62 protein-coding genes and 1 tRNA gene (2 of these 63 running past the window's edge) are annotated in these 53,438 nt (G+C 63.7%); 30 read left to right on the top strand and 33 right to left on the bottom strand.

All coding sequences use genetic code 11. The annotated features are described in order from the left end of the window. The 4 genes from NKI10_RS12740 to NKI10_RS12725 all read left to right on the top strand — a co-directional run. Positions 1–1,107 carry the 3' portion of a nitrite/sulfite reductase gene (locus NKI10_RS12740; protein WP_023704212.1) on the top strand. The gene continues 564 nt to the left of window position 1, outside the view, so 1,107 of the gene's 1,671 nt are visible here — the last part of the coding sequence; its start codon lies beyond the left edge, outside the window; its stop codon occupies positions 1,105–1,107. Continuing rightward, on the top strand, positions 1,082–1,846 hold the full coding sequence (locus NKI10_RS12735) for a phosphoadenylyl-sulfate reductase (RefSeq protein ID WP_023683052.1): 765 nt from the start codon (positions 1,082–1,084) through the stop codon (positions 1,844–1,846). The genes NKI10_RS12740 and NKI10_RS12735 overlap by 26 nt, the downstream gene beginning before the upstream one ends. A 117-nt stretch (positions 1,847–1,963) precedes the next feature. Beyond that, positions 1,964–2,497 carry a DUF934 domain-containing protein gene (locus NKI10_RS12730; protein ID WP_352860230.1) on the top strand — a complete coding sequence of 178 codons (534 nt, stop codon included), beginning with the start codon at positions 1,964–1,966 and terminating at the stop codon, positions 2,495–2,497. A gap of 42 nt (positions 2,498–2,539) precedes the next feature. Then, positions 2,540–2,662 (top strand): hypothetical protein, encoded by a 123-nt coding sequence (locus NKI10_RS12725; RefSeq protein ID WP_023728539.1) that lies wholly within the window; start codon positions 2,540–2,542, stop codon positions 2,660–2,662. Positions 2,663–2,808: 146 nt separating this feature from the next. Here the strand turns inward: NKI10_RS12725 and NKI10_RS12720 are convergent, their stop codons facing one another. Together NKI10_RS12720 and NKI10_RS12715 are read right to left on the bottom strand one after the other, a co-directional pair. After that, complete coding sequence (locus NKI10_RS12720) at positions 2,809–3,831, bottom strand: fatty acid desaturase (RefSeq protein ID WP_352460464.1); 1,023 nt, start codon at positions 3,829–3,831, stop codon at positions 2,809–2,811. A gap of 84 nt (positions 3,832–3,915) precedes the next feature. Beyond that, positions 3,916–4,116 carry a hypothetical protein gene (locus tag NKI10_RS12715; RefSeq protein ID WP_023669766.1) on the bottom strand — a complete coding sequence of 67 codons (201 nt, stop codon included), beginning with the start codon at positions 4,114–4,116 and terminating at the stop codon, positions 3,916–3,918. Between the two features lie 259 nt (positions 4,117–4,375). Between NKI10_RS12715 and grpE the strand changes: the two genes are divergently transcribed. Both grpE and NKI10_RS12705 read left to right on the top strand, forming a co-directional pair. After that, the gene (gene grpE / locus NKI10_RS12710; RefSeq protein ID WP_023691975.1) at positions 4,376–5,005 is read left to right on the top strand and encodes a nucleotide exchange factor GrpE; all 630 of its coding nucleotides are present in this window, start codon (positions 4,376–4,378) and stop codon (positions 5,003–5,005) included. 152 nt (positions 5,006–5,157) lie between these two features. Next, on the top strand, positions 5,158–5,790 hold the full coding sequence (locus NKI10_RS12705) for a trimeric intracellular cation channel family protein (RefSeq protein WP_023683056.1): 633 nt from the start codon (positions 5,158–5,160) through the stop codon (positions 5,788–5,790). A 107-nt stretch (positions 5,791–5,897) separates the two neighbouring features. Here the strand turns inward: NKI10_RS12705 and olsB are convergent, their stop codons facing one another. The 6 genes from olsB to NKI10_RS12675 all read right to left on the bottom strand — a co-directional run bounded on the left by olsB (position 5,898) and on the right by NKI10_RS12675 (position 13,053). Next, positions 5,898–6,773, bottom strand: coding sequence for a l-ornithine N(alpha)-acyltransferase (olsB, locus tag NKI10_RS12700; protein ID WP_023683057.1), 876 nt, complete (start codon positions 6,771–6,773; stop codon positions 5,898–5,900). 295 nt (positions 6,774–7,068) lie between these two features. After that, positions 7,069–9,357 (bottom strand): response regulator, encoded by a 2,289-nt coding sequence (locus NKI10_RS12695; RefSeq protein WP_352860229.1) that lies wholly within the window; start codon positions 9,355–9,357, stop codon positions 7,069–7,071. Positions 9,358–9,498: 141 nt separating this feature from the next. After that, positions 9,499–10,488 (bottom strand): acrylyl-CoA reductase (NADPH), encoded by a 990-nt coding sequence (acuI, locus tag NKI10_RS12690; RefSeq protein WP_352860227.1) that lies wholly within the window; start codon positions 10,486–10,488, stop codon positions 9,499–9,501. A gap of 105 nt (positions 10,489–10,593) precedes the next feature. Further along, positions 10,594–11,082, bottom strand: a complete 489-nt coding sequence (gene lspA, locus NKI10_RS12685) for a signal peptidase II (RefSeq protein ID WP_352860225.1) — start codon at positions 11,080–11,082, stop codon at positions 10,594–10,596. Beyond that, positions 11,079–11,936 carry a TrmH family RNA methyltransferase gene (locus NKI10_RS12680; protein ID WP_352860223.1) on the bottom strand — a complete coding sequence of 286 codons (858 nt, stop codon included), beginning with the start codon at positions 11,934–11,936 and terminating at the stop codon, positions 11,079–11,081. The genes lspA and NKI10_RS12680 overlap by 4 nt, the downstream gene beginning before the upstream one ends. Before the next feature lie 34 nt (positions 11,937–11,970). Then, entirely contained in the window at positions 11,971–13,053 is a 1,083-nt protein-coding gene (locus tag NKI10_RS12675; RefSeq protein WP_352860221.1) for an RsmD family RNA methyltransferase, read from the bottom strand. A gap of 126 nt (positions 13,054–13,179) precedes the next feature. Here NKI10_RS12675 and NKI10_RS12670 point away from each other — a divergent pair, with 126 nt between their 5' ends. From NKI10_RS12670 to NKI10_RS12655, 4 genes are all read left to right on the top strand, one after another. After that, a complete protein-coding gene (locus tag NKI10_RS12670) occupies positions 13,180–13,878 on the top strand; it encodes a helix-turn-helix transcriptional regulator (protein WP_023700107.1) in 699 nt (232 codons plus the stop codon). A gap of 91 nt (positions 13,879–13,969) precedes the next feature. After that, positions 13,970–14,380 (top strand): VOC family protein, encoded by a 411-nt coding sequence (locus tag NKI10_RS12665; RefSeq protein WP_023698200.1) that lies wholly within the window; start codon positions 13,970–13,972, stop codon positions 14,378–14,380. After that, on the top strand, positions 14,377–14,796 hold the full coding sequence (locus NKI10_RS12660) for an EVE domain-containing protein (RefSeq protein WP_352860218.1): 420 nt from the start codon (positions 14,377–14,379) through the stop codon (positions 14,794–14,796). Before NKI10_RS12665 ends, NKI10_RS12660 begins: the two co-directional genes overlap by 4 nt. Positions 14,797–14,927: 131 nt before the next feature. Then, a complete protein-coding gene (locus tag NKI10_RS12655) occupies positions 14,928–15,350 on the top strand; it encodes a VOC family protein (protein ID WP_352860216.1) in 423 nt (140 codons plus the stop codon). On the opposite strand, the gene lhpI is transcribed toward NKI10_RS12655, so the two are convergent. The 4 genes from lhpI to sppA form a co-directional block, all read right to left on the bottom strand. Continuing rightward, a complete protein-coding gene (gene lhpI / locus NKI10_RS12650) occupies positions 15,340–16,305 on the bottom strand; it encodes a bifunctional Delta(1)-pyrroline-2-carboxylate/Delta(1)-piperideine-2-carboxylate reductase (protein ID WP_352860214.1) in 966 nt (321 codons plus the stop codon). The two genes, NKI10_RS12655 and lhpI, sit on opposite strands and share 11 nt — an antisense overlap. Positions 16,306–16,336: 31 nt before the next feature. After that, on the bottom strand, positions 16,337–16,681 hold the full coding sequence (locus NKI10_RS12645; protein ID WP_352860212.1) for a DUF1049 domain-containing protein: 345 nt from the start codon (positions 16,679–16,681) through the stop codon (positions 16,337–16,339). Between the two features lie 53 nt (positions 16,682–16,734). Continuing rightward, positions 16,735–17,019: an integration host factor subunit beta gene (locus NKI10_RS12640; RefSeq protein WP_006200394.1), complete on the bottom strand. Its 285-nt coding sequence runs from the start codon at positions 17,017–17,019 to the stop codon at positions 16,735–16,737. A gap of 79 nt (positions 17,020–17,098) precedes the next feature. Then, positions 17,099–18,055 carry a signal peptide peptidase SppA gene (sppA, locus tag NKI10_RS12635; RefSeq protein ID WP_023747044.1) on the bottom strand — a complete coding sequence of 319 codons (957 nt, stop codon included), beginning with the start codon at positions 18,053–18,055 and terminating at the stop codon, positions 17,099–17,101. A 295-nt stretch (positions 18,056–18,350) separates the two neighbouring features. Here sppA and lptC point away from each other — a divergent pair, with 295 nt between their 5' ends. From lptC to ptsN, 6 genes are all read left to right on the top strand, one after another. Next, positions 18,351–19,064, top strand: a complete 714-nt coding sequence (lptC, locus tag NKI10_RS12630; RefSeq protein ID WP_352860209.1) for an LPS export ABC transporter periplasmic protein LptC — start codon at positions 18,351–18,353, stop codon at positions 19,062–19,064. Next, positions 19,051–19,635 carry an LptA/OstA family protein gene (locus NKI10_RS12625; RefSeq protein WP_023683069.1) on the top strand — a complete coding sequence of 195 codons (585 nt, stop codon included), beginning with the start codon at positions 19,051–19,053 and terminating at the stop codon, positions 19,633–19,635. Before lptC ends, NKI10_RS12625 begins: the two co-directional genes overlap by 14 nt. Continuing rightward, entirely contained in the window at positions 19,632–20,450 is an 819-nt protein-coding gene (gene lptB, locus NKI10_RS12620; RefSeq protein WP_023669746.1) for an LPS export ABC transporter ATP-binding protein, read from the top strand. The genes NKI10_RS12625 and lptB overlap by 4 nt, the downstream gene beginning before the upstream one ends. A gap of 214 nt (positions 20,451–20,664) precedes the next feature. Beyond that, entirely contained in the window at positions 20,665–22,191 is a 1,527-nt protein-coding gene (gene rpoN, locus NKI10_RS12615; RefSeq protein ID WP_352860206.1) for an RNA polymerase factor sigma-54, read from the top strand. 398 nt (positions 22,192–22,589) lie between these two features. Then, the gene (gene hpf, locus NKI10_RS12610) at positions 22,590–23,174 is read left to right on the top strand and encodes a ribosome hibernation-promoting factor, HPF/YfiA family (RefSeq protein WP_023751408.1); all 585 of its coding nucleotides are present in this window, start codon (positions 22,590–22,592) and stop codon (positions 23,172–23,174) included. Between the two features lie 108 nt (positions 23,175–23,282). Next, entirely contained in the window at positions 23,283–23,747 is a 465-nt protein-coding gene (gene ptsN, locus NKI10_RS12605; RefSeq protein WP_352860204.1) for a PTS IIA-like nitrogen regulatory protein PtsN, read from the top strand. A 71-nt stretch (positions 23,748–23,818) separates the two neighbouring features. Here the strand turns inward: ptsN and NKI10_RS12600 are convergent, their stop codons facing one another. Together NKI10_RS12600 and NKI10_RS12595 are read right to left on the bottom strand one after the other, a co-directional pair. Beyond that, entirely contained in the window at positions 23,819–24,076 is a 258-nt protein-coding gene (locus tag NKI10_RS12600) for a BQ00720 family protein (RefSeq protein WP_023683072.1), read from the bottom strand. A gap of 64 nt (positions 24,077–24,140) precedes the next feature. Next, a complete protein-coding gene (locus tag NKI10_RS12595; RefSeq protein WP_023669741.1) occupies positions 24,141–24,566 on the bottom strand; it encodes an Hsp20 family protein in 426 nt (141 codons plus the stop codon). Between the two features lie 144 nt (positions 24,567–24,710). Here NKI10_RS12595 and NKI10_RS12590 point away from each other — a divergent pair, with 144 nt between their 5' ends. Then, a complete protein-coding gene (locus NKI10_RS12590) occupies positions 24,711–25,652 on the top strand; it encodes a nucleoside hydrolase (protein ID WP_023698210.1) in 942 nt (313 codons plus the stop codon). A gap of 209 nt (positions 25,653–25,861) precedes the next feature. Here NKI10_RS12590 and NKI10_RS12585 read toward each other — a convergent pair whose 3' ends face one another. From NKI10_RS12585 to NKI10_RS12565, 5 genes are all read right to left on the bottom strand, one after another. Then, on the bottom strand, positions 25,862–26,176 hold the full coding sequence (locus tag NKI10_RS12585; RefSeq protein WP_352860202.1) for a hypothetical protein: 315 nt from the start codon (positions 26,174–26,176) through the stop codon (positions 25,862–25,864). Between the two features lie 105 nt (positions 26,177–26,281). Then, the gene (locus tag NKI10_RS12580; RefSeq protein WP_352460473.1) at positions 26,282–26,896 is read right to left on the bottom strand and encodes a LysE family translocator; all 615 of its coding nucleotides are present in this window, start codon (positions 26,894–26,896) and stop codon (positions 26,282–26,284) included. A gap of 97 nt (positions 26,897–26,993) precedes the next feature. Beyond that, positions 26,994–28,454, bottom strand: coding sequence for an amidase (locus NKI10_RS12575; RefSeq protein ID WP_352860200.1), 1,461 nt, complete (start codon positions 28,452–28,454; stop codon positions 26,994–26,996). Next, positions 28,451–29,359 carry a ribokinase gene (locus tag NKI10_RS12570; RefSeq protein ID WP_023737542.1) on the bottom strand — a complete coding sequence of 303 codons (909 nt, stop codon included), beginning with the start codon at positions 29,357–29,359 and terminating at the stop codon, positions 28,451–28,453. Before NKI10_RS12570 ends, NKI10_RS12575 begins: the two co-directional genes overlap by 4 nt. 141 nt (positions 29,360–29,500) lie before the next feature. Then, positions 29,501–30,406, bottom strand: a complete 906-nt coding sequence (locus NKI10_RS12565) for a methylated-DNA--[protein]-cysteine S-methyltransferase (RefSeq protein WP_023669734.1) — start codon at positions 30,404–30,406, stop codon at positions 29,501–29,503. Between the two features lie 114 nt (positions 30,407–30,520). Between NKI10_RS12565 and NKI10_RS12560 the strand changes: the two genes are divergently transcribed. Continuing rightward, positions 30,521–31,336: a class I SAM-dependent methyltransferase gene (locus NKI10_RS12560; RefSeq protein WP_352860197.1), complete on the top strand. Its 816-nt coding sequence runs from the start codon at positions 30,521–30,523 to the stop codon at positions 31,334–31,336. A gap of 10 nt (positions 31,337–31,346) precedes the next feature. On the opposite strand, the gene NKI10_RS12555 is transcribed toward NKI10_RS12560, so the two are convergent. Continuing rightward, positions 31,347–31,841, bottom strand: a complete 495-nt coding sequence (locus NKI10_RS12555) for a DUF2244 domain-containing protein (protein ID WP_023699119.1) — start codon at positions 31,839–31,841, stop codon at positions 31,347–31,349. 22 nt (positions 31,842–31,863) lie between these two features. Here NKI10_RS12555 and nth point away from each other — a divergent pair, with 22 nt between their 5' ends. Continuing rightward, on the top strand, positions 31,864–32,697 hold the full coding sequence (nth, locus tag NKI10_RS12550; protein WP_352860195.1) for an endonuclease III: 834 nt from the start codon (positions 31,864–31,866) through the stop codon (positions 32,695–32,697). Here the strand turns inward: nth and NKI10_RS12545 are convergent. The 6 genes from NKI10_RS12545 to NKI10_RS12520 all read right to left on the bottom strand — a co-directional run bounded on the left by NKI10_RS12545 (position 32,657) and on the right by NKI10_RS12520 (position 37,058). After that, entirely contained in the window at positions 32,657–34,165 is a 1,509-nt protein-coding gene (locus tag NKI10_RS12545; RefSeq protein ID WP_023683079.1) for a tripartite tricarboxylate transporter permease, read from the bottom strand. The genes nth and NKI10_RS12545 overlap by 41 nt on opposite strands. A 9-nt stretch (positions 34,166–34,174) precedes the next feature. Next, a complete protein-coding gene (locus NKI10_RS12540) occupies positions 34,175–34,648 on the bottom strand; it encodes a tripartite tricarboxylate transporter TctB family protein (protein WP_352860193.1) in 474 nt (157 codons plus the stop codon). Between the two features lie 98 nt (positions 34,649–34,746). Continuing rightward, positions 34,747–35,724, bottom strand: coding sequence for a tripartite tricarboxylate transporter substrate-binding protein (locus NKI10_RS12535; protein WP_352510286.1), 978 nt, complete (start codon positions 35,722–35,724; stop codon positions 34,747–34,749). 222 nt (positions 35,725–35,946) lie between these two features. After that, positions 35,947–36,669 carry a hypothetical protein gene (locus NKI10_RS12530; protein ID WP_352510288.1) on the bottom strand — a complete coding sequence of 241 codons (723 nt, stop codon included), beginning with the start codon at positions 36,667–36,669 and terminating at the stop codon, positions 35,947–35,949. Continuing rightward, a complete protein-coding gene (locus tag NKI10_RS12525; RefSeq protein WP_352510289.1) occupies positions 36,666–36,824 on the bottom strand; it encodes a hypothetical protein in 159 nt (52 codons plus the stop codon). The genes NKI10_RS12530 and NKI10_RS12525 overlap by 4 nt, the downstream gene beginning before the upstream one ends. Positions 36,825–36,982: 158 nt before the next feature. Further along, positions 36,983–37,058, bottom strand: a tRNA-OTHER gene (locus NKI10_RS12520). 271 nt (positions 37,059–37,329) lie between these two features. On the opposite strand from NKI10_RS12520, the gene NKI10_RS12515 reads away from it, so the two are divergent. Further along, positions 37,330–38,151, top strand: coding sequence for a hypothetical protein (locus tag NKI10_RS12515; RefSeq protein ID WP_352510290.1), 822 nt, complete (start codon positions 37,330–37,332; stop codon positions 38,149–38,151). A 15-nt stretch (positions 38,152–38,166) separates the two neighbouring features. Further along, positions 38,167–38,364, top strand: a complete 198-nt coding sequence (locus NKI10_RS12510; RefSeq protein WP_352510292.1) for a hypothetical protein — start codon at positions 38,167–38,169, stop codon at positions 38,362–38,364. Between the two features lie 410 nt (positions 38,365–38,774). On the opposite strand, the gene NKI10_RS12505 is transcribed toward NKI10_RS12510, so the two are convergent. Further along, entirely contained in the window at positions 38,775–39,230 is a 456-nt protein-coding gene (locus NKI10_RS12505) for a DUF2214 family protein (protein WP_352510295.1), read from the bottom strand. 141 nt (positions 39,231–39,371) lie between these two features. Between NKI10_RS12505 and NKI10_RS12500 the strand changes: the two genes are divergently transcribed. The 3 genes from NKI10_RS12500 to NKI10_RS12490 all read left to right on the top strand — a co-directional run bounded on the left by NKI10_RS12500 (position 39,372) and on the right by NKI10_RS12490 (position 41,505). Further along, positions 39,372–39,602, top strand: coding sequence for a YdeI/OmpD-associated family protein (locus NKI10_RS12500; RefSeq protein ID WP_023683083.1), 231 nt, complete (start codon positions 39,372–39,374; stop codon positions 39,600–39,602). Between the two features lie 142 nt (positions 39,603–39,744). Beyond that, entirely contained in the window at positions 39,745–40,284 is a 540-nt protein-coding gene (locus tag NKI10_RS12495) for a GNAT family N-acetyltransferase (protein ID WP_023686555.1), read from the top strand. Between the two features lie 120 nt (positions 40,285–40,404). Continuing rightward, complete coding sequence (locus NKI10_RS12490) at positions 40,405–41,505, top strand: OmpA family protein (RefSeq protein WP_352860189.1); 1,101 nt, start codon at positions 40,405–40,407, stop codon at positions 41,503–41,505. Here NKI10_RS12490 and NKI10_RS12485 read toward each other — a convergent pair. Continuing rightward, positions 41,492–42,265 carry an IclR family transcriptional regulator gene (locus tag NKI10_RS12485; protein ID WP_023686553.1) on the bottom strand — a complete coding sequence of 258 codons (774 nt, stop codon included), beginning with the start codon at positions 42,263–42,265 and terminating at the stop codon, positions 41,492–41,494. The two genes, NKI10_RS12490 and NKI10_RS12485, sit on opposite strands and share 14 nt — an antisense overlap. A 206-nt stretch (positions 42,266–42,471) precedes the next feature. On the opposite strand from NKI10_RS12485, the gene NKI10_RS12480 reads away from it, so the two are divergent. The 5 genes from NKI10_RS12480 to NKI10_RS12460 all read left to right on the top strand — a co-directional run bounded on the left by NKI10_RS12480 (position 42,472) and on the right by NKI10_RS12460 (position 47,696). Beyond that, entirely contained in the window at positions 42,472–43,449 is a 978-nt protein-coding gene (locus tag NKI10_RS12480; protein ID WP_023686552.1) for a Bug family tripartite tricarboxylate transporter substrate binding protein, read from the top strand. 125 nt (positions 43,450–43,574) lie between these two features. After that, entirely contained in the window at positions 43,575–44,111 is a 537-nt protein-coding gene (locus tag NKI10_RS12475; RefSeq protein WP_023683087.1) for a tripartite tricarboxylate transporter TctB family protein, read from the top strand. 4 nt (positions 44,112–44,115) lie between these two features. Beyond that, entirely contained in the window at positions 44,116–45,639 is a 1,524-nt protein-coding gene (locus NKI10_RS12470) for a tripartite tricarboxylate transporter permease (RefSeq protein ID WP_352860187.1), read from the top strand. Positions 45,640–45,654: 15 nt separating this feature from the next. Further along, positions 45,655–46,833: a CaiB/BaiF CoA transferase family protein gene (locus NKI10_RS12465; protein WP_031196007.1), complete on the top strand. Its 1,179-nt coding sequence runs from the start codon at positions 45,655–45,657 to the stop codon at positions 46,831–46,833. Next, positions 46,830–47,696: a citryl-CoA lyase gene (locus NKI10_RS12460; protein WP_031196006.1), complete on the top strand. Its 867-nt coding sequence runs from the start codon at positions 46,830–46,832 to the stop codon at positions 47,694–47,696. The genes NKI10_RS12465 and NKI10_RS12460 overlap by 4 nt, the downstream gene beginning before the upstream one ends. Positions 47,697–47,702: 6 nt before the next feature. Here NKI10_RS12460 and NKI10_RS12455 read toward each other — a convergent pair whose 3' ends face one another. After that, the gene (locus NKI10_RS12455) at positions 47,703–48,179 is read right to left on the bottom strand and encodes an NUDIX hydrolase (RefSeq protein WP_352650757.1); all 477 of its coding nucleotides are present in this window, start codon (positions 48,177–48,179) and stop codon (positions 47,703–47,705) included. Between the two features lie 120 nt (positions 48,180–48,299). After that, positions 48,300–48,602 carry a hypothetical protein gene (locus NKI10_RS12450; RefSeq protein ID WP_023704190.1) on the bottom strand — a complete coding sequence of 101 codons (303 nt, stop codon included), beginning with the start codon at positions 48,600–48,602 and terminating at the stop codon, positions 48,300–48,302. Between the two features lie 218 nt (positions 48,603–48,820). Between NKI10_RS12450 and NKI10_RS12445 the strand changes: the two genes are divergently transcribed. Continuing rightward, on the top strand, positions 48,821–49,411 hold the full coding sequence (locus tag NKI10_RS12445; RefSeq protein ID WP_031243995.1) for an invasion associated locus B family protein: 591 nt from the start codon (positions 48,821–48,823) through the stop codon (positions 49,409–49,411). A 15-nt stretch (positions 49,412–49,426) separates the two neighbouring features. Here NKI10_RS12445 and NKI10_RS12440 read toward each other — a convergent pair whose 3' ends face one another. The 3 genes from NKI10_RS12440 to kdpC form a co-directional block, all read right to left on the bottom strand. Further along, complete coding sequence (locus tag NKI10_RS12440; protein ID WP_352860184.1) at positions 49,427–50,119, bottom strand: response regulator transcription factor; 693 nt, start codon at positions 50,117–50,119, stop codon at positions 49,427–49,429. Then, on the bottom strand, positions 50,116–52,848 hold the full coding sequence (locus tag NKI10_RS12435) for a DUF4118 domain-containing protein (RefSeq protein ID WP_352860182.1): 2,733 nt from the start codon (positions 52,846–52,848) through the stop codon (positions 50,116–50,118). Before NKI10_RS12435 ends, NKI10_RS12440 begins: the two co-directional genes overlap by 4 nt. A gap of 67 nt (positions 52,849–52,915) precedes the next feature. Then, a protein-coding gene (gene kdpC, locus NKI10_RS12430) for a potassium-transporting ATPase subunit KdpC (RefSeq protein ID WP_023710827.1) crosses the window boundary here: on the bottom strand, positions 52,916–53,438 show its 3' portion. It continues 44 nt past the right edge of the window; only the last 523 of its 567 coding nucleotides appear in the window; its start codon lies off the right edge, out of view — the gene reads right to left on this strand; its stop codon occupies positions 52,916–52,918.

The following is a 53,438-nucleotide window of genomic DNA, read 5'->3' as shown; positions in this document are numbered from 1 at the left end:
CTGAAGAAGGACGCCACCGGCGAGCTCGGCTTTGCCGTCTATGTCGGTGGCGGCCAGGGCCGCACGCCGATGGTGGCGCGCAAGATCCGCGACTTCCTGCCGGAAGCCGACCTGCTGTCCTACTGCACCGCGATCCTGCGCGTGTACAACCTCTATGGCCGCCGCGACAACAAGTACAAGGCGCGCATCAAGATCCTCGTCCACGAGACCGGCGTCGAGGAAATCACCCGCCAGGTCGAGGCCGAATGGCAGGAGCTGAAGGACGCCGAGCTGAAGCTGCCGGAAGCCGACATCCGTGCCATCGACGCCTATTTCGCGCCGCCGGCACTGACCGCCCGGCCGGAAGGCGACGCGGCGATCAAGCTGGCGCGGCTCGATTCCAAAAGCTTCTCGGATTGGCTCGACCAGAATGTCGTGACGCATCGCCATCCCGACTATGCCGCGGTGACGATCTCGCTGAAAGGCATCGGCGAGGTGCCGGGCGATGCCACCGACAGCCAGATGGAAGCGGTCGCCGACATCGCCGAGAAATACGCGTTCGACGAACTGCGCGTCAGCCATGAGCAGAACCTGATCCTGCCGCATGTGGCGCGCGCCGATCTCAAGGCTGTCTATGATGCGCTGGTCGATATTGGTCTGGCGACGGCCAATTCCAACCTGATCAGCGATATTATCGCGTGCCCTGGCCTCGACTATTGCGCGCTGGCGACGGCGCGCTCGATCCCGATCGCGCAGGAGATTTCGCTTCGCTTCGCCTCGCTCGAGCGGCAGCGTGAGATCGGCGAATTGAAGCTCAAGATTTCCGGCTGCATCAATGCCTGCGGCCACCACCATGTCGGCCATATCGGTATCCTCGGCGTCGAGAAGAAGGGCTCCGAGCTCTACCAGGTGACGCTTGGCGGATCGGCCGACGAGAACACCTCGGTTGGCGAAATCATCGGCCGCGGCTTCTCTTCGGAAGAGATCACCGACGCCATCGAGCAGATCGTCGACACCTATCTCGGCCTTCGGCTCGGTCCCAGTGAACGTTTTATCGACGCCTACCGCCGTGTCGGTCCCGCGCCGTTCAAGGAGGCGCTCTATGCTGGCGAAACCAAGGCCGCTTGACCGCATCCTCGACGTCGACGACAGCATCGCCGCCAAAGCGGCGGGCTTCGACGCGCTGTATGGACATCTGAGCCCGCTCGACATCATCGAACGCGCGGCGAGCGAATTGTTTCATGACGAGATCGCCGCCGTGTCGTCCTTCGGCGCGGATTCCGCCGTCCTGCTGCATATGATCGCCAAGGTCGACCGCACGCTGCCGGTCATCTTCCTGGACACCGGCAAGCATTTCGAAGAGACGCTGGGCTATCGCGATGCGCTGGTCGCCGATTTCGGGCTGACCAACATCAGGGTGATCAAGCCCGAAGACGCGGCGCTCGAGCGGGTCGATCCGACCGGCAATCTGCACCAGAGCAATACCGATGCCTGCTGCGACGTGCGCAAGGTCGAGCCGCTGGCGCGCGGCGTCGCCCCCTTCCGCGCCTGGCTGACCGGCCGGAAGCGCTTCCAGGCGGCGACGCGAGCCGCGCTGCCGGTGTTCGAGGCGGTCGGCCCGCGCGTACGCGTCAATCCGCTGGCGCACTGGACGACATCCGACCAGGCTGACTACATGCGCGCGCATGCGCTGCGCGAAAATCCGCTGGTTGCGTACGGCTATCTGTCGATCGGCTGCTTCCCATGCACGCAGCCGGTGCAGCCGGGCGAGGATGCGCGAAGCGGACGCTGGGCCGGTCATGCCAAGACCGAGTGCGGCATCCATCTGTCGGGACTGGAAGTGTCGCTGACCGACGCATCCCTTTAAGCTATGGTGATATTCAGGTGAGGCTGGCCTGCAACGGCGGCTTCCGCCCGGAGGCCGCCGGTTTGGTGTGGACCGGCTTTCGCGGACTTTCGATTTTTAGGGCTTTAGGAATTTTCTATGACTGAACAGACCACAGCGGAGACCCGCCTCTGGACCCGGACGGGTTTTCGCGAAGACGAGTGGACACATGCCGAAAGTGCGGATGCACTGGCGAGCAATGGCCGCTTCATCCTGCCGTTGCAGGCATTTCTCGGCCTCGATGCCGAAGTGCGGCGCTCGGCCAAGGAGCGGCTTGGCGTCGCGCTGCAGCCCGGCGACCAGCTGGAAAAGATCGTGGATCTGCTCGACCAGCTGTCGCTGGTGGCGCTGGCCTTCCCGGCCTTCAGCGACGGCCGCTCGTTTTCCAAGGGCGAATTGCTGCGCAGCCGCTACCATTTCGAGGGCGCGGTCCGCGCCACTGGCCAGGTGCTCGTCGACCAGCTGCCGCATATGCTGCGCCTCGGCTTCGACGAGTTCGAAATCTCCAACCCGGTTCTGCTGAAGCGCCTCGAAGAAGGCCGCACAGGCGGGCTGGGCCTTTACTATCAGCCGACCGAAGCGTCGGAGCCGAAGGGGCCGAAATACTCCTGGCGGCGCGTTCGCAACAGCTGACGCAGCGGTAATTTCGCCTGTCTTTACAAAGACTGTGATCTCTTGGCTGTCCGGACGGAAGTATCCGCCAGGGAGGAAGCCGCGCTGATCGGCGGCAACACCAATGCAGCGACCATCATGATCGCCGAAAAGGCGGCTGACGTGATCAGGGCTGCAAGGTCCTGATGCGGAGCGCAAGGCAACCTGAGCAGATCTTCTGGGAGATGCAGCCGCCCCTTTGGTGCGGCGGTTTATTTCTTGTTTTATGCGATCCCGAGGGAAAGCGCTGCGCGGTTTTCCCGGGAAGACCGCTTCACTTTGCTGGAATGCTTTTAGGCCAAGGCCCGCGCTTCGCGAAACGAGATCAGCTTGCGGCGATTCTCGTCCCATAGCGCCAGCTTGACGCAGCGCAGGCTGTCGAGAAGCGTGACGCGGCCGATGCCGCGCAATTCCGGATAGTCGCGCAGCACTTCCTGCAACCGGTACCCCGGCACCTTGGCGGAGAGATGGTGCACGTGATGGACGCCGATATTGCCGGTGAACCAGTTCAGCACCGGCGGCAAATCGTAATAGGACGAGCCGTGCAGGGCGGCACGCTGGAATTCCCACTCTTCGTCCTTCGCCCATTCCGTCTCCTCGAACTGGTGCTGGACGTAGAACAGCCAGATGCCGGCCGATCCGGCCAGGATCACGATCGGCAAATGGACGATCAGGAAAGCGCCGGGGCCGACCAGCCAGATAAGCAGCGCTGCCGCAACCGCGATGCCGAGATTGGTGGTCATCGACGACACCCAGGGCGTCAGGCCGCCGCGCATCATGCCGACGGGCAGCCTCTGCTCGAAGATGAACAGCCAGATCGGCCCGAGGCCGAACATCACCAGGGGATGGCGGTAGAGACGATAGGCAAGGCGTCCCCGCCAAGACAGCCGGCGGTATTCAGCAACCGTCAACGTCCTGATATCGCCCATGCCGCGCTCGTCAAGATTGCCGGCGCTGGCGTGATGGGTGGCGTGCGCGCGCCGCCAGCAATCGTAAGGGGTCAGCGTCAGCACGCCGAGCGCGCGGCCGATCCAGTCGTCGGCAGTGCGGTTGGCGAAGAAGGAGCCGTGGCCGCAATCGTGCTGGATCATGAAGATCCGCACCAGAAAACCGGCGGCGGGAAGGATCAGGATCAAGCCCCACCAGTGGCCATAGGAATAGGCTGCCGAAGACAGCGCCCACAGCGTAACGAAAGGAATAAGGGTGATGGCGAGTTCAAGAGTGCTGCGTCGCCGGTCGGGCTTCTTGTAGCGCGCCAGGATCTTCAACCAGGCGCGCTTGCTGTTGGCGGCCGTCTCGGGGGAAATCATGTTCATCAGGAAGCATAGGCGGGGCGTCCCGCTGCTGCAAGGAAAAGCTCACGCGAAATTACTGCGCGTAATTGTCGCGCGATTGCATCGCTATTGACGGCGTTGGCCGCCGGCCATGCTGGCTTCTATGCCGTCCAGCCGATCGAGCAGGTCCCGGAAACGGGCGGGAATGTCGGCCTCGGTGCGGAAGGCCGGCAAGGTGCGCAAGAAGCGCGTCGTCGCCTCGGTGCCGAACTGGCGCCTGATGTCGGCGGCGAGCTCTTCGCTTCTGTTGCCAGTATTGCGGTCCATTGTCTCAAATCCTGTGTCGGTTTCAAAACTCCTCCAAGCTTTGAATGGTTCCCCATAGCGGGGTATTGGCAAGCAAAGGCTGCCGTTACGGTAAAGTTTGAATTAATTTTGAACGTCCTTGCGCCCCGCACCAAGTCCGACGGGCAGCCCGCAACATTGCCTGCTGTGGGGCGTCCTCCTGGGCTTGCCCCTTGATTTTTGGCCGCCAAACCTCGATATCGGGCGCAAATCCAAACCATTCGAATGACGGGAAATGGCGATGAGCGACCAGACAAAAGACGAACGCGCGCCCGAGGATATCGAAACGGCCGAGGCCGAGCGCACGCAAGGCGGCATCGACGGCGACTATGAAGCGCTGGTGCGGCTGCTGAAGGAAAACGAGGAGCTGAAGGACCGCGCGCTGCGCGTCGCAGCCGAGATGGAGAATCTGCGCCGCCGCACCGCCCGCGACGTGCATGATGCGCGCGCCTATGCGGTGGCCAATTTCGCCCGCGACATGCTGTCGGTGTCGGACAATCTGCGCCGCGCGCTCGATGCTATCCCCGCCGAGGCGAAAGCGGCCGGAGATGCCGGCTTCAAGGCGCTGATCGACGGCGTCGAGATCACCGAGCGCGCCATGCTGTCGACGCTGGAACGGCATGGGGTGAAGAAGCTCGAACCGGAAGGTGAGAAGTTCGACCCGAATTTCCACCAGGCGATGTTCGAAGTGCCCAATCCCGATGTGCCGGCCAACACCGTCGTCCAGGTCGTGCAGCCGGGCTATTCGATCGGCGAGCGCGTGCTGCGGCCGGCCATGGTCGGGGTCGCCAAGGGCGGCCCCAAGATCGCGGCCACCGAAGCGCCGGTCGAGCCGGGGCCGGTGAACGAGCAGGCCGAGAAGGATGCGTGAGTAGGGTAGGCAGTAGGGAATAGGGAATAGGGAATAGGGGATAGGGAATAGGGAATAGGGAATAGGGAATAGGGAATAGGCAGGCGTATCAATCGCGCGGCTTCGTGTTATTCATACTTTCCCTAATTCCCAATCCCTACTACCTCATGTCCCTGACACCCATCGACCTCCTCGACTATGCCGGCGTCGCCGTCTTTGCCGCGACCGGGGCCCTGGCGGCTTCGCGCAAGCAGCTCGACATTATCGGCTTCCTGTTTCTGGCCAGCGTCACCGGCATTGGCGGCGGCACGCTTCGCGACGTCATCCTCAACCTGCCCGTCTTTTGGGTCGCCAACTCCGGCTATGTGCTGGTTTGCGCGGCGGTTGCGGTGCTGGTCTTCTTCATCGCCCACCGCGTCGAATCCCGCTGGAAATGGCTGCTCTGGCTCGACGCCATCGGATTGGCGGCCTTTTCCGTAATGGGCGCGGCCAAGGGGCTGGCCATCACCGGCTCGCCGGTCGTCTCCGTTGTTATGGGCGTGTTGACCGCCACATTTGGCGGCATCCTGCGCGATCTGCTGGCCGGCGAGCCATCGGTGCTGCTCAGGCCCGAAATCTACGTCACCGCCGCACTCGCGGGCGCCGGCCTCTACACACTTGGCGATCTTGCCGGCCTGCCGCCGCTCGCCTCGGATATCGCCGGCTTCGTCGCGGCTTTCCTGGTGCGGGGCGGCGCGCTGAAATTCGGCTGGACCTTTCCGTCCTACAAGAGCCGCCCGGGACGGCGACCGGAGGATATTCCGTAGGGAGAGGGATTAGGGAATAGGGAATAGGGAATAGTCGGTAGTCAGCAATTCGCGGCAGCCTTCACTACTGCCTACTGCCTACTGCCTACTGCCTACTGCCTACTGCCTCATGCCGCAAAGCGCTGCGCTTCCCCGCCATAATAGTTGACGTAGCGGGCGCCGATTTCCTTGACCGGCATCACCACGAACACATCGACGGTGGAGAACTCACGGTCGATGACGCAGCCGTCGCCGATGCGGGCGCCGACGCGCAGATAGCCCTTGACCAACGGCGGCATGGCCGCAATCGCCGCCTTGGCGTTGACCGCCTCGATCGGCATCAGGTCCATCGAGCAATAGCGCCCGGAGACCGCCCGCACATCCCAGGCGGAGTTGGTCCGGCAGTGATGGGCAAGGTAGGTGAGCGCCTCGGCATGCGCAGCCGGCACCGTGCCAGGGAACGAGGCACAACCGGTCATCACGCCGATCTCATAGTGGTTGATGTAGGCCCAGATGCCTTGCCACAGCGCCTCGATGGTGCGCTTCGAGCGGTATTCCGGCAGCACGCATGAGCGGCCGAGCTCAAGGAAGCGCTGGCCGGGATGGCGGGCGATCAGCTTGGTCAGTTCGAACTCGCCTTCGGAATAGAAGCCGCCGGCGGTCGCCGCAATCTCTTGCCGCAGCAGGCGGTACGTGCCGACGATGCGGCGATGCTCGGGGCCGGAGATCGAGGTGTCAAGCACCAGCAGATGGTCGCACAGCGGGTCGAAGCGGTCGGCGTCGCGCCGGTCCTGCGCCTGGAACAGGTCCTTCCTGGCGCCAAGCTCGTCATAAAACACCCGGTAGCGCACTTCCTGCGCGGCGGCGATCTCGGCCTCATTGCGGGCAAGCCGCACTTCGAGATTGCCGATACGGCCCAGCGGTGCGCCTGTTGCGACGGCATCGGCGTTCCGCGCGGCGAGCAAAGCGCCGCCTGCGCTGGGCCGAGTGTCACATTCCGGCATAACTGTATGCACGAGTGATTCTCCTTCGAGCCATCCCTCTTGGCACGGGGATACGGTGTAGGTGCAACAGGATTGTGACAGTACCGTGATACGGCGCGACGGGCAATACTTCGTCGGCTGGCGAAAACCCTCATTCGGCTACCTACGTGACGCGAGGATTGCGCCAGCGTCGCCTTGAAGCGCGTCGCGCTGGGACGATTCACGCGACGCGCTTCAAGTCTTTGTTTTGTGCATGTCGTCTTCTCAAAACCGGGGCCACTTTTGAGCGACATGAATTCAGGTGAGCGACATGAATTCAGGCGGCCACCTGGCCCTCGACGGCATGGACCAGCGCGTCGGGATCGAGCGGCTTGGTGACGAAGCCGCTGGCGCCATGGGCGAGCACGGTGTGGCGGGTCTTTTCCTGGCTGTCGGCCGAAAGCACCATGATTGGTACCGGCGGCACAGCCATTTCCTCCTCGTGGCGGCGGATGGCGGCGATCGCGTCCAGCCCGTCCATCACCGGCATGTGCAAATCCATCAGCACCACATCGAAGCGATTTTTCAGCCCGGCCTCGGTGACCGCCTCGACCGCGGCCTTGCCATTGCCGACCACTTTCACGCGATGTCCCGCCTTCAAAAGCGTGGCGCGGGCAAGCATGGCGTTGATGTCGTTATCTTCGGCGATCAGCACCGACAAGCCCTGCTGGCGTGCGCCATGGGCACGAAGAGAGGACGCGCCGGTCTTTTCCGGCTTGGGCGGCGGCAAGGCAGGGGCATGACTGGTCAGCAGCACGCGCAGCAGGGTTTCGCCGCGCACCGGCCTCGCCAAGAAGGTGGCGTAGCCGCTGGTGCGGAATTCGCCAAGCATGCCGCGGTCGGTCGGCGCGATCAGCGTGATCGCCTCGCAATCGGCAAAGCCACTCTGGCGCAGGCGCTTGAGCAGTCTGCCGTCGCCGTCCTCCAGGGCCGCGTCGATCAACAGCACATCGCAATGTTCGGCGAAGGGCGTCGCCTGGGAAGCGGTTGCGGCGACGTCGACGGCGCCGCCATGGGCGCGGATGGTGCGGGCGATGGCGTCCGCCTCGACGGCGTTCTTCGACACGATCACGGCGCGCCGGCCGGCCAGGATGTTCTGCCGGTTCTGCGGTGCTTCGGTTGCTCCTGCGGCCGGGATCTCGAAGACGAATTCCGATCCCTCGCCAAGTCGGCTCGACACCGAAATGGCACCGCCCATGGCGGCGACCAGGCGCCTCGATATGGCCAGACCGAGGCCGGCGCCGCCATGGGTGCGGGTCGAGGTGCCGTCGGACTGTTCGAATTCCTCGAAGATGCGCTCCATGTCGTCTTCGCGCAGGCCGGGGCCGGTGTCGGTAACGGTGAAGCAGATGCGGTCGCTGGTATCGGTGCGGGCGCGCGCAATCGAGACCAGCACGCCGCCGGTGTCGGTGAACTTGATCGCATTGCCGATCAGGTTGAGCAGCACCTGCCTGACCCTGCCGGGATCGGCCATGATCATCTGCGGCACGTCGGGCTCGACATGACAGCCGAGGCCGATTTTCTTGGCGAAGGCTTTCGCTGCCATCAGTTCGACGATGTTGTCGGCGATTTCGCGCAGCGATGTCGGCTGCGGCTCCGGGTCGAAACGGCCGGCCTCTATCTTGGAATAGTCGAGCAAATCCTCGATGAGCGCCAAAAGGGCGCTGGCCGAGGTCGAGACAGCGCCGACATAGGTGCGCTGCTCGGGCGACAGATTGGTGTCAGCCAGAAGCTTGGCCATGCCCATGATGCCGTTCATCGGCGTGCGGATCTCATGGCTGACGGTGGCGAGGAAGCGCGACTTGGCCTGGCTGGCATATTCGGCGCGCTCGCGCGCGGTGATCAGCGAGGATTCGGCGCGTTTGCGCGCGGTGATGTCGCGGGCAATCGCCCGGTGCGAGACGGCGCCGCTATCCTTGTCGCGTACCGACAGTTCGATCCATGAGAACCAGCGCGGACCGTTCGGGGTGCGTATGGAGACGTCGGTGGAACTCAGGCATTCATGATCGGAAAAGGCGGCGTCGGGGACGATGCCGACATCAATGCCGTGTTCGGCGAGGGTCCTGCCGGCAAGGTCGCGTTGGTCGGTTCCGACGAGGCTGGCGAAAACCTTGTTGGCGTAGACGATGTGGCCATCGCGGTCGCGGTGGACGACGAGATCGCCGAGCGCATCGATCAGCCCGCGAAAACGCTCCTCGCTCTCCTGCATCTCCCACATACGGTCGGCCAGCGTCTCGATTTCGGCGCGGCTACGGGCCGCGGTTTCGTCGAGCAAGGCCGCCGCGCGGCGGACGGTGCGGCGGCTGCGCAGGTGCATGGCGACGCCGGCAAGGCCTGTCGCCAGCAGGCCGAGGGTGATGAAGATCGGCGCACCGGTGAGGTGGGAGAGGCCCGCCAGCGCGACACTGGCGACCACCGTCAGGAACGGCAGGCCCTCGGACGTGGCGCGCGGCAAATCCGGCGCCAGAGGCGGCGGCGCAACACGCTGCCGCTTCGCCGTCGCCGGACTCGGCCCGTCGACGCTTTCGGCACGGCTCTTCTCTTTCCTGGCGGACTCCGCGATCATGCGGAACTCCTTGCAGATAGAGATTATGGAAAAGCGCGGCGGATCGTTCGAATTTTAGCGGTCATGCATTTTTGGCGGTTTTCCGCATCGCCTGATCTTTTCCGAAACCTGATTCCCTTTCGGGATCATGCTTCGGGAGCCTCACATATCGACAACCACGCGGCCCCTGATCTTGCCCTCGACGATGTCATGGGCGGCGGTGATGATGCCGTCGAAGCCGATGGTCGTCGACAGGCCGGCGAGCTTCTTGAGATCAAGATCGCTGCCGATGCGGCGCCAGGCTTCCAGCCGCACAGCCTTTGGCGCCATCACTGAAGCGATGCCGAGCAGCGAGACGCCGCGCAGGATGAACGGGGCGACGCTCGACGGCAGATCCATGCCACCCGCCAGGCCGCAGGCGGCGACCGCGCCGCCATAGGCGGTCATCGACAGCACATTGGCCAGCGTGTGGCTGCCGACGGCATCGATGCCGCCGGCCCAGCGCTCCTTGGCCAGCGGCTTGGCCGGCTGGGAGAGTTCCTCGCGCGAAATCACTTCGGCGGCACCGAGGTCGATCAGATAGGAGCTTTCGGCGCTGCGGCCGGTCGAGGCGATGACGTGATAGCCAAGGCTGGACAGGATCGAGACCGCGACCGACCCAACGCCGCCGGCTGCACCCGTCACCACCACCGGGCCGCGATCCGGCAGGATGCCGTGCCGCTCCAGCGCCATGACGCTGAGCATGGCCGTATAGCCGGCGGTGCCGACCGCCATCGCATCGTGGGCGCTGATGCCGTCGGGCAACGGCACCAGCCAGTCGCCGTTGACGCGGGCGCGCCCGGCATAGGCGCCGAAATGCGTCTCGCCGACGCCCCAGCCATTGAGGATGACCTTGTCGCCCTTGCGCCAGTCGGCATGCGATGAGGAGAGGACGGTTCCGGCGAAATCGATGCCCGGCACCAGCGGCCAGCGGCGGATCACTGGCGCTTTCCCAGTGATGGCCAGCCCGTCCTTGTAGTTGACCGTCGTCGCCTCGACCGCGACGGTGACGTCGCCTTCCATCAGATCGGCTTCGCCGAAATCGACGACCTCCACCGACTGTTTCTTTTCGGCGTCGCGCGAAACGAGGATGGCTTTGAAGGTTTCAGGCATCTCTTCTCCTCGGCTTCGCAAAGGCTGGCGGTCGGCATTGGCTGGCTCTGGCCGAACTGTGCGGCGACCGTCCGGCGAGGTCAATTGGTCAAAAGAGCCGGGCCGTCAGGCTTCTGGGCCTTGCGGCTTGGCCTCGCGCCGCCAGCCTATGAACTCGTCGAAGACGACCAGCGCCGCGCCGACCGAAATGAAGGCATCGGCGAGGTTGAAGACGGCGAAGGACCATACCGGCGTGTGGAACAATATATAGTCGATGACGTGGCCGTAGACGGCGCGGTCGATCAGATTGCCGATCGCGCCGCCGATGATCAGGGCAAAGCCGATGCGGGCCAGCACATGGCCGGATGGCGTACGCGTTGCGAGGTAAAGCACAAAGGCAACGACCACGACCGCGATGACAACCAGGCCGGTGTCGCCGAAGGACGAGAACATCGAGAAGGCGATGCCGGTATTGTAGGTGCGAAACAGCGCCAGGAATGGCACCAGGTCGAGCTTTTCCTGGAAGCCGAGGCCGGTCTCGATCAGATGCTTTATCCACTGGTCGAGCGCGATTGCCACCACCACCAGCAGCGCATAGGGAGACCATGATTTCACGATGTGGCGTCCTCGGGGGCAAGTTTCAGCGCGCCGCGCCGGATCTCGAACAGCATGATTCCGGTGGCGACCGCCAAATTGAGTGAATCGGCGCGGCCGGCCTGCGGAATCCGCAGCAGCCGGTCGCAGCTTTCCGCCAGATTGTCGGGCAGGCCCTGCTGCTCATTGCCCATCATCAAGAGCACCGGTCCTCGGGAGAAATCGACCGAGCGGTAGTCGACCGCACCCTTCAGATGGGTGCCGACCACCAGGCCCGAGAAGCTGTTTCGCCAAGCCAGAAATGCTTCCGGCGTCGCCTTGGTCACCGGCACGGCGAAAATCGAGCCCATGGTGGCGCGCACGGTCTCGACAGAAAAAGGATCGGTAGTCTCGCCGACCAGGATGACGCCCTTGGCGCCGACGGCATCGACGGTGCGGATGACGGTGCCGAGATTGCCGGGATCGCGCACCCGGTCGAGCGCCACCCAGACGTCGCCGTCGTGAGCGCGGATGTCTCCTAGAGGCAGCAGTTTTTGCCGGAAGACGCCGACCACCATTTGCGGATTGTCGCGGCGGGTGATGGCGACCAGCACTTTTTCGGACACTTCGAGCACGGTGCCGCCGGCGGCAACCGTGCGCGCCGCCACCTTTTCGACCGCCGCATTGCCGCGTCCGGCCTTGGCGAAAACCAGCGTCCTGATCGACCAGCCGAGGTCGAGGGCGTCGATGACCAGCTTCAGCCCTTCGGCCATGAAGGCGTTCTGCTGGTCGCGGAATTTCTTCTGGGCGAGCGCCTTGATGTCCTTGATCAGCGGATTGGCAAGGCTGGTGACTTCCTTGACCTGCCCGGGCGCACCTGCGTGCCGCTCATTCATTCGGGACTCCCGGGCATTCAGGTCTCCCGGGCATTCAGGCCACCCAGCGCGAAAACAGCGATGTCGACAGCGCCCGGCCGGCGGATTGCTCGCGGATGATCAGTTCGCCTGATTCAACCGTGCCGCCCATGCCGGCAAAAGTGTCGCGCATCAAGGCATGGATGGCGAAGAAGGAGGCGCGGATGGAATAGGCGGTCAGCACCACGGTGAGCGGTTTCGGCGTCAGGATCGCGCGGCAAAGATCGGTCAGGCCGGGCAGGTCCTCGAACAACTGCCAGACCTCGCCCTTGGGGCCGCGGCCATAGGCGGGCGGGTCGAACAGGATGATGTCGTAGCGGCTGCCGCGGCGCTCTTCGCGCTCGGCGAATTTCACTGCATCGTCAACGATCCAGCGGATCGGCTTGCTGCCGAGACCGGCCATTTCCTGGTTTTCGCGCGCCCAGCCGACCGCCTTCCTGGAGGCATCGACATGGGTGACCTCGGCGCCGGCACGGGCGGCTACGAGAGACGCGAGCCCGGTATAGCCGAACAGGTTCAGCACCTTGACCGGGCGGTTGGCCGCCGCGATCAGGCTGGCCATATGGTCCCAGTGCGAAGCCTGCTCGGGGAAGACGCCGACATGGCGAAACGAGGTGAAGCGGCCGAGATAGTCGATGCCGTCATGCTTCATCGGCCAGGTCTCGCCCAGCGGTACCTTCGGGAACCGCCAGCGGCCGATGCCTTCTTCGTCGGTGTCGCCGGTGAAGATGGCGTCGGCGCGGTCCCAGTCCCTGGCGGGCAAGGCCTTTTGCCAGATCGCCTGTCCCTCGGGCCGCACGATGCGGTAGGGGCCGTATTGTTCGAGCTTCTCGCCGGCACCGCTGTCGAGCAGCGCATAATCCCGATTGGGCGCCACTTCGAGGATCACCGGCAGGCGCTCAGTGGGCAGGATGCCTTCGCGACGCGCCAGGATACGGGGGGCGGGCTTCGGATCAGACCGGTCGTCCGGTTTTGTTTCGTGGCGTGGCTGTCTGGCTTCGGGTCGGACTGGTACGGTGCCCGGCTGCGGCCGCGCGTGTTCGGTCCTGCCCTTTGCGGGCGGACGGTTGTCGCGGCGTTTGTCTCGAAAGGACTTCAAGCAGGAGCGTCTCCGGAGGCGGCAGGCCGCTTTTGACATAGGGTCACCGGCTGCGCAAACAAAATGGTCAGCGTGCGAATGTCTGAGGTGGTGGACCTCGCTGAGGAAACAGGCAAATCTCGAATCATGTCCCGTTCCGAACGCCTGCTCGACTTGATCCAGATCCTGCGCCGGCATCGCCGGCCGGTGAGCGGTCGCACGCTTGCCGGCGAGATGGACGTTTCGATCCGAACGCTCTACCGCGACATTGCCACGCTGCAGGGGCAAGGCGCGCCGATCGAGGGCGAGGCTGGGCTGGGCTATGTGCTGAAACCCGGCTTCATGCTGCCGCCACTGATGTTCACCGACGAGGAGATCGAGGCCATCGTTCTGGGATCGCGTTGGGTTGCCAGACAACCGGACAAGCGGCTGTCGGCCGCCGCCACCGACGCGCTGGCCAAGATTGCCGCTGTGCTGCCGGATGATCTGCGCGAGGACCTCGATGCGACCGCGCTTTTGGTCGGGCCGCACGGCGATGCTGTCGAAAGCATCGACCTTGGCCTGGTGCGCCAGGCGATCCGCAACGAGAGAAAACTCGGCTTTCTTTACCGCGACGCCGGCGGCGCCGCCTCCGAGCGCTTGATCTGGCCATTCGCGCTCGGCTTTTTCGACAAGGTGCGGGTGGTGGTGGCCTGGTGCGAGACGCGGCAGGATTTCAGACATTTTCGCGCCGACCGGATGTCGGGGCTCAACACCACGGATATCCGCTATCCGCGTCGTCGGCAGGCGCTGCTGAAGGAATGGCGCGCGACGCTGGACGCACCGAAGCGCCAGCCTGGCGCTTAATGCTCCTTTCCACGCGCCCACAAGACGCTGCTGCCAGAATCTGACAGTGGGGTCACCTATGCTCCTCCAATCGAAACCCTGGAGAGCAGACATGAACACCCCCAATTTCGTCATCCTTTATGTCGACAGCCCGGAGCGGAGCGGCGCCTTCTACGGTGCGCTGCTGGGACGCCAGCCGGTGGAGACGTCGCCGACCTTCGTGCTGTTCGTGCTCGACAATGGCTTCAAGCTCGGCCTGTGGTCGCGCCACACGGTGGAGCCGTCGGCCGCGGCCGCGGGCGGCGGTGCGGAGCTCGTCTTCGCGTTGGACCGGCCTGATGCGGTGGACGCCGCCTACACGGACTGGGCAGGACGCGGCTTGACCATTCTGCAGACGCCGACCGACATGGACTTCGGCCGCACCTTCGTTGCGCTCGATCCCGACAAGCACCGGCTGCGCGTCTACTGGCTGAACGACGGAGAACAGGCCAATGGGGAACAGGCCAATGGAGAACAGAAATGAGTGCGCACTGGATCGCGGTCGCTTCCGCCGAACATGTCCGGCGCGGCCGCGAGGCCGGCTTCATGCAGGTCAACCACGGCAAGGCGGCACCTTTGCGCCGCATCAAGCCCGGCGACGGCATCATCTACTACTCGCCGACCACAATTCTGCGCGAGAAGGACGGCCTGCAGGCCTTCACGGCAATCGGCACCGTGCGAGAAGGCGAGCCTTACCAGGGCGACATGGGCGGTGGCTTCACGCCGTTCCGCAGGGATGTCGAATGGGCCAAGGCCGAGGAGGCGCCGATCAAGCCGCTGCTCGAGCAGCTCGACTTCACCGCGGGCAAATCGAACTGGGGTTATCAACTGCGCTTTGGCCTGTTCGAAATTACGGCGCATGATTTCGCGCTGATCGTCGAGGCGATGGGCGCTCCATGAAGGCAGGCTGAAGCATCCAGCCGCCGGATCGGCAAGGCACCGTGACAAGGCTGCTGACACCAAGTTGTCAGCAGCCTTGTGCGACAAGCGATTGTCTTCAGATAGCGTCGCGCTTGCCCCAGGAGAATAAGATGGACTTCGTCTCGATCCGCATCATTGCCGATCAGATCAAGCCCTTGGTGGCATTCTACGACACGATCACCGGGCTTACCGCAACCTGGTTCACAGACGATTTCGCCGAACTGGCAACGCCGTCCTGCACACTGGCGATCGGCAGCACCCGCACGCTGGCCCTGTTCGGAACTGATGTGGCGCAGCCGGCCGCCAATCGCTCAGCGATCCTCGAGTTTCACGTCGCCGATGTTGATGCTGAGTACAGCAGGCTGGCGAAAATTATCGGCGATTTCGTACAGACGCCGACGACGATGCCATGGGGTAACCGGTCGCTGCTGCTGCGCGATCCCGATGGCAATCTGGTGAACTTCTTCACCCCGGTCAGCGCGGAAGCGATCAGGAAGTTCGATCGCAGAATCGGCGCAGACGCTACTGCTTGAGCGCGTTGTAGACGGCAATGCCGGCGGCAAGGTCTTCGAGCGCGGCGCCGACCGACTTGAACAGCGTGATTTCACTGGCGCTCTGCCGGCCTTTTTTCTCACCGCGCGCCAGTTCATGCAGATCGGCGACGATGGCTTCCGGCTTCAGCACGCCGGAGGCGAGCGGCTGGACGATGTCGCCGGCTTCCTTGGTGGCGCCGGCGCGGGTGTCGACATAGACGCGGGCACGCGAGATCGCGTCGTCGTCGCTTTCGCGCATGGTCGGCGTGAAGCCGCCGACCAGATCGACATGCGCGCCCGGCTTGAGCAGCGCACCCTTGACCAGCGGCGTCGTCGTGATCGTCGCCGATGAGACGATGTCGGCCTCGGCGAGTTCGGCGTCGAGATCGCTTGCGGCCTCGGCGTTGAAACCGTCCGCGCGCAAATCAGCCGCGACCTTTTCGGCATTGGCGGGCGTGCGGTTCCAGATGCGGATGGTCTTGATCGGCCGCACCGCGGAGTGCGCCTTGGCGAGGAACGGCGACAGGGCGCCGGCGCCGACCACCAGAAGCCGCGATGCGTCCTCGCGGGCGAGATAGGAGGCCGCCAGCGCCGAGGCGCAAGCGGTGCGCCACTGTGTCAGCCGTTGGCCGTCGATCAGCGCTTCGGGCTCGCCGGTGGCGCCGTTGAGCAGGAGGTAGAGCCCCATCACCGCCGGTTTGCCGATGGCGTTGTTGTCGGGCGATACGGTGACGATCTTGACGCCGATATGACCCCCGACCGATGTGCCGGCCGCATGGAAGTCGGTCCACGCCGGCATCAAAAGCAGCGTGGATGTGGCACCGTCGGGCCGCTCGACCCCGTGATGATGGCGGACGGGTTGCACAGCACCCTCGCGGAAGGCCGCGCGCAATGTCTCGACCAGCCCGGGAAAAGTCAGCGCCTGGTCGACAGCGTCGGCCGAAATGGTCAGCATGCAAAACTCCGCGAAGATAAAAGCGCCGGCTTCAGGCCGTTGGCTTCGGCAGCGCCGGCCCGGCGGCCGCGCCCTGCTGCACGGCGGGTATACGGCTGACCGCCTGGCGCAAATTCTCGGCCTCGACCCCGCGCTGGCGCGCCAGCTTGCGGTAGCGGCCCTGCTTGAACCAGGTCGCCAGGCTGCCGACGACCATGCCGATGGCGAGCGCCACGAACAGGAAGATGAACAGCGGCAAGGTCAGCGTCAGTTTCGGATTGCCGGGGTTGAACGGGTCGAGCGTGAAGGCGACCAGCTCGCGGTTGGCGACGGCCAGCGCAATCAGGATGACGGCGAGCGGCACGAAGACCACGATAAGTATGAAGCGGTTCAGCATAGAGATTCCCTGGAGAAGGCAGGCCTTGATAACGCCGGCGCGTTGGTCCGCGCCTACTTGCCGCCATTCAGCCTTTCACGCAATTCCTTGCCGGTCTTGAAGAACGGCACCCACTTCTCCTCGACCTCGACGGATTCGCCGGTGCGCGGGTTGCGGCCGGTGCGGGCGGGGCGATTTTTCACCGAAAAAGCGCCGAAGCCGCGCAATTCGACCCGGTTGCCTTCCGCCAGGGCATCGGTGATCTCGTCGAAGATCGCTCCCACGATGTTTTCGACGTCGCGCAGGAAAAGATGCGGGTTGCGCGTGGCAATGATCTGCACAAGCTCGGATTTGATCATCAGAAAGGTCCCCGTGAAAGCGCTGCGGTCAAATTATCAGGATGATTTTATTGCTTTTTTACTCGCCCCAACCGGCAGATCAAGGGTGCCAGACGGAAACGAGACCGTCAAGAAACAAGCGATCCGCGCCAATTTCGTGAAGCACGTCGCCGCCGGCCTCCGACATGCCGAGCGCGCTGCCGACGCTGCGCGCTATTGCTTTCGAGAACAGGAAGCCGCCACGCCGCTCGGTGTCCTTCCATTCCACCACCTTGAGCTTGGCGTCGACACCCTTGGTCGCCAGCCAGTCGATCGCCACGCTCTCGCCGCCGACAGCGTCGATCAGACCGTTGGCAAGGCCCTGGCGGCCGGTGAAGATCGAGCCGTCGGCAAGGGCCAGTGCCTGATCGCGGGTCATTTTGCGGCGCTCGGCGACGATGCCGACGAACCAGTCATAGCTGTCGAGGATGAGCTTGCGGACCATGGCTCGCTCGTCTTCATTGGTCGGCTTGAAGGGCGAGGGCGATGCCTTCAGCGGCGAGGATTTCACTTCCTCGAGCTTGATGCCGACCTTGTCCATCAGACCGCTGACATCGGGATACTGGATGAGCACACCGATCGAGCCGACGATCGACGTCTTGCGGGCAACGATATGGTCGCTGGCACTGGCGATCATGTAGCCGGCCGATGCGGCCAGCGTGCCGACCTCGGCCACCACCGGCTTGTCGGCGGCAAGCTTGCGCACCTCCTCGTAGATCGATTCGCCGCCGACCGTGGTGCCGCCGGGCGAATCGATCGCCAGGATAACGCCCTTGACCTGCGAGGATGTGCGGATGGTTTCCAGCCGCTTGATCAGTTCCTCGTCCTCGGTGATGGTGCCTTCGATCCTGACCTTGGCGATGTGGTCGACGGAGGAACCGCCGAGGTCGCCGCCATAGAACCAGCTTGCAAGCGCAATCACCCCAAGGGCCACGATGGCAATGGCGGCGCCGCGCCAGAAGGTCAGCTTGCGCCGCAAGCGGCGGCGGTCGATCAGGTCGTCGGCTCTCAGTGCCATGGTCTGCCTCACAGTCGGTGGGAAGCGATGCTTTTAAAGCAAGCGTCCGCGCCCGGCTACCTCTTCCTCAAGAGCCTGCGACGAAGCGACCTTCACGACGGAGGCATTTCAGGAAAAAATGACGCGGCGCGTTCGTTTCTGCTATGAAGCGACGAAATTGTGTCGCCTGAGTTCCGTCTGTAAAACAGCGGCCGTCACATTTTTGCGGTTTTCCTCCGCTTGTGCTTGCTTGCGGGGGCCGGCAACCCACCTATAGCAGGTGTTTTGGCGGACAAGGGTTTATTAGAAGTCAGTCATGCTTGCGCGATCGAACGAACCGACCAATGCCGATGCGGCCTTGGCGCCCACGGCGCCAGCGGGCACGCGCGGCGACGCCTTCGACCGCGCCCAGCGCCACTCGCGCCGCGTGCGCGTGCTTAAGTTTGCCGTGCCGGTGCTTGCCGCCGGGATCGCGGTTGCGTTTCCGGTCTATTCCTATCTGGCGGCGCCGATCAACATTTCGATACAGGCAGACGGCACCGCTTTCGCGGATGGCAAGCTGGTGATGGCCAACCCGAAGCTCAACGGCTTCACCAAGGACAAGCTGCCCTATTCGCTGACGGCCTTGCGCGCCATCCAGGATGTCGGCAAGCAGGACATCATCGAACTCGAAGGCATCCATGCCAAATTGCCGCTGACGGCCGACAATGTGGCGACCGTCGACGCCAAGCGCGGCATCTACAACAGAAGCGCCAACACGATGGACATGACCAGCGACGTTACCGTCACCACCACTGACGGCGTCGCTGCCATCTTCAAATCGGTCTTCCTCGATATGGGCAAAGGCTCTATGAAGACAGGGGATGCGGTCGATGTCAGCCGTAACGGCTCGCGGATCACCGCGGGTTCGATGTCGGTCGAGGAGAATGGCAAGGTTGTCGTTTTTGAAAATAAAGTAAGCGTCCACATTGATCCGGCCACTATGAAGGCGACAGAGGCAAAGAGCGGAGAATCGAATGCGTCCCAGTAATTCGGCACGGCTTGTCGCCGCAGCTTCGGCCTTGCTGTTGCTGGGTATGGCGCCGTCCTGGGCTCAGTCCAGCGCCAGCAGCCAATCCGGGCTCAAACTGTCGGGCGACCAGCCGATCCAGATCGAGAGCGACAAACTTGAGGTCCGCCAGGCCGACAGCATGGCGCTGTTCAGCGGCAACGTCACCGTCACGCAAGGGCCAACGCTGCTCAAGGCCGGCAGCATGGAGGTCTACTACGTCAAGGACCCCAACGCCGCCAAAGGTGCTGCCGCCGGCGCTTCGGCGATGACCGGTTCGGCCAATATCGACCATCTGGTGGTCAAGAACAAAGTCTACATCAAGTCGAATGACCAGATCGCCACCGGCGACAACGCCACGTTCGACATGAAGACGCAGGTGCTTGTTCTGTCGGGCAAGGAGGTCGTCTTGTCCCAAGGACCCAACGTCCTCAAGGGCTGCAAGCTCACCGTGCAGATGAAAAGCGGCCTGGCTCAGGTCGATGGCTGCGGCGGGCGCGTCATCATGTCGATGACGCCGCCACCGAAATCCGAGGCCCCGAAGCCCGAATGACTGGCGTGTCTTCGCTGCTGACCCGCCTTCCGGGACGGGCGGCCAGTAAACTTGCAGCACCGGCCACAGTCACCGTTGATTCCTCGAAGTTCAAGGGCACCCTGATCGCCAAGGGTCTGACCAAGAGCTACAAGGGCCGCAAGGTGGTCAGCGGTGTCACCATCGGCGTGCGCGCCGGCGAGGCTGTCGGGCTGCTCGGGCCGAACGGCGCCGGCAAGACCACCTGTTTCTACATGGTCACCGGCTTGGTGCCGGTCGATGAGGGCACGATCGAGATCGACGGTTTCGACGTCACCTCGATGCCGATGTACCGCCGCGCCCGCCTCGGCATCGGCTATTTGCCGCAGGAAGCCTCGATCTTCCGCGGCCTGAATGTCGAGCAGAACATCCGCGCCGTGCTCGAAGTGGTTGAGAAGGACCGCAAGGTGCGCGAGCGCAATCTCGACGAACTGCTCGAGGAATTTCACATCAGCCATCTGCGGAAGTCGCCGTCCATGTCGCTGTCGGGTGGCGAGCGGCGGCGTCTTGAGATCGCCCGAGCTTTGGCGACGCGCCCGGCCTACATGCTGCTCGACGAGCCGTTCGCCGGCATCGACCCGATTGCCGTCGCCGACATCCAGCAGCTGGTTCGTCATCTAACGGCGCGCGGCATCGGCGTGCTGATCACCGACCACAATGTGCGCGAAACGCTCGGCCTCATCGACCGCGCCTACATCATCCATGCCGGCCAGGTGCTGACTCATGGCCGTGCCGACGAGGTGGTGGCGAACCCCGATGTGCGCCGGCTCTACCTCGGCGAAGGTTTCACGCTCTGAGCGTGAAATTTGTTTCCTGACGTGATTTTTGCCGCCCCGCCGGGCTTTTTTCTCCGATTTTGCGTGAGATAATGCTTCGGTAGGGGCCTTTTGCCATCGTTCGCCTTGACAAGCAAAAGCCGGGCCAGTTTCTATGGAAGGTCGGAAAAATTCATTTTCCGGCAGCTTCTGATGTGTAGGCTTCCGGGTGCAGAAGGGCGTTTGAAACCGAACCATGGCGTTGGCGGCGAAACTACAGCTACGACAATCCCAGTCGCTGGTGATGACGCCGCAGCTGATGCAGTCGATCAGGCTGTTGCAGCTCACCCATGTCGAGCTCGACCACTTCATCGACGACGAGATCGAGCGCAATCCGCTGCTGGAGCGCGCCGAGCCCCAGGATGACGCCGCAAGCGACCAGGTGCAGAAGGGCGATGCCGCTCCTGAGCCTGCCGCCGATGGTGACTGGTTCGAAAACGAGACGGCGTGGAGCGCCGAAGCGATCTCCGACAAGCTCGACAGCTCGCTGGAAAATCTGTTCCCCGACGATCCCGGCACCAGCGAGCGGCTCGGTCCGGACCTGACGGCGCAGTGGAAGTCGGCCACCGGCAATAGTTCGTCCGGTTCTTCCGAAGGCTTCGACGTCGGCGACATGGCCGCCGCGGCGATCACGCTGCGCCAGCATGTCGGCGAGCAGATCGCGCTTGCCTTTGCCGATCCGGCCGCAAGGCTGATCGCAGCCGAACTGGCCGACGGCCTGGACGAGGCCGGCTATCTGCGCGCCGATCCCGCCGAGATCGCCAAACGGCTCGGCGCCGATCAGGCGATGGTGGCCAAGGTGCTGGCAGCCTGCCACACATTCGAGCCGGTCGGCCTGTTTGCGCGCGACCTTGCCGAATGCCTGTCGCTGCAACTTGCCATGCGCGATCGTCTCGATCCGGCGATGAAAACGCTGATCGGCAACCTCGAACTCCTGGCGCGGCGCGATTTCCAGACGCTGAAGCGGCTTTGCGGGGTTGACGAGGAGGATCTCCTCGACATGCTGGCCGAAATCCGCGCGCTCGATCCGCGTCCGGGCACGGCATTTTCAGGCGGCGCCAGCGATGCCATCGTCGCCGATGTCGAAGTCCGTGCCGCCAATGACGGTAGCTGGACGGTCGAGCTCAATGCCGAGACGCTGCCGCGCGTGCTGGTCGATCACATCTATTTCGCCCAGGTCTCGCCGCATGCGAAGAATCAGGCGGAGAAGGATTTCCTGGCCGAATGCCTGCAGAATGCCAACTGGCTGACGCGGAGCCTCGACCAGCGGGCAAAGACGATCCTGAAAGTGGCGTCGGAAATCGTGCGCCAGCAGGACGCTTTTCTCGTCCATGGCGTGCGCCAGCTCAGGCCGCTCAACCTGCGCACGGTGGCCGATGCCATCGGCATGCATGAATCGACCGTCAGCCGGGTGACGGCCAACAAATACATGCTGACGCCGCGTGGCGTGTTCGAGCTGCGTTATTTCTTCACGGCTTCGATCGCGGCGTCGGGCGGCGGTGATGCGCATTCCTCGGAAGCGGTGCGCGACCGCATCAAGCAGCTGATCGACGAGGAAAAGCCCGCCGATGTGCTGTCCGATGACGCAATCGTCGATATGTTGAAGGAAAGCGGCGTCGATATTGCCCGGCGCACGGTGGCCAAGTACCGGGAGGGTATGAATATTCCCTCGTCGGTGCAGCGGCGGCGTGAAAAGCGCGCTCTGGCGAGCGCGGGGCGCTAGCTCTGCTTGCCCGACAGGGGTTTTTGCTATGGCTGGATTCCACAACTTTCCGACCTTAAAGCGCATCGCGCTGAAACGGATTCATACGACGCGCTTTAAGTCTTTGTTTCAATGCATGTCGTTGTCCCAGAACCGCAGCGCACTTCTGGGCGACATGCATTAATTGACAAGCTGCAATGAAGTGTCTAGAAGCCCGCCCGCATGAGACGGGCTCGCGGCCCGCATGCGGATGGTCCGTCACGATGAAGGCCACGGGACGGCCAAGAAGGCGGATTGTGATCAACCGGAAAGTTCGGATCTAAAATCGGCGCGAGTTGACGCCGCAAAGCTTGTGCGCACGGATCACGAGTATAAACTCTGGCCAGTTTGAAGCCTGAGCAAGGAAGGTCAGTTTTCAGATGAAATTGCGCATATCGGGTAAACACATGGATATCGGCGATGCGTTGCGTACGCGCATTACCGATCGTGTCGGCGAGGCGATTGGAAAATATTTCGATCGCGGTTTTTCAGGGCACGTCACGGTCATCAAATCGGGGTCGCGTTACTCGGCCGATTGCATGATCAGGCTGGATTCCGGCGCTTCGCTGCAGGCAACCGGCGATTCCCAGGATCCGACACTTGCCTTCGAGGCGGCCGCGGACCGCCTCGAAACCAGGCTGCGGCGCTACAAACGCCGTCTGAAATCGCACAATTCAGGCAATGGAAATGGCGAAATCACCGACATTGCCTATACGGTGATGGCGCCGCTGACCGATGACGATGAGGACATTCCGGAGGACTACGCCCCGGCCATCGTCGCCGAATCAACCATGACGCTGCAGACCATGTCGGTGGCGTCGGCGGTTATCGAACTCGACACCAAGGACAGCCCGGTTTTCGTATTCCGCAACGCCGGAAACGACCACCTCAACATCGTCTATCGGCGGCCGGACGGAAATATCGGCTGGATCGACCCGTCGACGACCAAAGTCGCACAGGCGTGACGACAACGACAATGGTCGCGCAGGTGACGACAATGGTCGCACAGGGATAATAGCCAGCCGCGCGAGGGGCGAGGACTGGCGACGGCAGGCGAATAAGGGATTTCAAATATGGATCTGAGCGATCTTCTCAACGTTCCGGCGATCTTGCCGGCGTTGAAGGCGAACTCCAAAAAGCAGCTTCTGCAGTTGCTGTCCGAGAGAGCGGCGGCGATTTCCGGCATTCCGGAGCGCGAAGTGTTCGACACCATCCTGCAGCGCGAACGGCTGGGCTCCACCGGCGTCGGCAGCGGCATCGCCATTCCGCACGGCAAGCTCGCCGGGGTGAAGCGCATCGCCGGCGTCTTTGCCCGGCTGGAGACGCCGGTCGATTTCGAGGCCTTGGATGACCAGCCGGTCGATCTGGTGTTTTTGCTGCTGGCCCCGGAAGGCGCCGGCGCCGATCACCTCAAGGCACTGTCGCGCATCGCCAGGGTTTTGCGCGACGCCGACACGGTGGCCAAGATCAGGGGCACGCGCGACGCGGTCGCCATCCACGCTCTGCTGTCGGACACGCAGGCCTCGCACGCCGCCTGAAGTTCTTCGGAATTAAGTCTTCCAGGGGCCGCCGAAGGCGGCCCTCTCCATTTCAACCGCCAGCGGTCGCCTTAGTGAATGGCGACAGTGGTCAGGTCGTTTTCCATGGCGCCGGCCAAAGCCCGGTCCTTCGCATCCGAAAGCAAGATCGGCTGGCCGTTGGCGGCAAACAGGGCCCACAGGACCATACCAGGCGCTATTTCGCCGAGGTTGGGGAAGCGCCCGAGCAATTCGTCGCTCGAGACCTTGCGGAGATAAGCGACCGAGCCTTCGCCGAGATGGGCGAATTCGCCGCTGGTCATGGTGATGGTTTCGTCAGTTCTGGTCATTTCAAGCCTCCTTGGCGCGAGGACGCCGCTCAAGGCCATCCCGCATGAGAGCCATCGGTAAAGATCAGTCTTTCACCGATATATTTATTTTCCGTACCAGCCGTTCGGTATCCGGCCGATCGAGATCGATCGACAAAAGGCCGTTCTTCAGTTCCGCTGCGATCACCCGCATGCCGTCGGCCAGCACGAAACAGCGCTGGAACTGGCGCGCGGCGATGCCGCGGTGGAGGAATTCGCGCTCGGTGTCGTCGGTTTGACGGCCGCGCACGACCAACTGGTTTTCCTCCGTGGTGACATCGAGATCGCTTTCGGCGAAACCCGCGACAGCCAGCGTAATGCGCAGCCTTTCGGCCTTGCCGTCAGCACCGCTGAGGCGCTCGATGTTGTAGGGAGGATAACTGTCACCGGATTTCGCCAGTCGTTCCAGGGTCTTTTCCATGGCATCGAAACCAAGGAGAAGCGGGCTGGAGAAGGGCGTCATTCGGCTCATGTTACACTGTCCTCTTTGGAGCGACATAAACTGGAAAAACCCGGATGGCATTTTTCCCGATGGTCTTGATATGGTCCGCGCCGCGGCCAAGTTCAAGCCGCCGAACACCCCCGCCAAAAAGACTCCCCCGCATAAGGAAATGAAATGCCCCAGACCCGCAAGATCATCATCGACACGGATCCCGGCCAGGACGATGCCGTCGCCATATTGCTGGCGCTCGGCAGCGCCGAGCTGGAGATCGTCGGCATCTCTGCTGTTGCCGGCAACGTGCCGCTGAAATTGACCGAAAAGAACGCCAGGAAAATCTGCGAACTGGCCGGACGGCCCGATATCAAGGTCTATGCAGGCGCCATCCGCCCGTTGGCGCGCGAACTGGTCACCGCCGAGGAAGTGCATGGCAAGACCGGCCTCAACGGCCCGCAACTGCCAGATCCGAAGATGAAGCTGCAGGGCCAGTATGCGGTCGACTTCATCGTCGAGACCCTGATGAAGGAAGAGGCCGGTACGATCACCCTGTGCGCGCTCGGCCCGCTCACCAATGTCGCGCTGGCGCTGATCCGTGAGCCGAAGATCGCGCCGCGCATCAAGGAAATCGTACTGATGGGCGGCGGTTTCTTCGAAGGCGGCAATGTCACGCCGACCGCAGAATTCAACATCTATGTCGATCCGCAAGCCGCCGACCTGGTGTTCAAATCCGGCATTCCGATCGTCATGATGCCGCTCGACGTCACCCACAAGGCGCTGACCACGGCCAAGCGCACGCAGGCCATCCGCCAGCTCGGCACCAGGGTCGGCACCGCGACGGCCGAGATGCTGGAGTTCTTCGAGCGCTTCGACGAGGAGAAATACGGCACCGATGGCGGCCCGCTGCACGACCCCTGCGTCATCGCCTATCTGTTGAAGCCGGAGCTGTTCAAGGGCCGCAACTGCAACGTCACCGTGGAAACCACCTCCGAACTCACTATGGGCATGACCGTGATCGACTGGTGGGGCGTGACCAAGCGGCCGAAGAACGCCATGGTGATGCGCGACATCGACCATGACGCGTTCTTTGCGCTGCTGGTGGAGCGGTTGGCGCGGCTTTAGCTCTGTCTTTCCTTTCTCCCATTGTGGGTTCCGAAGGGACGGGGCGAGACAAGTGGCTCGCCCCCGGGCGGTGTCGCCGAAGGCGACGGATGTGGGGTGTTCCAGGGAACGCCCACGTCTCACTCCGCTGGAACACCCCTCATCCGTCTCGGCGCTATCGCGCCGATCCACCTTCTCCCCCTGGGGGAGAAGGAAGGCGCCGCCGCCGTTCACTTTGCAAATCGATAGAAGACCATTCCATTCTCGCGCGTGACGCGCTCCATGTTTGCCGTCGCGCCGATCAGATGCGGCCGGTCGTCATCGACAAGAATGGACGAACCGCTTTCGAGCGAAACCAGATAAAGGGTGTGGTCGTGGTCCGATTGGGCGCTTTTGACCGTTGCGTGGATTGGCTCGACTGACCGGATAGGGCTCGCGTCATTCGTCCATTTGTAGAGCGCCGAAGGAACCATCATCGCGAACATGGCGACGATCAGGACCACGCCGGGCGCGTCCCTTTTTATGCCAGCGTAAGTCCATGACATCGACGTGAATCCCCCACGCCGATTCATGTGGTGGCGTAAAGGCAGACTTTCAATCAGCCTTTCTATTCCGGCTCATACTGCATCGGGGATAGCCGTTCGCGGTTGTTACTTCGCCTTCGAAAAAGCCAGCCACAGGCCGCCGCCGACCAGAAAGCTGCCGCTGATCCTGGACATCAGCTTGATGCGGCTGGCCGAGAGCAGGCGGCCGGCGCGGCTGGCGGCGAGCGCATAGGTGGAATCCGAGGCGGCGGCAAAGATCATCGCGGTGAGGCCCATGACGACGATCTGTAGCGTGTAATTGCCCTGCGGGGCGATAAATTGCGGGAAGAAGGCGCCGAAGAACACCAGCGTCTTGGGGTTGCTCAGCGCCACGAGCAGGCCCTGCAGGAAGAAGCCGCCGCGCGGCTTTCTCGCCGTGCCGTCGGCATTCAGCGTGCCCTTGGCGCGGAACATCTGCACACCCATCCAGATCAGATAGGCGGCGCCGATCAGGCGCACCCACTCGAACCAGTGGCCCATGCCCGATATCAGCGTGTTGAGGCCGATGCCGACGATGGCGATCATGATGGCAAGCCCGGCCTGCGTGCCGGCGACATTGGCAAGGCCGGCGCGGTAGCCATGGCGGATGCTGTTGGCGATGATCAGCGTGACAGTCGGACCGGGCACCAGGATGATGACGATGCAGGCAAGGACATAGGCAGCGTAGAGTTCCAGCGACATGGGGATTTCCTCGAGGATGCGCTTAGGCGGCTGGCTGCAATCAATGCATGGCGGCGGGGCTGGTGCAAGCCGGTCGCATACCGTGCCGCCCCTCGCGTCAGGACGCCCCAGCCTGCCAAGGCAAGGTCGCCTCATAGGCCGCTCCGGCCCTTAGCACGGCGAGGTCGCCGCGCGGCCGGCCGATCAGCTGCATGCCCAAGGGGCGGCCTTTGTCGTCGAAGCCGACCGGCACGTTGAGCGCCGGACAGCCGCCGAGCGTGGCGAAGGCCGAAACCTGCATCCAGCGATGGTAGCTGTCCATGGTCCGTCCGGCGACCTCACTTGGCCAATGCGTGCCGACTTCGAAAGGAAACACCTGCGCCGTCGGCAGCGCGATGAGATCGAAGTGCTCGAACAGCGACAGCAGCGTCCGGTGCCAGGAGGTGCGGATGACCGAGGCCGCGCGGATCTGCGGCGCCGTCAGCCGCATGGCGTTCTCCACCTCCCAGACGGCTTCCGGCTTCAGCAGGGCGCGCTTGTGCGGGTCGTCATAATGGACTTTCAGCGCCGAGCCGCTGCTCGCCTGCCGCAGCGTCACGAAGGCTTGCCACAGTGCCTCGAAATCGAAATCCGGCAGCAAGGGCTCGGTCAGGAAGGATGCCTCCGCGAAGCGGCCGAGTGCGGCCTCGCACAGATCGAGGATGCCAGGCTCTACCGGCAGGTGACCGCCGAGATCACCGAGCCAGCCGACGCGGCCGCCGCTTGCCGGCGTTGCCAGCCCTTCGAGGAATGAGCCGGGTTTCTCCCAAGACAGCGGCGCGTGCGGGTGGTAGCCTGCCTGCACATCGAGTAGCAGCGCCATGTCGCTGATGCTGCGGCCCATCGGCCCGTCTATGCCCATCTGAGCATGAAAGACTTCCAGGTCCGGCCCTCCGGGGACAAGGCCCTGCGACGGGCGGAAGCCATAGACATTGTTCCACGCCGCCGGATTGCGCAGCGAGCCGCCGAAATCGCTGCCGTCGGCGACCGGAACCATGTCGAGTGCAAGGGCGACGGCAGCGCCGCCGCTCGACCCGCCGGCGGTGAGCGCCGGATCGAAGGCGTTCAGCGTCGGGCCGAACACGTTGTTATAGGTGTTGGATCCCAGCCCGAATTCGGGAACATTGGTCTTGCCGATGATGATGGCGCCGGCCTTGCGGATGCGCTCGACGAAGAAATCATCCTCCTGCGGCACGAAATCGGCGAAGATCGGCGAGCCGAAACTGGTCCTCAAGCCGCGCGTCATGGCGAGGTCTTTTATCGCCATCGGCAGGCCAAACAGCGAGCCGGCCGGCCCGCCTTGCGCTAGATGCGCGTCCGCCGCGTCGGCCTCGCGCAGGATGTCGGAGCGCTCGCGCAACGAGACGATGGCATTGACCAGCGGGTTTACCGCGTCGATGCGGTCGAGGAATGCGGCGACCAACTCGCGCACGGACAGGCGGCGCAGCCGGATCGCCTCGGCCAGGTCGACAGCGGACATCCGGCAGATGTCGCCGGCGGTGGGCATGGCGTGCTTCGTTGCGGGGCGCAGGGCTGTCATCCGGCGTTGTTGCGCAGGGCGGTGTCGACATCCGCCGCCAGCGGGATGGCCGGCTGGGCGCCGGGCTTCAGGCAGGCGAGCGAGCCGGCAGCGGCGGCGCGGGTGAGAGCCTGCTCCAGCGGCAGGTTGGACGCCAGCCCGGCGGCGAGATAACCGCAAAAAGTATCGCCGGCCCCGACGGTGTCGACCGGCGTGATTTTCAGCGCCGGCACGGTCAGGAAATCCTCCGGGGTCGCCGCCAGCACGCCGTCGCCGCCGAGCGTGACGACGATGGTGCGGCCGGTCTTGCCGGCGAAGTCGCGCATGCGCGCCGGGCGGTCGCGGCCTTTCAGCGACAGCGCCTCGCCGTAAAGGTCGAATTCGGTTTCGTTGGCGACGGCGTAGTCGGCCTTGCCGAGCAACGCTGCCGCCTCGCTACGGAACGGCGCGGTGTTGAGCACGGTGACCGCGGCGGCGGCGCGTGCGGCGTCGAGCGCTGCATCGACAGTCTGCAACGGGATCTCGTGCTGCAGCAGGACGACGTCGCCCTTCGCAAGAAAGGCCTTGGCGAGATCGCCGGGCAGCACCGAATCATTGGCGCCCGGCACCACGGCAATGACATTCTCGCCATCGGCGCCGACGAGGATCAGCGCCGTGCCGGTGGAGGCGAAGCTCTGGCCGACGCCGGAGAGATCGACCTTGCCGGCCACGAGCAAAGCCAGGGCTTCGGTTGCGAAATTGTCCTTGCCGACGGCGCCGACCATGCGCACCTTGGCGCCGGCGCGCGCCGCAGCCAGCGCCTGGTTGGCGCCCTTGCCGCCGGGCGCGGTGGCGAAGCCGGAGCCGCGGACCGTCTCGCCCGGCGAAGGCAGGCGGTCGACATTGGCGATAAGGTCGAGGTTGATCGAGCCGACAACGATGATCAAGAAAGCCTCCTGCGGAATGCGCGGGAAGCTAACCTGTAAGCCGGCGGCTTGCCAGAGCGTGCGGATGTTTTGCGCCGGGAGCTCGCAAAAAGAAAAACACCGGCGAAGGGATTTCGCCGGTGTTGTTTGATGCGGGCAGCTTCAGGACGCGGTCTGGCCCGCTTCCCAACCGAGGATGGCGCGTTTGCGGGTCAGGCCCCAGTGGTAGCCGGTGAGTGCGCCGGACTTGCCCAGCGCCCGATGGCAAGGGACGACGAAGGACAATGGGTTGGCGCCGACCGCCGCCCCCACCGCCCGGCTGGCGTTTGGCGCGCCGATCCTGGAGGCGATCGAAGAATAAGTGCAGGCCTTGCCCATCGGGATCCTGAGCAGCGCGTCCCAGACGCGCAGCTGGAAGTCGGAGCCGATCATCACCACGCGCAGCGGCTGGTCGGCGCGCCACAATGTCGGATCGAAGATGCGCGCCGCATAGGGCTGGGTGGCGCTCATGTCCTCGACATAGGTGGCGTTCGGCCAGCGGCCCGACATGTCGGCGAAAGCCGCCCGCTCGCCGCCCGGATCGTTGAAGGCGAGCCCCGCAAGGCCACGGTCGGTGACCATGATCAGGGCGATGCCGAAGGGCGAGATGTGGTAGCCGTAGCGGATGGTCAGGCCGGCGCCGCGCGTCTTGTAGTCGCCCGGCGACATCGCCTCGTGGGTGACGAACAAATCGTGCAGCCGGCCGGGGCCGGACATGCCGAGTTCGAACGATGTTTCGAGGAGCGGCATGCCGGAATCGAGCAGTTTGCGGGCATGGTCGAGGGTGACCGCCTGCAGGAAGGCTTTTGGCGACAGGCCGGCCCAGCGGGTGAACAGCTTTTGCAGGCCCGTGGGTGTCTCGCCGACATCGGCTGCCAGGGCTTCCAGCGAGGGCTGGTCGCGATAGTCGAGGCTGATCTTCTCGATGGCGCGGCGCACGACCTCGTAGTCGCTGCCCTCGGGGGTGATGTCGTGCTGCAGGATCGCTGTCGGTTTCATCTGCGTATTCATGGTCATCTGGGCGTTCATGGCAATATCTCCTTGACCGCGAATATCGGTCTTTCCGCCCCTTGCAACCACCCGAAACTTGCCTTGTTGCCGCCTGTTCCCAGATAAATACTGGATTGCGCCCGGGAGATGCCAATGGCCGGCGAAAGGGTGAATCTGAGCGGAGCAAGGGAGACCTTGCTGATGACGCTTTATGGCAAGGCACTGGAAAGCCGGCTGCCGCATTCGCTGCTCGGGGATCGCTTCGCCGACGAGGCCGTGCGCAAGATCGACTATGATTTCTCGCGCCTCAAGGTCGACGCCAATCTCGGCATCGGCCTGGCGATCCGGGCCAAGACGTATGATGTCCGCGTTCAGGACTTCATCGCCAGAAATCCCGGCGCCATCGTGCTGCATCTCGGCTGCGGGCTCGATACGCGCATTTTCCGTGTCGATCCACCCGAAGGCGTGGAGTGGTTCGATGTCGATTTTCCGGATGTCATCGCGCTCCGGCGCAAGCTTTACCCGTCCCGGGACCATTACCACCTCGTCGGCTCTTCGGTAACCGACCCGGACTGGCTGGCAGAAGTGCCGCGCAATCGTCCGGCCGTCGTGGTGATGGAGGGGTTGACGCCTTATCTCCCGGTAGAGGAGGGGCCACGGCTGCTGTCACGCCTTGTCGCGCATCTTGCCGGCGGCGAGCTGATGTTCGACGCCTACAGCCACTTCGGCCTGAAGATGCTGCGCCTCAATCCGACCATCAGGGCGACGGGCGCCGAGGTTCACTGGGCGATCGACGACCTACAGGAACTGGAGCGTGCCGTTCCGAAGCTGCGCTTTGTCGACGATATCTCGGCCTACAGCGCGGAACGCACAGCGCACATGAGCTGGTCCGCAAAACTGTTCATCGGGCTCTGGAGACACATTCCCGCATTGCGCAAGGTCGGCAGGATTTTACGCTACCGGTTCTGACGCGCCGGCTCTAATGCGTCCTGGCTTTTGTCAGAGCACGTGAAAATGCAGTGGCAAAACTCTCGCGGGAGTCAGGGTCCAGGAATGACCCGATCGGCACATTCTGTCCTTGTGCTTCCACCGTCATCCTGGTGATGCCGATCTCGGCATGGCGAGCGACGGAAAAGCGCGCCCAGAACGGGTTGAAGCTATGCGCTTCCGACCGGCCCGAGGGCGCCGTCTTGCGGATGTCGAGGCTGGTGCGCGACACCGACACTTCCTCGCGGGCACGGGCGGCACGATAGTTGGCGCGGAAGGCGACGTAGACGGCGATGACGTCGAGGCCGAAGAAGCCGAACACCGGCCAAGCGCCGCGCGACAGGAAAAACGCCCCGGTCACCACCCAGCCGAACAGCAGCGCGCCCATCAGCACGGCAAAGCCGGTGCGGCCCAGCGAGCGGTGCGGTGTCAGCAGCGCCTGGAAGAATGGCTCGTCGGCCTGAAACGAGGCGTTTGTGTCGCTCATCCCGGGATATTATAGGAGGGAAATGGCCAGCCCCAAGTCCAAAAATCTTTCCCTATCCAAAAGTGAACTGCCGCCCGGGCGGCGCGACGGCTCGAATGCCAAGCCGCGACCGCGGCCGGCGCGGCTCCGTTCGCTCTACAGCGCCGCCGAGGTGCATGAGATCTTCCGGCGGTTTTCGGTGCAGCGGCCCGAGCCGAAGGGCGAGCTCGAGCACGTCAACGCCTTCACGCTGCTGGTGGCCGTGGTGCTGTCGGCGCAGGCGACCGATGCCGGCGTCAACAAGGCGACGCGGGCGTTGTTCAAGGTCGCCGACACACCTGAAAAGATGCTGGCGCTGGGCGGAGCCAGGGTCAGCGAGTACATCCGCACCATCGGACTCTGGCGCAACAAGGCCAAGAATGTCGTGGCGCTCTCGGAGGCGCTGATACGCGATTACGGCGGCGAGGTGCCCAGCGAGCGCGATGAGTTGGTCAAGCTGCCGGGGGTCGGGCGCAAGACCGCCAATGTCGTGCTCAACATGGCGTTCGGCCAGCACACGATGGCGGTCGACACCCATATTTTCCGCATCGGCAACCGCCTCGGCCTGGCGCCAGGCAAGACGCCGGAGCAGGTCGAGCAAGGGCTGCTGCGGATCATTCCGGATGAGTATATGCGCCACGCGCATCACTGGCTGATCCTGCATGGCCGCTATGTCTGCAAGGCGCGCAAACCCGATTGCCCGGCCTGCGTCATCGCCGATCTCTGCAAGGCCGAAGTGAAGACGACCGATGTGCCGGCGCCGCTGGTGGAAATCGCGGCGCCCGGCGTCCCGACAACTAGCTTTCCTCCACGAACACCTCTTCGCGCTTCTTCTTGACCGACGGCAGGAAGACGACGACGAGCACGGCCAGTGCGACGAGCAGCAGGCCGGCGCTGATCGGCCGCGTCACGAAGGTCGAGGGGTCGCCGCGCGACAGGATCATGGCGCGGCGCAGGTTTTCCTCGAGCAGCGGGCCAAGCACGAAGCCGAGCAGCAGGGGTGCGGGTTCGCAGCGCAGCTTGGTCAGGATGTAGCCGAGCAGGCCGAAGAATGCGACCGCGTAGAGATCGAAGGCGTTGGTGTTGACGCTGTAAACGCCGATCGAGCAGAACGCCATGATGATCGGGAAGAGCACATAATAGGGGATCGTCAGCAGCTTCACCCACAGCCCGATCAGCGGCAGGTTCAGCACGATCAGCATCAGATTGCCGATCCACATCGAGGCGATGATGCCCCAGAACAGCGCCGGCTGCTCGATCGCGACATTGGGGCCGGGCACGATGCCCTGGATGATCATGGCGCCGATCATCAGCGCCATGACCGGATTGGCCGGAATGCCCAGCGTCAGCATCGGAATGAAGGAGGTCTGGGCGCCGGCATTGTTGGCCGATTCCGGTCCGGCGACGCCGGCAATGGCGCCCTTGCCGAACTCCTCCGGGTGTTTCGACACGCGCTTTTCGACCGTGTAGGAGGCAAAGGCCGCAAGCACCGCGCCGCCGCCGGGCAGGATGCCGAGCGCCGAACCGATGATCGTGCCGCGCACGATGGGCGCGGCCATCGCCTTGAAGTCGTCGCGGGTCGGCATCAGGCCGGAGACCTTTTTGATCATCACCGAGCGCTCGTGCTCGTTTTCGAGATTGCGCAGGATCTCGGCAACGCCGAAGACGCCGACCGCCACCGCGACGAAGTTCAGCCCGTCGGCATATTCGCGGATGCCGAGCGTGAAGCGCGGCGTGCCGGTGTAGATGTCGGTGCCGACAATGCCGAGCAGCAGGCCGAGCACGACCATCGCCAGCGCCTTGACGATCGAGCCGTGGGCGAGCGCGATGGACGAGACGAGGCCGACGATCATCAGCGAAAAATATTCGGCCGCGCCGAATTGCAGGGCTATTGCCGTCAGCGGCGGGGCAAAGACGGCGACGAGAAAGGTCGACACCGTGCCGGCGAAGAACGAGCCGATCGCGGCGATCGCCAGAGCCGCCCCGGCGCGACCGTTCCTGGCCATCTGGTAGCCGTCGATGGCGGTCACGGCCGAGGAGGATTCGCCGGGCATGTTGATGAGAATGGCGGTGGTCGAACCGCCATACTGGGCGCCGTAGTAGATGCCGGCCAGCATGATGAGGGACGAGACCGGGTCGCCGATCTGGAAGGTGATCGGCAGCAGCATGGCGATGGTTGCGGTGGCGCCGATGCCGGGCAGGACGCCGATCAGCGTGCCGAGCAGAACGCCGATGAGGCAAAAACCCAGATTGGCCGGCGTGGTGGCCGTCGAAAAGCCGAGTTCGAGGTTCCTGAGGAGGTCCATCTCAGCGCCTCACAATGCCAGCCATTGGGCCAACCAGGGGCCGAAGCGCTGGAATGGCAGCCCGAGCGCGTAGCTGAAGACCAGCACCGAAAACAGCGTCAGGCCGGCCGACAGCAGAAGTGCCGTCAGCGGCTTCATGCGGGCGCTGCCAAAAGAGGCGATCAACGCCGTCAGGAAGATCGACGGGACGAAGCCGAGGCCGCGCACGGTCATGCCGAAAAAGATCGGCGCCGGCAGGATGAACAGCATGCCGCGCCACGCAATGGGGCCGATCGGCTCGCCCTCGACGCGCACCGCCTGGACGAGGATGATGGCGCCGAGCACGATCAGCACGATCGCCAGCACCAGCGGGAAATAGCCCGGTCCCATGCGAAAGGCGGTGCCGATTTCGAGGCCGAGCGATTGTATCGCGAAAAAGGCGCCGAAAAAGATGAACAGCGCGGCGCACAGGCCGTTTGTCCTGTCGATGGCGAAAGGTTTCATGGCGGTCCTCCCCTGACCCTTGCAACGGGCTTGCCGTTGCAAATGTGAAAACGGACGTCGAAGCGAAAACGGGGCGCCGGCAGCGCCCCGTTCAAGCCTCAGTCGGCGTATTGGCCGGCGGCTTCGATGATCGGCTTCCAGCGCGTGATCTCGCCTTCCAGCTTGGTCTTCAGCGCTGCCGGCGTCGCGTCGGCCTCGGACGACGGCTTGGTGCCGAGTTCGGCGAAGCGGGCGATGACGTTGGGGTCCTTCAGCGCGACCTGGAGCGATTTCGACAGTCGGCCGGTGATCTCGGCCGGCGTGCCCTTCGGCGCATAGAGGCCGTGCCAGATGCCGACCTGCACCGCGGGCAGGCCGGCTTCGATGGTCGTCGGCACGTCCTTCAGCACGTCGAGGCGCTCCGGCGTCGTGACGGCATAGGCCTTGATCGTGCCGCCCTGGATTTGCTTGGTGGTGTTGGTGGTCTGGTCGCACATGATGTCGACCTGGCCGCCGAGAAGGTCGGTCATGGCCGGGCCGGTGCCCTTGTAGGGTACGGTGACCAGCGGCGTGCCGATGGCGCTCATGAACAGCATGCCGCACAGATGCGAGGCAGCGCCGATGCCGGCATTGGCGACAGTGATGGTGTCCTTGTTGGTCTTGGCGTATTCGACCAGCCCTTTCAGGTCGGCCGGCTCCAGGTCCTTGCGGGCGACGATCGCCATCGGCACCTCGGTGACGAGGCCGACATACTCGAAGGCGTTGAGCGTGTCGTAGGCGAGTTTTCTGTAGAGCGTGGCGCTGGTCGCCATGCCGATGTGATGGATGAGCAGCGTGTAGCCATCCGGGTCGGCGTTGGCGACGCGGCCGGCGCCCAGCGTGCCGCCGGCGCCGCCGACATTCTCGACGATGATCTGCTGGCCGAGATCCTTCGACATGGCTTCGGCGACGAGCCGCGTAACCGTGTCGGTCGGACCGCCGGCCGCAAACGGCACGACGATGGTGATGGTGCGCTCGGGATAGGTCTGTGCGCTGGCGGTGAACGAATAAAGCGTGACGGCCGCGGCGGCGGCCAGGGCGGCTACAATTTTCCTCATCGTAATTCTCCTCCCAGGATATCAATCTCCGATCGCTGTGCAGGTCAGGCAGCGAGGGTGCAACAAAGGCAAGCTAACAGATTGTCGCCTGACGCAAACTGCAAAATACAGTCGTGCGCAACCATGGCGATCAGTGGGGAGTATGCCCGGAGGAGATGGGTTTGGTGTTGGCGTTGCTTCAGAGCAATTCCGGGAAAGTGTGAAGCGGTTTTCGGTGCTGTCCTAATTAGGACGAACTGCGTTTTCGATCATGGCTACCGCTACATCAATTAGCTCCGCAACCGACCACGGGCGATCCGTCAATCCGAGCGCCATTGCCGGCGTCATCTTCAAGCTCTCATGCACCCGGCAGAGGTTGTAATGCGCGACGAACAGTGCGACCGCTGCCTCATGGTTCTCGACCCTCTTGCTGTAGCCGTTCGTCAACCGGGTGAACCGGCGCGATCCCATGCGTACGGAAAGGTTGACGCGTTCGACGTGGCTAGTTGAAGCCATGAAATCTGGCATCGCGCCGAATACACGTTCCTTGGCTACCTTTACGATAGCGCCGGGAGAGTAGCGGCGGGCAGCGTTTACCGGCGGCTCGTTTACATAGGTCTTAACGATCTGCGTGTAGTGTACGCCGGGGCCAAACACGGCGCGGATCGACGGCTCATAGGTCGGGAAGGCGTCGGACGTGATGAACGGCATTCCTAGGACGCGGGCGCGCACATCCCTGACAAAATCAATGGTCGTTTCGCCAGTGCGCTTGCCGACCCGGTAGCTGATGATCGCCTTATCCAACGGGTCCAGTGCGAGGAACGTGTAGCAGTCGCCCTTAGTCGGATCGTCGTCGCGCTTCACGCGCATCTGCTTCTTGCCCGATGTGGGCCCACAGCTCGTCAAATTGAAGCTGGTTGATGTTTCAAATTGAAGCTGGTTGATGGTTAAGTCGCGAAACATCATGTCGTGAAGGGCGGCGCATCACGGCCAATGCGAGCGCCAAGGCGCATGACGGTATCGCGGTGGGTGTCGGTCATGCGTTCGGTCGCGCGGATCAAGCAACCCTCGATCAGGGCGCTGATGACGGCAACTTGCCGGTCTTGGGGAAGAATGTTCATTGGGGCCAATCCAACGGGCTATGGGATTGGCTTGCGTCCGCCTCTGGCGGAAATACCGGGAATCCGCTATATAGAGCGGAGTGGCCATGACGCAGGGGGCCAAATCCCTGTGAAGTGATCCGGGGCCGGCTGTTCGCGCAGATCGGCCCATCGATTCTTGGTTCCCCGGCCAGGATTCGGACCTGGATTCCCTCGCCTGTAAGAGCGGGCGTCCTGCCGTTAGACGAACGGGGAGAACTAAGTAGCCTATTGCAGGGCCGGTCACCTTTCCTTCGCGGGGTCAGGGTGCCGGCCCTTCCATCATCCTCGCCCCGGTAGCGTCGGCTGCCGTGCCGGGGCTCTAACTGTTGTCATGGTGATTCCCTCTTTCCTTAGAACAATCTATTGCGAGAATTGGACAGCGTCAACTGCCTTATCCATTTCGCGCAACAAATACCTTGACTAAGCCACTGGCTCCGCATAAAGAGGCTGACCGCAATCCTGCGGCACGAACGGAGGCAGCCTCATGAGTGGCGAGACCGTATCCATGTCGGAGGCAGTTAAGCCCGCCGACGATGTACAGACCCGGCAGCGGTCGACCATCGCTTTCCCCTACGACGACCTCGATTCGGCGATGGAATTGGCGACGGCTATTCACGGCAATGCAGGTCGTGGAGAGTGCGACGACGCACAGCTTGCCGCGTGGAGCAAGCAGAGCGTCAAAAGCAGCGGTTTCCGATTGCAGTTGTCGGCAGCCAAGCTGTTCGGCTTGATCGTGTCGGAAGGCAGAAAGCACAAGGTCACCGACCTTGGCGCGGCCATTATCGATCCAAATCAGGCGCGTGCGGCCAAGGCGCAAGCGTTCATGAACGTGCCGTTGTTCAAGGCAATTTTCGACAACTACAAGAACGGCGTGTTGCCTGCACAGGCGGCCGCCTTGGAACGCGAGATTGTCGGGTTGGGCGTCTCGGAAAAGGTGAAGGACCGAGCGCGGCAGCGCTTTGAGAAATCGGCGGAGCAAGCCGGCTTCTTCGAACACGGCAAGAACCGGATGGTTATGCCGGCAACGGTCGCGGGTCTAACTCTCCCGGCCAATCAGACCGGTGGAGAGAATGGCAATGGCGGTACTGGTACTGGTAGCGGAACTGGTAGCGGCGGTGGAGTAGAGCTTGACCTCGACCCGCTGCTGATTGAGCTTCTTAAGAAGATTCCACCGGCTGAAATGGGGTGGCCCTCACCACAGCGGTTGCGCTGGTTCAAGACCTTTGCGATGAACGTCTCTCAAATCTACGATGAGGACGATGCTCCGATTGAGCTCGAAATCAAAACGTCGTCGGCTACCCCTTAAAAGCCGCGAGGAAAAATGGCTATCAAGTTTCGATTGGACAGCAATTCAAGCCTTCTGGACTGGAGCTATCAGGGCGATGCGGTCGAATTGACCGCAGACGAGGCCGCGATTGTCGCACAAGCCGAACAAGCCGCTGCGATGAGATCGATTGCTGATGGCCTATATGCGATAGTCGAAGAGATGCGCGAAAATCGGGCTAAGTCACCAGACTGAGGCGGCGATGGGAACGGAATTTTGGGCGGGCCTAGTTGGCGCTATCGTCGGCAGCGCACTGACGCTAGCGGCCGAATACATAAAGTATCGATGGGAAACCAATCATGACCGGGCCAGAGATGATAGCCGTCGGAATCTTTTGCGCCAAATGCTCGACAAAGCTTCGCCAAATGGCTGGCGCAAACTAAGCACTCTCGCTGCCGTGGTTGGTCTCACGGAAGAAGACACCGCCCGTCTTCTAATTGAAATCGGCGCTCGCGCGTCGGAGTCCGGGAATGGCGCGTGGGGTTATCTTCGCGATCATCCATTGCCCGATACGGAATATAGCCAGTTACCGCCAAACTAGGACGACTGCCCGCTAATTAGGACAGCACCCGGTTTTCCGTCCGGAATTGCGTAAAAACAAAGCTCTAGTAACCGTAGCCGCGCGCCATCGCCGCCGCGAAGATCGGGATCAGCAGGAAGATGAAGGCTTCGGCGCGCACATAGGTCTTCACCGAGGCGAGTTCCGCAACCGGCACCTGAAAGCCGGGATTTGCACTGGCTTGCCGGTTCCAGGAGATGAAGCGGATGGTCGGGATGATCGACAGCAGGCCAACGATGCCGAATGCCGCCATCTTGGCCCAGAACACCCAGTTGTAGACGTAGAATTCCCAGCCCTTCAGGCCGTAGATGACGCGGCAGATGCCGATGATGATGATCAGCATGGCGATGATGCCATAATGGCGGTCGATGCGGGCAAGCCGCTTGAGCGCGGCGGCGGAGAGGTCGCCGCGGATCAGGACAAATTCGGCGCCGACGATGCCGGCCAGCGAGAACACCAGCAGATGATGGAGAATGGCAAGCACGAGATCGGTGGTGTCCATGGCGTTCTCCTCCCATTGGCGGTATCGAGACCGGCCCTTGCCGGACCGGTTGCGAAAGGTAGCATCGTTCGGCAGAATTCCCAGAGGCGGACCTGGGTTGGACCATCGGCGTCGCCATCCTGACAGCTGGGGTTTTCTGAAATGACCGGACTGAAGCGCGCCCTGAACCCGATGCCGGACGACATCCGCATCGCCCTGACCGAAAAAGGACTGACAGCGGCCTACGAGGCGCGGCCGGACTACCAGAAGAACGATTATCTCGGCTGGGTCGCCCGCGCCAAACGCAGCGACACCAGGCAGAAGCGGCTCGACCAGATGCTGGACGAATTGCGGCGCGGTGGGCTCTACATGAAGATGGTCTGGCACGGCTGAAAGTAAGCCGACGCTGTTCGCTTCGACCGCCTGGTCGCGCCAGGCCGTTCGGAAGCTTCCCTGGCTGAATGATGATCCGGCTTGGCCCTTGTCCGGGCGCGCTGGTTTGCTAAGCGCTGACCGTCAACGGAGGCAGAGTTTCATGGGCAGTCCAAAAACAGCCGGCGTCCCGGTTCTCGAAACGGAACGGACCATCATGCGGGCGCACCGGATCGAAGATTTCGACGACTATGCCGTCATGTGGGCCGACCCCGTCACCACCCGTTTCATCGGCGGCAAGCCGCGGACGCGGGAGGAAAGCTGGATGCGGTTCCTGCGGCATGCCGGCCTGTGGTCGCTGCTCGGCTACGGCTTCTGGGCGGTCGAGGACAAGGCCAGCGGTCGCTTCATCGGCGAGGCCGGATTCCACGATCTGAAGCGCGACATCGAGCCGTCGCTCGAGGGCATTCCGGAAGCCGGCTGGGCGCTGGCGCCGCAAGCGCATGGCAAGGGTCTTGCCAGCGAAGTCGTCAGAAGGGCCCTGGCCTGGGGCGACGAAACCTTTGCCGGCGCGAGAACCGTCTGCATCATCGATCCGGAAAACACCGGTTCGTTGAACGTTGCGGCAAAGTGCGGCTACACCAAGGTCCTGGAAACCACCTATCACGACGGGCTGACGATCCTGCTCGAACGGCGGGTGTGAAGCGCTTCATCGACGCAATTTCCACGTTCTGCCAGGGTTGGCTATTCTAATCTAGCTACGCAATTCCTGTGGGAAAACCGCTCACACTTTTCCTGGAATTGCTCTTTGGGGGAGCCGACCATGCGTACGATCAATGCGATATTTCTGAAGCTTTTCTGGGCGGGGCTGCTGCTGCTGGCGGCCGTGCAACTGGCGGGCGCCGATGCGACGGTGCCGACCGCCGACATCGAGGGCGGTGCCGACAATCATCTGGCCAAGCGCTACGAGGGGTCGTTCATCGTCTCCTACGAAAAATTCGCCTATACCGATTTTACAGTGCCGCTGTCGCCGCTGAAGCCGAGCGCCGATCCGGATGCCCGTGACACGATGAACAACCGTGTGTTCGCGCCGGACAAGAAGGCTGAGGTCGAAGGCGCGCTGACCCGCATCGCCTATGTGCTGCCGGCCGAGCGCTCCCCGCTCGAAGTGCTGCGCAACTACCAGGATGTGATCGCGGCCGCCGGCGGCGAAGTCCTGTTCGAATGCAAGAAGGAAGAGTGCGGCGGCGCCGCCGACCGGTCGTCGAGCGGTGGCGGCGGCGACATGAGCCTGATGATGTATTTCTTCCATGAAAGCGACCTCAAGGACGCGGCCTTTTCCAATGGCGCCTGTGCGGTAACCACCGGTATCAACGACCAGCGCTTCTTCGCTGCCAAGGTGCCGCAGGATGGCGGCGACGCCTATGTCACTGTTCAGGCCTATTCGCTGATCGACGACCTCTACTGCAAGGAACTCAACGGCCGCACCATCGCCGTCGTTCAGGTGCTGGAGCCCAAGGCGCGCGACAAGAAGATGGTGGTGGTCGAAGCGGCCAAGATGGCGGATTCGCTGTCGGCCACCGGCTCCATCTCGCTCTACGGCATCTTCTTCGACACCGACAAGGCCGACATCAAGCCGGAATCGGAACCGACGCTGAAGGAGATCTCGACGCTTCTGACCAACGAGCCCGGTATGGCGGTGATCGTCGTCGGTCATACCGACAACCAGGGCGCCTTCGACTACAATATCGATCTGTCGTCGCGGCGGGCGCAGTCGGTGAAGGCGGCGCTGGTCTCGAAATACGGCATCGATGGCGGCCGGCTGACCGCCGCCGGCGCCGGCATGATGGCGCCCGTCGCCAGCAATGACGGCGAAACCGGCCGCGCCAAGAACCGCCGTGTGGTGCTGGTCAAGGCGAACTGAGGCCGATCACGGTTTCAGCGCCGGCTAGGCGCGCTGCCTGCTCCAGCATCGAGGCATCCTCGCCGAAGGCGCGGGTGGCGCGAGCGGCGGCCTCCAGCAGGTCCGGTGTCATGCGGCGCAGGAACGCCGTGTCGACGCGTGTCGACGGGCCGGCGAGCGTCAAGGCGCCGAGCAGAACGCGGCCCGGTCCGAACACCGGCACCGAGACGCCCGCCGTCTCAGGGTCGCGGTCGCCGATCGACAGATAGTGGCAGGCGTTGCGGATGGTCTCGTATGGTTCGCCCGGCTGGCCTGAAAACGCTGCCAGCACGCGGCCGCCAGAGCCGGTGAGCAACGGCAGCAGGTCGCCTTCCCGGATCGTGTAGCGGATAGGATGCTTGGATTCGACGCGGTAGAGACAGGTGCGGGCGTCGCCCGAGCGGACATAGAACGCCACGCTTTCCCAACTGCGTTCGGCAAGATCACGCATGATCGGCAGCAGGATGTCGACCGCCACGACCGAGCGCTGGTAAAGCGCGCCAAGCCGAAAGGTGGCGGGTCCGATGCGGTAGCGGCCATCGTCGAGCCGCTCCAGCAACTGCCCGCGCAGCAATGAGTTCGCCAGCCTCAAAATGGTGCTTTTGTAGAGCCCGGTGCGCGCCGCGATCTCGGCCAGGCTGAGCGAGCGGTCGGCGGTCGCGAACGCGTCGAGAATGGCGATCGCGCGGTCGAGCGCGGCAACACCATCGGCCGGCAACGGCTGGGATCGCGCTTCGGTCATCTCACGAACAGTTTCATTCCAGTTTACCTGCTCGGACAAAGGCCAGCCGAAGCGATTGTGCCGCACATCCATGGTTCTGTCTAGTAGAACAGCGTTCCTGTTGACAGAACATACCGAAATCGGCATGAATTTTTGCCGAGCGGGTCTGTTTTCAGGCTACGTTTCTGGCAGGCACCGGAGGAGGTGTCGTGATTTGGAGGAATCCCATGCTGAACAGACGCAGATTTTTGATGAGCACCGCGGCCGCAGGCGCTGCCGGATTCGTTGCAACGCATTTGACGCCCGCCCTCGCTCAGGATGCACCGCAGATCCAGATCTTCGTGCCGGCCGCGCCCGGCGGCGGCTGGGACCAGACGGGGCGCACCATCGACCAGGTGCTGCGCAGTGAAAAACTGATCTCCGGCTCGCAGATCACCAATGTCGGCGGCGCCGGCGGCACGGTCGGCCTGCCGCAGTTCATCAGCCAGTGGAAGGGCAAGGGCAATTCGCTGATGGTGGCCGGCATGGTCATGGTCGGCGCCATCATCGCCAACAAATCGGCCAACAACCTCTCCGAAGTGACGCCCATCGCTCGCCTCACCGGCGAGTTCGAGGCGCTGGTGGTGCCGGCGGATTCGCCGTTCAAGACGGCCGGCGATTTCGTCGCCGCGCTCAAAGCGGATCCGACCAAGGTTCCGGTGGCCGGCGGCTCGGCCGGTGGCTCCGACCACATCCTGTTCGGGCTGATCGCCAAGACGGTCGGCGTTCCGGCAACCAACCTCTCCTATGTGCCTTTCGCCGGCGGTGGCGAGGCGCTGTCGGCGCTGCTCGGCAACCAGGTGGCGGCCGGCATTTCCGGCTTCGGCGAGTTCTCCGAGCAGGTCAAGGCGGGCGCGCTTCGGCTGTTGGCGATCTCCGCCGACAAGCGCCAGGACGGCATCGACGCACCGACGATGAAGGAAGCCGGCATCGACGTCGAACTGTTCAACTGGCGCGGCGTATTCGCACCGCCAGGCGTCTCCGACGCCGACAAGGCGGCGATGGTCACGATGATCGAGACCATGGCCAAGAGCGATGCCTGGGCAGCCGAATGCAAGAACCGCAACTGGACCCCCATCCTTCTGACCGGCGACGATTATGCGAAATTCCTCGTCGACGACACCGCCCGCATCACCGCGATCCTCAAGGATCTCGGCCTCGCCTGATGTCTTCAGGGGCGGCCACGGCCGCCCCTTCCGACATTAGCCTGCGAGATGGACATATCATGCGCTGGGAGTGAAACTGCGGATGCGGCCGGCGGGAGGATGCCGGCCATCTCGGGAGGACATCGATGAGCACCAGCGACCAGCAGCCGGCGCCCCCGCGCCTTGCCATGCCCGAATTGTTGATCGGCATCGGGCTTCTCGCCTGTGCCGCGGCCGTGGCGTGGCAGACCCTGGCGATCCCGGTTTCGCCGCTCTATTCCAAGGTCGGGCCGACCGTCTTCCCCTACATCACCATGACAGGCATGATCGTGCTTTCGCTGCTGCTCATCGTCGCCGCGCTGCGCGGCGGCTGGCAGCCGCAGGAGGAAAAGGAAACGCCGACCGACTGGAAGGCCATGGGCATCGTCGTTGCCGGCCTGGTCGCCAATCTGGTGCTGATCCAGCCGCTCGGCTTCACCGCCGCCTCGGTCATCATGTTCGTGCTCGTCTGTTATGGCTTCGGCAGCAAGCACACGCTGCGCGATGCGCTGACCGGCCTGATCCTGGCGCTTGCCGCCTATTTCGGCTTTGCCAGGGCGCTCGGCGTCAACATTGGCGCCGGCTTCATCGAAAACCAGCTGAACACGGTGATCGACGCGATCATCGCCACTGCGAGGGGCTGACGCCATGGAGACGCTCGGCCATCTCGCCTACGGATTTTCCGTCGCTTTCTCGCCGATGAACCTGCTGTGGTGCCTGGTCGGCACCACGCTCGGCACGGCCATCGGCGTGCTGCCCGGCCTCGGGCCGGCGCTGACCATCGCGCTGCTGCTGCCGATCACCTACCAGGTGGCGCCGGAGGCGTCCTTCATCCTGTTTGCTGGCATCTATTACGGCGCCATGTATGGCGGCTCGACGACCTCGATCCTGCTCAACACGCCGGGCGAAAGCGCCACCATCGTCACCGCGCTGGAAGGCAACAGGATGGCCCGCTCGGGTCGCGGCGGCGCGGCACTGGCGACCTCGGCGATCGGCTCCTTCGTCGCCGGCACCATCGGCACGATGGGCGTCGCCTTCCTGGCCCCGGTGGTGGTGAAGTTCGCGCTCGCCTTCGGGCCGGCCGAATATTTCTCGCTGATGGTGCTTGCCTTCATCACGGTGTCGGCGGTGCTCGGCTCGTCCTCCGTGCGCGGCCTCACCAGCCTGTTCATCGGTTTCGTCATCGGCATGATTGGCGTCGACCTGCAGACGGGACAGCCGCGCTTCACCTTCGGCATGAACGAACTGCTCGATGGCGTCGATGTCATCATTGCCGCGGTCGGCCTGTTTGCCGTCGGCGAGACGCTCTACATGGCCTCGCGCCGCTATGCCGGCAAGGACGAGATCGTGCCGCTCAAGGGCTCGCTCTACATGACCGCGGCCGAATGGGGGCGCTCGTGGAAGCCATGGCTGCGCGGCGCTTTCATCGGCTTCCCGATCGGCGCCATGCCTGCCGGAGGCGCCGAGATCCCGACCTTCCTGTCCTACGCCATCGAAAAGAAGCTGTCGAAGCACAAGGAGGAGTTCGGCACGGTCGGCGCCATCGAGGGCGTTGCCGGACCGGAAGCCGCCAACAATGCGTCTGCCGCCGGCGTGCTGGTGCCGATGCTCACCCTTGGCCTGCCGACCTCGGCGACCGCCGCAATCATGCTGTCGGCCTTCCAGAGCTACGGCATCAATCCGGGACCGCTGCTGTTGACGACGCAGGCCGATCTGGTCTGGGGCCTGATCGCCAGCCTGTTCATCGCCAACGTCATCCTGGTCGTTCTCAACCTGCCGCTGATCGGGCTGTGGGTACGGCTGTTGAAAATCCCGGCGCCGCAGCTCTATGCCGGCATCCTGGTGTTCGCCACCGTCGGCACCTACGGCATCTCGCAATCGCCGATCGACCTCGTCATCCTCTATCTCCTGGGGGCCGCCGGCTTCCTGATGCGGCGCTTCGATTTCCCGACCGCGCCGGTCATCATCGGCATGATCCTGGGGCCGCTTGCCGAAACGCAGTTCCGCCGGGCGATGACGATCTCGAACGGCGACTGGTCGGTGTTCTACACCCACAAGCTGTCGCTGGTGCTGCTGATCCTTGCCTTCATCGGGCTCGCCGGTCCGCATATCTGGGCCTTCATCGAGCATCGGCGCCGGCGCGGACCCGAGCATGTGCCGGGCGATGCCTGAGCGACCTGGAGCATCATGACCGATCTGCTTGCCGGCATCCGCATTCTCGACCTGACCAATGTGCTGGCGGGCCCTTATTGTGCCTACCAGCTGGCGCTGCTCGGCGCCGATGTCATCAAGGTCGAGACGCCGCAAGGCGGCGATCTGGCGCGCCAGCTCGGCGCCTCGCCGGCGCTCAACGAGGCGGGGATGGGCGCGTCGTTCCTGGCGCAGAATGCCGGCAAGCGATCGGTGGTGCTGGATCTCAAAAGCGAAGCCGACCGCGAACGCTTCCTCGATCTCGTCGCCTCCGCCGATGCGCTGGTCGAGAACTTTCGACCGGGCGTGATGGGGCGGCTGGGGCTTGGCTATGAGGCGCTGAAAGCGGTTCGTCCGGGTCTCGTCTATTGCGCCATATCGGGGTTCGGCCAGACCGGGCCGATGCGCGACAATCCGGCCTACGACCAGATCATCCAGGGGCTGTCCGGCATCATGAGCATCACCGGCACGCCGGAGACCGCACCCTTGCGGGTCGGCTATCCCGTCGCCGACACGCTGGGCGGGCTGGTCGGGGCCTTCGCCATCGCCGCGGCGCTGGTCAAGCAGAAGACCTCGGGCGAGGGCGCGTTTCTCGATGTCTCGATGCTCGAATGCACGCTGTCGGCGCTGGGCTGGCCGGTGTCCAACTATCTGACCGCCGGCGTCGAGCCGCAGCCGATGGGCAATGAGAACATGACGGCTGCGCCCTCCGGCGCGTTTCGCACCGGCGACGGCCTGCTCAACATCGCCGCCAACAAGCAGGAGCAGTTCGTCACGCTTTGCCGGCTGATCGGCCAGCCGGAACTGGCCGACGATCCGCGCTTTGCCGAGCGCGAGACGCGCAAGCAGAACCGCGCTGTGCTGAAGGTGCTGATCGAGACGGCCTTGGCGAGCGCCTCGGCCGCAGCCTGGGAGGAAAAATTCAACCGCGCCGGCGTGCCGGCGGGCCGGGTGCTGACGATCCCCCAAGTGCTTGGCGAGCGCCAGGTGGTCGAGCGCGACATGACCACGCGTTTCCAGGGTCTGCCCGGCATGGCGCAGCCGCTGACCGTGGTGCGCGGCGGCTTCATGGTCGATGGCGCGGCACCCTTGCCGGTCCTGCCGCCGCCTGTGCTGGGCGAGCATATGGACGAGGTTTTTTCCACCCTGCCGCCGCGCGCCAGGAGAAGCGCGTGAGCGAGAGAAAAACCGGCCGCGAACGCGGCGAGGAATGGTGGCAGACCGGCATCATCGAGATGAGCCCCGGCATTATCCGGCTGCGCGGCTATGAAATCCAGGAGCTGATCGGCCGCGTCAGCTTTCCGGCCACGATCTGGCTGATGCTGCGCGGCGAATTGCCGAGCGAGGAGCAGGCGGCGCTGCTCGGCATTGCGCTGGGGGCGGCCGTCGACCACGGGCCGCAGGCGCCGTCGATCGCCATTGCCCGCATGGCCATCACCTGCGGCGTCGGCATCAACAGCGCCATGGCGTCCGCCGTCAACGTGCTGGGTGACGTGCATGGCGGCGCCGGCGAACAGGCGCTGTCCTTCTATGGCGACATTGCCGTGGCACTTGACCAGGGTGTTGCGCTGGACCAAGCCGTAGCCGCACGGCTCGACCGTTTCTTCGCCGAGGAGAAAGGCTATGTGCCGGGATTTGGCCATCGCTTCCACCCGGTCGATCCGCGCGCGCCGCGCCTGATCGCAGTGACGCGCGAGTTTGCCGCGCGCGGCGTCGTCAGCGGACGCTTTGCCGACATCGCCGAGGCCGTCGAATCAGAGGTGGCACGGCGCAAGGGGAAGAAAATACCGCTCAACATCGACGGCGCCACCGCCGTCATCTATGGCGAGCTCGGCTTTCCGCCGCCGTTGACGCGCGGCCTGTTCGTGCTCTCGCGCTCGGTCGGCATCCTGGCGCACGCATGGGAACAGTCGCAGCAAAGCGAGCGCAACAAAGGGCCGCTGCCGCGCGAATGGCTGTGGGCCTATACGGGCACGCCGCTGCGGCCATTTCCCGCTGAGGGGGATGAGGGTCCCGCTGAAGGGGACGAGGGCAAGTGAGGTTGGTCAGGCCGGGTCCGGCACTGCCGGCTGAGGCGGCGCCAGGTTGGCCATCAGCGTCGAGAGATCCGGCTCATCGATGAGCAACGCCGCGTCCTGCGGCTTGAGCCATGCCCGCTGGCGGCTCTTGGCCTCCTGCCAGTTGGCCAGTTCCTCGGAAACCTCCAACAGGTACACGACGACGTCGACACGCACGAAATTGTGCTCCAGCCGTTTCCAGTAGGAATAGCTGCCGGCCGGCGCCTTGCGGGTCTTGCCGAGCACGCCGGCTTCTTCGCGCGCCTCGATGGTGGCGGCCTTGCGCCCGCTCTTTCCTTTCATCGGCCAGCCCTTGGGCACGATAAAGCGCTTCGTCGCTCGCGACGTCACCAGCATCACTTCGAAATTGCCTGAAACGTCCAGGCGAAAGGGAATGGCGGCGACCTGGCGAATGTGTTCGCCTCGCCTTGCCTTGCGTACCGCCTTTTTCTTGGTCGTCGCCATGTGCTGAAATCCGGTGGGCGGGCGCACAGCCGCACGCCGCCTGCAAACCCCTGATATGCCCGCGAGGCAATGAGCATCTTTAGTAAATAAGTCGACTAAGTAAATCGCAGGCGACCGATATCAACGGCAAACACGCACAATCTGGTTGTTGACGATCTGAATCGGACAAGCTTGCCGGACGACGGGCACTTCGGGGCGCGGCTGCGGCACGATCCGACGGTCCTGCTCGCGATATTGCTGCTGCTGTTGCTGGAACTGCTGCCGCTGCAGGCTGTTGCGCAATTGCTGCAGTTGGTTCTGCTGGATCAGCCGGTTGGCGCTGGGATTGACGGACTGAGCCGCAGCAGATTGCATGATTCCGGCGAGCGTTGCCACCGCCAGCATTGCCGACATCAGAACTGTCGATAGGCGAAGCGTCGACATCAGTTCGTTCCCGTACAGATATAACCTCCTCTCTATATAGGGCGTTCGTCTCGATCTGCCATGGGCGGGTCTGCCATGGGCCGATCTGCCACGGGTTGGCGAAGTCCCTGAGGAAGCGGCCTGGCCGCACTTGACAGAAAAGATCGATTGACCGCTCTATCGGGCGCGGATCTCGGGCTCAATCGCTGCTGACTCGAGGCACAATCGGGAGCATATTGATGAAAAGCAGGCAAGTATATTTCGCGGCGCTACTGGGCAGCATCTGTATTCTTGGCCCGGTGGCAGTCGCGGCGCAAACCAAGACCGACAAGGCGGCGCCTGCCGCCGCAGCGCCCGCCCCTGCTGCCGGCCCGACATTGCCTGGCGGCGCCTCGGCGCTGTCCGAGACACATGGCGACTGGACGGTCAATTGCCAGGTAACCGGCACGGCCAAGGTTTGCAGCCTGTCGCATCAGCAGTTCAACAAGCAGTCCAACCAGCGCCTGCTGGCGATCGAGCTGTCGAGCAAGAGCGGCGAGGATGCCGCCGGAACGCTGGCGCTGCCGTTCGGCCTGGCGCTCGCCAAAGGAGTCAGCCTGACCATCGACGACCAGAAGCTGGAAGGCAGCTTGCCGTTCAACACCTGCCAGGCCGTCGGCTGCCTGGTGCCGGTGGCGTTCGATGCCAGCGTCACGCCGCTGCTCAAGGCAGCCACCACGCTGAAGATCGACGCCTTCGCGGCCGACACCGGTCAAGCGGTGAGTTTCACCATCCCGCTCAACGGCTTCGGCGGCGCACTGGCACGGACGGCGGAATTGTCGGTCGACTGAGCAGCGAGCGCGCGGTCACTCAACCTCGCGTAGCCGGTACCCCACCCCGGTTTCGGTGGTGATGTAGCGCGGCTGGTCGGGCGACTTTTCGATCTTCTGCCGGAGCTGGCGGACATAGACCCTGAGATACTGCACGTCGGTCGAATCGCCCCACACCTGCTTCAGAAGGAAATGGTGGGTCAGCACCTTGCCGGCATGCTGCACCATAATGCGCAATATGTCGTACTCCTTGGGGGAGAGCTTTATCTCCTTGCCTTCGACCTTGACGATGCGCTTGACCAGGTCGACGCTGAGATCGCCGGTGTGGAACACCGGCTTTTCGCCCTGCTGCTGGAATTTGTGGCGCAGCGCGACGCGGATGCGGGCGACCAGCTCGTTCATGCCGAACGGCTTGGTGATGTAGTCGTCAGCGCCGAGTTCGAGCGCCGCGACGATGCCGGCTTCGTCGGTGCGGCTGGACAGGATGACCACGGGCACGTCGAGGCCGTCGCCGCGCCATTTGCGCAGGAGATCGAGGCCACCCATGCCGGGCAGGCCGAGGTCGAGCAGGATCAGATCCGGCTTTTGTGCATCGACGAGTTCGATCGCGGCCCCGGCATTGGGCGCCTCGCTGACCGCATAGCCCTGGCTGCCGAGGCCGACGCGCAGCAGTTTGCGGATCGGCGGCTCGTCGTCGACGACCAGTATGCTGACATTGGAATTTGTCATGCCGGATCACCAGAGTTTTGCCCGTCCGCGTTCCGTTCGTCCAGGCCGGGCGATCGTGCCGGCTTCGGCATGCGGATGGTGAAGACCGCGCCTTGGCGATCGCTGCGGTTCGCCGCCATGATCGTGCCGCCCATCGCCTCGATGAAGCCCCGGCAGATCGACAGGCCGAGCCCGGTGCCGGCCTGGACCTGATCGCGCTTGCGCACCCGGTAGAAGCTGTCGAAGACGCGCTCCAGGTCGGCGGGCGGAATGCCCGGTCCCTCATCCATGATCTGCAGCGCGACGGAGCCATTGTCGGCCCAGCCCTGCAGCCGGATTGTCGATCCCTGTGGCGCGTATTTCGCGGCATTGTCGAGCAGATTGAACAGCATTTGTTCGAACAGCACGGGATCAAGCTTCAGCATCGGCAGGTCGGCCGGAATATCAACCTCGGTCTTGTGCCCGGCAGTGATCTTGCGTGCCCGCTGCAAGGCCGAGCCAACGACATCGCCGACATAGTGCAGGGCGAAATTCGGTTCCATGGCGCCCGATTCAATCTTGGTCATGTCGAGCAGATTGGCGATGAAGCGGTTCAGCCGTTCGGACTCGTCGAGCACGGTGGTCAGCAGCTCGGCCCGATCGTTCTCGGGCAGTGCCGGCGCAAATTCCCTGAGCGTGCCGGCCGCGCCCATGATGGCCGCCAGCGGCGTCTTCAGATCATGCGAGATCGACGTCAGCAGTGCCGAGCGCAAGCGGTCGGCCTCGGCCGCCAGCCTGGCGCGGTCGACATCGGCGACCAGCTGGATGCGCTCGATGGCAACCGCCGCCTGATCGGCCAGCGCGTCGAGCAGGCGCTGTTGCTCGGGCGTCAGCAGCGGGCCTTGCTTGTCATTGTCCAGGCCGACGACGCCGACGGCCGCGCGTGCGGTGCGCAAGGGGAGGTAGAGGCGTTTTGCCCCGGGCAGGGTATCGGCGCCACGGCCGGCAGCCCGGTTGTGTTCCCAAGCCCAGCGTGCAGCCGCTATGTCGGCCTCGGCCAGCGTGTCATCGGGGGGATAACCGGCCTTGACGGTGATCGTGCCTTCTTCCGGCAAAAGCAGCACCACGCGCAGCTTCAGCATCGAGGCGATCTGGAAGGCTGTGGCCCACAAAACGTCGTCGAGCGTGCCGGCGCCGGCGAGCTTCTTTGAAAAGAGGTAGATGTCCTCGGTGGCCCGGGCGCGTGAACGGGCGGCGGCTGCCTGACGCTGCACACGCGCCGTCAGATTGCTGGCGATGACGGCAACGACGAGGAAGACGGCGAAGGCAACGATGCTCTCCGGATCGCGGATCGTCATCGTGTAGCGCGGCTCGAGAAAGAAGAAGTTGAAGGCAATGGCGCTGAGGAAACAGGCGTACAGCGCCGGCCACAGGCCAAAGGTCACTGCCGATGTCAGCACCGCCAGCAGAAGCACGCTGGCAAGGTTGCGAACGTCGAGGAACTGATCGAGGACGGCGCTGACGGCAAGCGCGCCGGCGACATAGACGGTCGAGAAAAGATAAGGCCAGATTTGAAATGGCGTCTGCTCGGCCGCCGCCTTGACCCTCGACGTGGCCTCGTTGTCGCGCTCCGTTCCTGAAATGACATGGACGCTGATATCGCCGGCATTGCGGATCAGATCGTAGGTGAGCGAACCCTCGATCAGTTCGCGCCAGCGCGAGCGGGTCGGCCTGCCGACGACGATATGGGTGAAGTTGTTGGCCGTGGCGTGGCGGACGATGTCCTGGGCGACGTTCTGGCCCGGAATGGTCGTCACCTCGGCGCCGAGCTGCTCGGCCAGGCGCAAGAGCGTGGCCAGCTGGTCCTTGTCTTCCTCCGACATGGCGGCCGAACGCGGCGTGTCGACATGCAGCGCCGTCCACGGTGCGCGCAGCCGGTCGGCCAGCCGGCGCGCATAGCGGACACGAGACGCTCCGCCCGGACGCGCATCGACGCAGACGAGCACCCTTTCGCCCGCCGCCCAAGGGCCGGGAATCGCGTGCGACTGCATGTGGTTGAGCAACTGCTCGTCGACGCGCTGGGCGGTGCGGCGCAGCGCCAATTCCCGAAGCGCGGTCAGATTGCCCGGCGAGAAATAGTTTTCGACTGCGCGCTGGGCAGTCTTGGGGAAATAGACCTTTCCCTCTTTCAGCCGCTTGATCAGGTCGTCGGGCGTGAGGTCGATGATCTCGATGTCGTCGGCCTGGTCGATGATGGAGTCCGGGACCGTTTCGCGCACCCTGACGCGGGTGATCTGTGCCACGACGTCATTCAGGCTCTCGACATGCTGGATATTGAGCGTGGTGTAGACATCGATGCCGCGCGCAAGGATTTCCTGGACGTCGAGATAGCGCTTGGGGTGGCGGCTGCCGGGTGCGTTGGTGTGGGCGAGTTCGTCGACGAGCACCAGCGCCGGCCGGCGGGCGAGGATGGCGTCGATGTCCATCTCATTCAGCACGCGGTCCTTGTAGTCGACCTTCTGGCGCGGGATGACCTCGTAGCCTTCGACCAGCGCCAGGGTTTCCTTGCGGCCGTGGGTTTCTACGATGCCGATGACCACGTCGATGCCGTCGGCAAGCATGGCGCGGCCGGTCATCAGCATTTCGTAGGTCTTGCCGACACCGGGTGCAGCACCCAGAAATATCCGCAGGCGGCCGCGCTCTTCCCGTTCCGCATGCTCGAGCAGCGCGTCCGGAGAGGGTCTGGTATAGTTGCTTCTGGCGTCCGGCATCAGGCTCGATCATGAACGGCGCCGAGGATCGTGTCGATCCCTGGCCCCTGGCTTCAGAGATTGTCTCTCACTGCTTGGTATCGTCCAGTGCCAGGTTGAGCGCCAGCACATTGACGACCGGCTCGCCGAGGAAGCCGAGTTCGCGGCCTTCGACATGGCTGTCGACAAGCGCCTTGACCTTGGCTTCGTCGAAGCCCCTGGCCTTGGCCACCCGAGCGACCTGGAAATAGGCGGCGTCCGGGCTGATGGCGGGGTCGAGGCCGCTGCCGGACGTCGTCACCAGATCCATCGGCACCGGCTGGTTCGGGTTCTCCGCCTTCAGCTTTGCAACATCGCCCTTGATGCGGTCGATCAGCTTGGGGTTGGTTGGACCGAGATTGGAGCCGCTGGACGCTGCGGCGTTGTATCCGTCGCCGGCAGCCGAGGGGCGGCCATGGAAATACTTGTCGTCGGCAAAGCCCTGGCCGATCAGTTCGGAGCCGATGACCGTGCCGTTTTTCTCGATCAAGCTGCCATTGGCCTTGTGCGGAAACAGCGCCTGGGCGATGCCGGTCATGCCCAGGGGATAGATCAGGCCGGTCAAAACGGTG

Source organism: Mesorhizobium sp. M0802 (assembly GCF_040320115.1).
Taxonomy (GTDB): Bacteria; Pseudomonadota; Alphaproteobacteria; order Rhizobiales; family Rhizobiaceae; genus Mesorhizobium.
The sequence above is the reverse complement of the archived record's forward strand: the minus strand, read 5'-3'. Positions and strand labels throughout refer to the sequence as shown.

Excerpts from the sequence above, each read along its gene's own strand:
- NKI10_RS12450 (WP_023704190.1), bottom strand. The coding sequence starts at position 48,602 with ATGTCGACGCTTCGCCTATCGACAGTTCTGATGTCGGCAATGCTGGCG.
- NKI10_RS12530 (WP_352510288.1), bottom strand. The coding sequence starts at position 36,669 with ATGATGTTTCGCGACTTAACCATCAACCAGCTTCAATTTGAAACATCA.
- NKI10_RS12590 (WP_023698210.1), top strand. The coding sequence starts at position 24,711 with ATGCCCCAGACCCGCAAGATCATCATCGACACGGATCCCGGCCAGGAC.
- NKI10_RS12465 (WP_031196007.1), top strand. The coding sequence starts at position 45,655 with ATGACCGATCTGCTTGCCGGCATCCGCATTCTCGACCTGACCAATGTG.
- NKI10_RS12455 (WP_352650757.1), bottom strand. The coding sequence starts at position 48,179 with ATGGCGACGACCAAGAAAAAGGCGGTACGCAAGGCAAGGCGAGGCGAA.
- sppA (WP_023747044.1), bottom strand. The coding sequence starts at position 18,055 with ATGGCACTGAGAGCCGACGACCTGATCGACCGCCGCCGCTTGCGGCGC.
- NKI10_RS12505 (WP_352510295.1), bottom strand. The coding sequence starts at position 39,230 with ATGGACACCACCGATCTCGTGCTTGCCATTCTCCATCATCTGCTGGTG.
- NKI10_RS12560 (WP_352860197.1), top strand. The coding sequence starts at position 30,521 with ATGGCCGGCGAAAGGGTGAATCTGAGCGGAGCAAGGGAGACCTTGCTG.
- NKI10_RS12665 (WP_023698200.1), top strand. The coding sequence starts at position 13,970 with ATGAACACCCCCAATTTCGTCATCCTTTATGTCGACAGCCCGGAGCGG.
- NKI10_RS12510 (WP_352510292.1), top strand. The coding sequence starts at position 38,167 with ATGGCTATCAAGTTTCGATTGGACAGCAATTCAAGCCTTCTGGACTGG.
- NKI10_RS12600 (WP_023683072.1), bottom strand. The coding sequence starts at position 24,076 with ATGACCAGAACTGACGAAACCATCACCATGACCAGCGGCGAATTCGCC.
- NKI10_RS12545 (WP_023683079.1), bottom strand. The coding sequence starts at position 34,165 with ATGGACCTCCTCAGGAACCTCGAACTCGGCTTTTCGACGGCCACCACG.
- NKI10_RS12515 (WP_352510290.1), top strand. The coding sequence starts at position 37,330 with ATGAGTGGCGAGACCGTATCCATGTCGGAGGCAGTTAAGCCCGCCGAC.
- acuI (WP_352860227.1), bottom strand. The coding sequence starts at position 10,488 with ATGCCTGAAACCTTCAAAGCCATCCTCGTTTCGCGCGACGCCGAAAAG.
- NKI10_RS12660 (WP_352860218.1), top strand. The coding sequence starts at position 14,377 with ATGAGTGCGCACTGGATCGCGGTCGCTTCCGCCGAACATGTCCGGCGC.
- nth (WP_352860195.1), top strand. The coding sequence starts at position 31,864 with ATGGCCAGCCCCAAGTCCAAAAATCTTTCCCTATCCAAAAGTGAACTG.
- NKI10_RS12575 (WP_352860200.1), bottom strand. The coding sequence starts at position 28,454 with ATGACAGCCCTGCGCCCCGCAACGAAGCACGCCATGCCCACCGCCGGC.
- NKI10_RS12565 (WP_023669734.1), bottom strand. The coding sequence starts at position 30,406 with ATGAACGCCCAGATGACCATGAATACGCAGATGAAACCGACAGCGATC.
- lptB (WP_023669746.1), top strand. The coding sequence starts at position 19,632 with ATGACTGGCGTGTCTTCGCTGCTGACCCGCCTTCCGGGACGGGCGGCC.
- grpE (WP_023691975.1), top strand. The coding sequence starts at position 4,376 with ATGAGCGACCAGACAAAAGACGAACGCGCGCCCGAGGATATCGAAACG.
- NKI10_RS12670 (WP_023700107.1), top strand. The coding sequence starts at position 13,180 with ATGTCCCGTTCCGAACGCCTGCTCGACTTGATCCAGATCCTGCGCCGG.
- NKI10_RS12440 (WP_352860184.1), bottom strand. The coding sequence starts at position 50,119 with ATGACAAATTCCAATGTCAGCATACTGGTCGTCGACGACGAGCCGCCG.
- NKI10_RS12695 (WP_352860229.1), bottom strand. The coding sequence starts at position 9,357 with ATGATCGCGGAGTCCGCCAGGAAAGAGAAGAGCCGTGCCGAAAGCGTC.
- NKI10_RS12655 (WP_352860216.1), top strand. The coding sequence starts at position 14,928 with ATGGACTTCGTCTCGATCCGCATCATTGCCGATCAGATCAAGCCCTTG.
- NKI10_RS12640 (WP_006200394.1), bottom strand. The coding sequence starts at position 17,019 with ATGATCAAATCCGAGCTTGTGCAGATCATTGCCACGCGCAACCCGCAT.
- olsB (WP_023683057.1), bottom strand. The coding sequence starts at position 6,773 with ATGCCGGAATGTGACACTCGGCCCAGCGCAGGCGGCGCTTTGCTCGCC.
- NKI10_RS12480 (WP_023686552.1), top strand. The coding sequence starts at position 42,472 with ATGCTGAACAGACGCAGATTTTTGATGAGCACCGCGGCCGCAGGCGCT.
- NKI10_RS12720 (WP_352460464.1), bottom strand. The coding sequence starts at position 3,831 with ATGAACATGATTTCCCCCGAGACGGCCGCCAACAGCAAGCGCGCCTGG.
- NKI10_RS12475 (WP_023683087.1), top strand. The coding sequence starts at position 43,575 with ATGAGCACCAGCGACCAGCAGCCGGCGCCCCCGCGCCTTGCCATGCCC.
- NKI10_RS12645 (WP_352860212.1), bottom strand. The coding sequence starts at position 16,681 with ATGCTGAACCGCTTCATACTTATCGTGGTCTTCGTGCCGCTCGCCGTC.
- NKI10_RS12495 (WP_023686555.1), top strand. The coding sequence starts at position 39,745 with ATGGGCAGTCCAAAAACAGCCGGCGTCCCGGTTCTCGAAACGGAACGG.
- lhpI (WP_352860214.1), bottom strand. The coding sequence starts at position 16,305 with ATGCTGACCATTTCGGCCGACGCTGTCGACCAGGCGCTGACTTTTCCC.
- NKI10_RS12540 (WP_352860193.1), bottom strand. The coding sequence starts at position 34,648 with ATGAAACCTTTCGCCATCGACAGGACAAACGGCCTGTGCGCCGCGCTG.
- rpoN (WP_352860206.1), top strand. The coding sequence starts at position 20,665 with ATGGCGTTGGCGGCGAAACTACAGCTACGACAATCCCAGTCGCTGGTG.
- NKI10_RS12730 (WP_352860230.1), top strand. The coding sequence starts at position 1,964 with ATGACTGAACAGACCACAGCGGAGACCCGCCTCTGGACCCGGACGGGT.
- lptC (WP_352860209.1), top strand. The coding sequence starts at position 18,351 with ATGCTTGCGCGATCGAACGAACCGACCAATGCCGATGCGGCCTTGGCG.
- NKI10_RS12485 (WP_023686553.1), bottom strand. The coding sequence starts at position 42,265 with ATGACCGAAGCGCGATCCCAGCCGTTGCCGGCCGATGGTGTTGCCGCG.
- NKI10_RS12435 (WP_352860182.1), bottom strand. The coding sequence starts at position 52,848 with ATGCCGGACGCCAGAAGCAACTATACCAGACCCTCTCCGGACGCGCTG.
- NKI10_RS12490 (WP_352860189.1), top strand. The coding sequence starts at position 40,405 with ATGCGTACGATCAATGCGATATTTCTGAAGCTTTTCTGGGCGGGGCTG.
- NKI10_RS12715 (WP_023669766.1), bottom strand. The coding sequence starts at position 4,116 with ATGGACCGCAATACTGGCAACAGAAGCGAAGAGCTCGCCGCCGACATC.
- NKI10_RS12580 (WP_352460473.1), bottom strand. The coding sequence starts at position 26,896 with ATGTCGCTGGAACTCTACGCTGCCTATGTCCTTGCCTGCATCGTCATC.
- NKI10_RS12735 (WP_023683052.1), top strand. The coding sequence starts at position 1,082 with ATGCTGGCGAAACCAAGGCCGCTTGACCGCATCCTCGACGTCGACGAC.
- NKI10_RS12595 (WP_023669741.1), bottom strand. The coding sequence starts at position 24,566 with ATGAGCCGAATGACGCCCTTCTCCAGCCCGCTTCTCCTTGGTTTCGAT.
- hpf (WP_023751408.1), top strand. The coding sequence starts at position 22,590 with ATGAAATTGCGCATATCGGGTAAACACATGGATATCGGCGATGCGTTG.
- NKI10_RS12680 (WP_352860223.1), bottom strand. The coding sequence starts at position 11,936 with ATGAATGAGCGGCACGCAGGTGCGCCCGGGCAGGTCAAGGAAGTCACC.
- NKI10_RS12585 (WP_352860202.1), bottom strand. The coding sequence starts at position 26,176 with ATGTCATGGACTTACGCTGGCATAAAAAGGGACGCGCCCGGCGTGGTC.
- NKI10_RS12445 (WP_031243995.1), top strand. The coding sequence starts at position 48,821 with ATGAAAAGCAGGCAAGTATATTTCGCGGCGCTACTGGGCAGCATCTGT.
- NKI10_RS12500 (WP_023683083.1), top strand. The coding sequence starts at position 39,372 with ATGACCGGACTGAAGCGCGCCCTGAACCCGATGCCGGACGACATCCGC.
- NKI10_RS12470 (WP_352860187.1), top strand. The coding sequence starts at position 44,116 with ATGGAGACGCTCGGCCATCTCGCCTACGGATTTTCCGTCGCTTTCTCG.
- NKI10_RS12525 (WP_352510289.1), bottom strand. The coding sequence starts at position 36,824 with ATGAACATTCTTCCCCAAGACCGGCAAGTTGCCGTCATCAGCGCCCTG.
- ptsN (WP_352860204.1), top strand. The coding sequence starts at position 23,283 with ATGGATCTGAGCGATCTTCTCAACGTTCCGGCGATCTTGCCGGCGTTG.
- NKI10_RS12535 (WP_352510286.1), bottom strand. The coding sequence starts at position 35,724 with ATGAGGAAAATTGTAGCCGCCCTGGCCGCCGCCGCGGCCGTCACGCTT.
- NKI10_RS12555 (WP_023699119.1), bottom strand. The coding sequence starts at position 31,841 with ATGAGCGACACAAACGCCTCGTTTCAGGCCGACGAGCCATTCTTCCAG.
- NKI10_RS12625 (WP_023683069.1), top strand. The coding sequence starts at position 19,051 with ATGCGTCCCAGTAATTCGGCACGGCTTGTCGCCGCAGCTTCGGCCTTG.